The following is a 56,089-nucleotide window of genomic DNA, read 5'->3' as shown; positions in this document are numbered from 1 at the left end:
CAAGCGCACCGGCGACTACGGCCGGTGGAGCCGAGTGACCGTCGAGACGTGGCCGGCGTTCCACTGGGGACTGGCGGGGCGGATTCCGCGGCACAAGTTCCGCCCGGTGCCGCGGGTGGACTCGGGCATCCTGCGGCTGGAGCGGCGCGCCGTGCCGCTGCTGCCACCGGAGCGGCTGCCGGCGTACCGGCGTTTGGTCGACGTGGGCTTCGGCGGCGCGGGCGGTTCGCTGCACGCGAGCCTGCGCCGGCACTACCCGGCGCGCCGGGTGGACGCCGCCTTCCGTGCCGCAAGGCTGGACGTGTCCACTGTGGTCGGCTATGTCTGGCCCGAGCAATGGCTGCTGTTGTTCCGCCTCCTCGCCGGGTGAGGGCGACAATGGTCCGGTGACTAGCGAAGATCCGTACGCCGTGGTTTGGGCGGAGCACACTGGGCATCTGGGCGCGGTCGCGGGCGAGGAGGCCGGGTGGTACGCCACCGTGGCGACCGAGCTGGTCCGGCCGGGAGACCGGCTGGCCGTCGACGTCGGCTGCGGCGGCGCCGGCATGACCGTGGCGCTCGCGGCGGCGCTCGGCCCGGACGGGCGGGCGGTCGGGGTCGACATGGAGCCGGCGATCCTGGCCGCGGCGAAGGAGCGGGCGCCGCGGCTCGACTTCCTCCAGGCGGACCTCGACGGCGACCTCGCCGACCTGCGGGCCGCCCTCGGCGCGCCGGCCGACGTGGTGTGGGCGTCCGCGTCCGTCCACCACGCCGGCGACCAGCAGGCCGCGGTCGCCACACTGGCCACCCTGCTCGCCCAGGGCGGGCGACTGGCGTTGGCCGAGGGCGGGCTGCCGCCCCGGCACCTGCCCTGGGACGTGGGTGTCGGCGAGCCCGGCCTGGAGATCCGCCTCGACGCCGCCCAGGACCGGTGGTTCGCGGGCATGCGCGCCGGGCTGCCCGGCTCGGTGCCGATGCCGTACGGCTGGACCGAGGCCCTGCGCCGTGCCGGCCTGAGTGCGGTCACTTCGCGTACGACGTTGATGGAGCGCCCGGTGCCGCTCTCGGAGGCGTCGCTGGCCCGGTTACTGGATCGTCTGGCGCACCGGGTGGACCGGCTCCGCCCGGCCGGTCTGCTGGCGGAGGCGGATCTGGCGGCCTGGGCCCGCCTCCTCGACCCCGACGACGAGGCGTGGCTCGGCCGCCGCGAAGACCTCTACTGGCTGGACGCCCGCACGGTGCACGTGGGCACCCGCGCGGAGTGAGCGACGGCGCTCCGCGCGGGGCCACTGTCCGAGCGGTCAGGGAACGGGCCGGCGCCGTGATCGTGGCGAATGGTTGCCCCTGGGCGGGCAATTGGTCGACACAGTCGCCGAGTCTCTGCGCGATGCCGACCGATACAGCGCCAAGACCCGTTCGCTCCTGCGTGAGCGTGAAGGATGTGGGTCGCTGGGGCGACTCGGATCCTTCACGTTGATGTCTGGCGAGGCGCGGGGAGGGGCTAGGGGCGGGCTAGGGCTACCCAGGTGCCGGGTGCGACCTCGGCGCCGGGCGGTATCAGGAGGCGGTCCAGGGTGCCGGGGGCGGTCGCCGTCAGGTCCCACAGGGCGCCGCTCGGGAGGCGTACCCGGGCCAGGGGCACGCCCGCCAGGTACGCCTGACCGGGTACGACCAGCCAGCGCAGGAGTCGCGCGCTGCCGCCCGGGATGGGAAACGCCAGCGGCAGCGTGGGCTCCGGTGACGTCTGCGCGGAGACCCGGCGTGGACCGCTGCTGGGCAGCCAGCGGGCCGCGCCGCGTACGGTGGCCAGCGCGGGGTCCTCGACCGTACGCAGGGGCAGCCGGAGCGCCCGTTGCAGGAGCTCGGTCACGGCCGGCATGCGGGCGCCCCCGCCGACCGCGAGCACGGCGGTGACCTCCGACGGCGGTACGCCCAGCCGGGTCACCAGGTCGGTGCAGCACGCCAGGGTCCGGCCGAGCAGCGGCGCGGCCAGCGTCCCCAGGTCGGTCCGGGACAGCCGGTACGGCGGCGCGTTGGGCAGGAAGAAGTCCTCGACGGCCGGGGCGTCGCTGAGCTGGTGCTTGAGCCGCTGGGCGAAGTCGGTCACCGCCATGCCGAGCCGCAGCGTGGCCGGCGCGGTGGGCGTGGCGGCGGCCGACGAGAGCAGGGGCGCGAGCCACTCCTGGCCGTCGATGTGGATCCGGCCGGCCAGCAGCGCGTCGATGTCCCGGCCACCGCAGTCGTCGAGCGCGGCGTGGCCGAGCACCTCGTGCCACCGTTCCCCGATCCGCACGAGCGCCGTGTCGAACGTGCCGCCGCCCAGGTCGTACACCAGCACGAGATCGCCGGGCTCGAAGGGCGCACCGACGATCGGCGCGAACGCGGCGGCGACCGGTTCGGGCAGCAGCTCGACGGTGTCGAAGCCGGCGGCCTCGGCCGCCGCGATCATGCGGGCCCGCCGCGGATCGTGCGAGCCGTAGCTGGCCGGCACGGTGACCACCGCGCGGGCGATGGGGCCGCCGTGCAGCCGCTCGCCTTCCACCCGCAGCGCGGCCAGCATGGCGACGACCTGCTCGATCGGCCGGAACCGCCGGTTGCCGAGCACGACCGATGCGTCCGCGGCCAGGCCGCGCTTGAACTCCGCGGCGAACGACTCCGGCTCGGACCGCTTGCGCCGCTCGGCCAGCGTGCCCACGAGCATCTGCTGGCCGTCCCAGAAGACCGCCGAGGGCCAGGTGGCCGCGCCGGTGACGGGCTCGGGCACGGTCCGGCCCTCGGCGGCCCCGACGACCACGGCGGCGGACGACGAGGTGGTGCCGAAGTCGACCACCAACACGGGCTCAGATGTGCCAGACATCCACCAGGCTCCGATCCTCGGACTCCCAGGTGGCCAGCAGGTGCCGGCCGTCGGCGCTGAAGCCGGCCAGGGCGCGCAGGTTGGGGCGTTCCCCGGCGCGGAAGACCTCCTGCTCGGTGGCGATGTCGTGCAGGAGCAGCACCGCCGACCCGTCGGACGACTCCAGCATCGCGGCGCGCAGCTGGCCGTCCGGGCTGGCGATCGTCGTGCCGAAGCCCTGCGCCTTGCTGCGCCCGGAGTAGTCGGGATGCCGCCGGGTCCACGCGTCGTCGCTGATCTTGTCGATGCGGCCGCCGGTGCGCAGGTCCCAGATCGTGATCGTCGATCGGCGGTAGCGGCCCACCGCCACCTTTCCCTCGGCCTCCGCGGCCAGCCGCCATTCGGCCTCGTTGATCCGCACCTTGCCTGGTCCGCTCGGGTCGCGGAACCGGGTCACCAGCTTGCCCGTCTCCACCTCCCATACCGAGAACCAGCCCTCGGCGTCCCACGCCACCAGGCAGAGCCGCCCCTCGGGGCCGACGAAGACCCGGCCGCCCAGCGGCGCCGCGGTGCTCTGCTCGGGGACGAACTCGGCGGTGAGCGCGCCGTCGGCGATGCCGCGGACCCGGACGTACCGCCCGGTGCCGTCGCACTCCACCAGCCGGAGCCGGTCGGGTGTGAGCAGCCAGGACCCGGCCACCTCCAACCGGTGCAGGTGCGGCGGCGGGTGCTCGGCGAGCGCCTTGGGGCTCTTGGCGGCCGCGGCCACGAGCACCGGCCCCACCGGCTGGCCGGCGGCGGCCCGGTGCGCGAGCAGCGTGCCGGCCTGCGGCGCGACCAGGTCGAAGACCCGCTCGTCCGGCGCCCGGACCCGGGCCACGACCGCGCCCGCCGGGTACGGCTGGCCCTCCGCGACCAGCCAGCGCACCAACTCGCCTCGGCCACCCGGGACGTCCCACGAGACCGGCTCGACGCGCCAGCTCGGCCGCTCGGCGGGGACCGCACGGCTGAGCGCCCCGACCGACCAGCGGGCGGCGCCCCGGGCGACGGCCAGCTCGGGGTCGGTGGCGCGGCGTACGTGGTGACCGAGCGCGCCGCGCAGCGCCGGCTCGATCATCGGGAGCCGGGCCGAGCCGCCGGTGAGCACCACGGTGGCCAGGTCGGCGAGCGTCGCACCGGCCTCGGCCACGACGGCGTGGCAGCTCGCCACCAGCCCGCGTACGGCCGGGTCGGCGAACGCGGTCAGCCACTCCCGGGTCAGCCGGTACGGCGGGGTGATCGGGGTGAGGTGGTCGGCCACCTCTTCCGCGTCGGTGAGCTGGTGCTTCAGCCGGCGTACGAAGTCGATCGCGTCGTAGTACGCCCGCAACCCGGCGTCGCCCGGCGCGGCGAGCAGCGGCTCCAGCCAGGCCCGGCCCTCGGCGCGCAGGTCGTTGATGAGCAGCGCGTCGAGGTCGCGGCCGGCCGTGGTGGTTTGCTGGACGAGCTGGGCGGTGTGGTTGCCGCGCACCTGCACCAGGGCCACGGTCCAGGTGGCGCCGAGGTCGCAGACCAGGACCAGGGCGCCGGCCGGCAGGCCACCGCCGGTCTCCGGGTCGAGCGCGGCCGCGACCGAGCTGGACAGCAGCTCCACGTCGGCGAAGCCGACCGCCTCGCCCGCCGCGACGAGGACGTCCCGGCGCGGGTCGCCGTTCAGGTAGTCCGCGGGTGTGGTGAGTGTCACCCGGTGGATTTCCGCGCCGTACTGCTGCCTCGCCTCCATGCAGACGGCCTGGAGATATGCGGCGAGCGCCTCGCCGCCGGTGATCTCCCGCCCCTCCAGCCACATGGACGCCTGCGCGTCGACCGCCCGCCGCGGACCGTCGATGTACCGGCGCGGGATGGCCCGCTTGCGCCGCTCGGCGGCGGTGCCGACGAGGTAGCCGGCGTCGTCTACACAGAGAGAGGAAGGCCAGATCAGGGCCCCGCTGCCGGGCTCGCGCAGGAGCCCGGACTGGTCGCCGACGACCAGCGCCACACGGGTGCCCGACGTGCCGACATCGACCACCAGGATCGGTTCGGCCATACGCGGTCCCTTGCTTCGGGCGACGGGGGGTTGAGGTGACGTACGCGGGGAGTTCCGGCATAGTCTCCGCGAGTCTCCCGGTCGCGTCCACCCTCCGGAGGGCCGGAAACGGGTCGGTAACAATCGATTGACCAATCCGGCCGAGTGGGGGCTCCGAAGTACCTATGTGCTTGAGAGGCTGGCATACATGACCGAGCACCTGTCGGCCGTACCCTCGCCGCCGCCGGACCCGTCGGCGGAGGCCGACGAGCTGCTGCGCGCGGTCGCGCGTGGCGACGAGGCCGCGTTCACCCGGCTCTACGACCTCGTCGCGCCCCGGGTGTTCGGGCTGGCCCGGCGCGTCCTGCGCGACCCGGCCCAGGCCGAGGAGGTGGCGCAGGAGGTCCTGGTCGAGGTGTGGCGGACGGCCGGCCGCTTCGACTCGGCTCGTGGGTCGGCGACGGCGTGGATCTTCACGATCGCGCACCGCCGGGCCGTCGACCGGGTGCGGTCCGAGCAGGCCGGCGCCGAGCGGGTACGCAAGCTCGCCGCGAGCTCGGGACAGACGCCGTACGACGAGGTGGACGAGGCGGCCACCGCCCACCTGGAGCAGCAGCAGGTGCGCCGCTGCATCCAGACCCTGACCGGGCTGCAGCGCGAGGCGATCACGCTGGCCTACTACGGGGGCTACACCTATCGGGAAGTGGCCGAGATGCTGGGCACCGCGCTGCCGACCATCAAGACCCGCATGCGGGACGGGCTCATCCGCCTCCGTGACTGTCTCGGCGTGGAGGTGCCGGCATGAGTGAATCAGGAGGCGCGGCATGACCGATGTGCACGCGCTGGCCGGGGCGTACGCGCTGCACGCCCTGACCGACATCGAGCGGGCGGCCTTCGCCCGCCACCTCGCCGAGTGCGAGTCCTGCGCGCAGGAGGTCGCCGAGCTGCAGGAGACCGCCGCCCGCCTCGCCGACGGCACCTGGTCGGTGCCGCCACCTCGGCTGCGCGAGAACGTGCTGGCGGAGATCCGTCGTACCCGGCAGGTGGGACCGGGCCGTCCGGACCGGGACGCGGCACCCACCCAGCGCATCTGGCGCCGCCGGACGGCGCTCGCGGTCGCCGCGGGCATCGTGGCCGCGGCGGCGGGCTCGGCCAGCTTCGTGGTTCAGGAGCAGCGGGTACGCGATGAGCGCGCGGTCGCGGACGCCGCGCGCGCCGAGCAGGCGCAGGTGGAGGCGGTGCTCGGCGCGTCCGACGCGCGCCTGCGCTCGGTGCCGGTGACCGGCGGCGGCCAGGTGACCCTGGTGCTCTCGGAGAGCCGCGACGAGGGCGTCGTGCTGCTGTCCGGGGCGCCGTCGCCGGGTTCGGACAAGCTGTACCAGTTGTGGGGAATCACCGGCACGACGCCGACGCCGAAGGGCGTCCTCGCGGCCGGCGCGACGGGCGGCACCAAACTCATCGACGGCGTACGGGGCATGCAGACCCTGGGCGTCACCGTCGAGCCCTCGCCCGCAGGATCCGACCTGCCGACCACCGACATGGTCGCCGCCGTCACGGTGACCTAACGGCTAGCGCTCCTCGCGGAACTCCACGTGCCGGCGGACCGCCGGGTCGTACTTGCGCACGACCAGCCGGTCCGGGTCGTTGCGCCGGTTCTTCCTGGTCACGTACGTGTAGCCGGTGCCGGCCGTGCTGCGCAGCTTGATCACTGGTCGTACGTCGTTGCGGCGTGCCATGCCCTCGACCTCCTCAGTCGGAGACGTTAGTCTACGATGACAATCGTTTTCAACAAGGAGGAGGGTCGGTTTATGTCCCAGCCCGCCGTCACCGTCCTGTCAGGGTTCTGGCCGGACATCACGTTCGCGGCGGCCCGCGCGCTGCTCGCCGCCGACCCGTCGCTGCTGCTCGTCCGGCACGACCTCGCCGGGGTACGCGACGGCGTGGTGCACCGGGTCGTCCGCACCGGCTCGGGCGTGCTGGAGGACGAGCGGGTCGACCTCGTCCACGGCTGCGTCTCGTGCACGCTCCGCGAGGACGTGCTGCCCACCCTGGTGCGACTCGCGCGGGCACACCCGGACCGGGACCTCCTCCTGGTCCTGCCCGAGGCCGTGGAGCCGCAGTCGCTGGCAGCGGCCTGCGCGTACTGCCTGGTCGACGGCGCGCCGGTGACCGCGGCGGTGCGCTTCGACTCGTACGTCACGGTGGTCGACGCGGCCCGCGTGCTGGACGGGCTCTCCTGCTCCGAGGAGCTGGCGCACCGGGGCCTGCACGCCGCCGACGACGACCGTCGCGCGGTGGCGGATGTCATCGCCCGGCAGATCGAGTACGCCGACACGGTCGTCCGCTGGGGACAGTCCACCGAGGACGACCAATGCCTCGCCGTCCTGCTGGACCGGATGGCGCCGTGGGCGGCCCACCTCGCGGTCGGCGGGTCCATCGTGGACGGCACCGACCTGGCCGAGCGGCTGCGGCACACCGGCCGGCACCGCCCGGACACGCCGGCCGTGCTGGCCCGCGGCATCGAGGGGTACGCCGTCGGCGTCCACGAGCCCGCCGCGGACTCCGGCGTGGTGTCGGCGGTCTTCCGGGCCCGCCGGCCGTTCCACGCCGTACGGCTGCACCGGGCGCTTGGCCGGATCACCGCCGGCGTGCTGCGCTCCCGCGGCCACCTCTGGCTCGCCACCGAACCCGAGACCGTGGTCGCGTGGGAGTCGTCCGGCGCCGGCCTGTCCGTCGGCACGCTCGGGCCGTGGCTGGCCGCCCTCCCGGACGCCCGCTGGGACGAGGCGAGCGACCTGCGCAAGCTGGCCGCCGCGATGGAGTGGGATCCGTACTACGGCGACCGGCACAGCCACCTGGTCTTCATCGGCCTCGACCTGGAAGCGGCGGAACTGCACCGGTTGCTGTCCGCCTGCCTGCTCACCGACGCCGAACTGTCCGCCGGCGAGGAGCACTGGCGGCAGTGGGCCAACCCGTTCGACGGAGTGGCCTTGGGTGCGTGACGTTCTTCCCTACCATGGTTACGTGGTACTCGGACCGGTGGCACAGATACACATCAGCGTCCGCGACATTGACCGCGCGGTGGCGTTCTATCGCGACGTGCTCGGCATCCCGCTGCTCTTCCAGGTGCAGGGCCAGCCGATGGCGTTTTTCGCCAGCGGCGACGTGCGGCTCTACCTCGGCGTGCCGGAGGGCGCGGAGTTCGCCAGCAAATGCGTGCTCTACTTCCGGGTCGACGACATCGAGGCCGAGCACGCCCGCCTGGTGGCGGCGGGGGTTCCGGCGCACGGTGAGCCGCATCTGGTGCACCGCGACGCGACGACGGAGCTGTGGATGAGCTCCTTCACCGACCCCGACGGGCACACCCTGGTCCTCATGCACGAGCGCGTCCCCGCAGCCGCCGACGCGGACTCGGGGACGCGCTGATCGCGGTGGTCTAGTTGGTCGGCTGAGCGCTGTAGATGCTCTCGGCGAACGCGTGCAGGCGGTGCTCGTCCAGGTGCACGGCCAGGTCCGCCTCGCTGATCATGCCGACGAGCCGGTGGCCGTCCATGACCGGGAGCCGACGGATCTTGTTCTCCGTCATCAGCCGCAGCACCTCGTCCTCGTCGGCCTTCACGTCGACCCAGATCGGCGTGCCCTGCGCCATCTCCCGGGCGGTCATCGAGCGGGGGTCGCCGCCCGCGGCGATGCACTTCACGACGATGTCGCGGTCCGTAATGATGCCGTGCAGGCGGTCGTCTTTACCGCAGATGGGCAGCGCTCCGACCTGCAGATCCCGCATCATGCGGGCGGCCTTGTCAAGCGTGTCGTTTTCGCCGATGCACTCGGCACCCTGGTGCATGATTTCACGAGCGGTGCTCATCGTGCCCTCCTTCCTCCAGCCGCGTCGTCGCGGCCGAACGGGACGTGGAGCGTCTCAAGGCTCACCGTATCCGCACCTATCGGACCATGCAGGGCAACGCGGAAACCCCACCTTCGTCAGGGGTAGTGCCTGCCGATCGTGCACTGCCCGCCGGCAGCTCGACGACCGCCATCCGGGTGCGTACGCCCTTCGCCGAGGCGCTCGCGGACCGGCTGGCGGCCGCGTCCATCGCCGCCCGGCGCACCGGCCCCGACGAGCTTGCCGTCACCGGCGCGACCATCGAGCGGATCGGCGACCTCGCGTACGAGGCCGGCGTACGCCTGCACGAGCTGAGCCGGCAGGACGCGTCGCTGGAGGAGGCGTACCTCGAACTGACCGCGGGCAGCGTCGAGTACGCCACCGGGACGGCCGACCGATGACGGCGCGCGCTGAGTGGATCAAGCTGTGGTCGGTGCGGTCGACGTGGTGGTGCCTGGCCAGCGGCCTCCTCCTGATGGGTGGCTGCGCGTTCCTGGTGGGCAACGACTTCGTCTGTCCGTGGTGATCAGCGGCCCGGTCGCGGACTACCTACCCGGCGTGGCGGGAAGCGAGTTCATGCGGGACGGCGGCGTGGCGGACGGCTTGGTGGTCGCGGGATTGGGCAGCCGCCGTCCTAGGAACCGGCTACGCGACCCTCCTCCGCCGCGACGCCTAGCGACGCTGCGCGCGCAATGGGCCGATCTTGAAGTTGTCATGCCCAGATGCCCGATATGGAACCTGACAACTTCAAGATCGACGGATCGGGATGACGTCCTTGGCCACCAGGCGGTCGCCGGCGAAGCAGAGGCGGTACGCGTCGGCGGCGCGCAGGATGTCGCCGTGTGACCGGTAGTAGTGGCAGTCAGATCCGGGCGGCTCGGCGCGGCTGGGCGGGTCGAGCATCTGGCGGCGGGGCAGGACCCGCTCGGCGGCGGCTCGGTCCGTTCCGACGCTCAGCGTGGCGTACTCGCGCGGGGTCAGCACCGATCCCGTGGTGGCGTAGACGTAGTAGCCGATGGCCGTCGCACCCAGCGCAGCCCCGAGCGCGGCCGGTACGGCGATGGCGGTGATCAGGCCGCGTCGGGCCTGGCGCTGCACGATGCGGCGGCGTTCGGTGGATGGGGAGTCGGGCGACGCGACCGGTCCGGCGGCGTACGGCAGGCGGGCCACCACCTCGAATCCGCCCTCGGGCAGCCGCGCCGCGCTGAGCGTCCCGCCCGCAAGGCGTACCCGCTCACGAAGCCCGACCAGGCCGCGCCGCCCCTGCGAGCGGGCCGGCAGCGGACCGGCGGGGGGTGGGGCGTTACGGACGGTGACCGTCGCCTCGGTGTCGCCGTGCCGGAGCCGGACGGCGACGGCGGCGCCGGGCGCGTGCTTGGTGGCGTTCGTGAGCGCCTCCTGGACCACCCGGTAGGCGGCCCGGTCCACCATCGGCGGCAGCGGTTTGAGGTCGCCCTCGGTGTCGAGGGCGACGGCCATGCCGGAGTCTTTGGCGCGGCGCACCAGTTCGGCGATGGTGTCGTCGACCGGTTGGGTGGGCGCGGGGTCGGTGCCGTCGCGGAGCACGCCGATGATCTCGCGGAGGCGGTCGGTGGCGGCGCCGGCGCTGGCGCGCAGCTCGGTGGCGGCTATGCGGTGGCGTTCGTCGAGGTCGGGGGCCAGTTCGAGGGCGCCGGCGCGGAGCGCGATGAGGCTCAGCTCGTGGCCGAGCGAGTCGTGCATGTCCTCGGCGATCCGGGTGCGCTCGCGCAGCCGGACCTGGTCGGCGAGCATGCGCTGCTCGCGTTCGAGCTGCTCGGCGTGCTCCCAGCCGGCCGCGACGAGGTCCTGCTGCTGCCGGCGGTAGCGGCCGACGAGCCACGGGAACAGGCCCGCGTAGAGCAGCACGCCGGCCATCGAGGCCCAGGTGATGAAGCCGGTGCGGAGCAGCACGAAGGGCGACCCCACGACGACGATCACGACGAACCCGATCGCCGCCGGGCGGACGCTGGCCATCCGCCGGCCGACCAGGTAGCTGACCACCGGCAGCGCGAACGAGTAGTTGCCGTCCGCCGCGGTGAGCGCCACCACGACGAAGAGGGACACCAGCGGATGGGCCCGGCTCAGCGCGATCGCCGCGCCGAGCGCGGCCAGGCTGGCCACCAGCAGAGCGAGGGGGTACGCGTTGTGCCCCGGCCAGGAGACCGCGACGGGTGCCCCGAGCACCACCCAGAGCGCGAAATCCGTCGCCAACCGCCGCACAGAAAAGACCGTAGCCTGCCGAAAGAGGGGTACGGCAGGTGACGATCGGCGGGGGTCGGGGCCCGGTGGGCGTACGTACCGTCGCCGCCATGCTGCGCGTGGAAGCGGGCCTGAGCGCCCCGGAGGTGGCCGAGCGGATCGCCGCCGGCAAGGTGAACGACGTACCGGCCCGGTCGAGCCGGAGCGTCGGGGAGATCATCCGGGCCAACCTCTTCACCCGGATCAACGCGATCATCGGCGTACTCCTGATCATGATCTTGTCGGTCGGGCCGGTCCAGGACGCGCTCTTCGGCGGCGTGATCATCGCAAACACCCTGATCGGCGTCGTCCAGGAGTTGCGCGCCAAGCGGACGCTGGACCGGCTCGCGATCGTCGGCGCCGCCCGCCCGGTGGTACGGCGGGACGGGCGGCCGGTGACCGTCGACGCGTCCGAGATCGTGCTCGACGACCTGATCGAGCTGGGCGCCGGCGACCAGATCGTGGTGGACGGCGTGGTCGCCGAGGCGGACCACCTGGAGGTCGACGAGTCCCTGCTCACCGGCGAGGCCGACCCGGTGGTCAAGGAGCCCGGCGACCAGGTCCTGTCCGGCAGCTTCGTGGTGGCGGGCGGCGGGGCGTTCACCGCGACCCGGGTCGGGCGGGAGGCGTACGCGGTCCGGCTCGCCGAGGAGGCCAGCCGCTTCACGCTGGTCGACTCGCGGCTGCGCGCCGGCATCGACACGATCCTGCGGGTCGTGACCTGGATGATCATCCCGACCGGGCTCGCGCTGGTCGCCAGCCAGCTCCTGGTCAACCGCGACGACCTGCCCGAGGCCGTGCGACGGATGGTCGGTGGCCTGGTCCCGATGGTGCCGGAGGGCCTGGTGCTGCTGACCTCGGTCGCGTTCGCGGTGGGCGTGATCCGGCTCGGCCGGCGCAACACGCTGGCGCGGGAGCTGCCGGCCATCGAGGGCCTGGCCCGGGTCGACGTGGTGTGCCTGGACAAGACCGGCACGCTGACCGACTCGCGGATGGAGGTTGTGCGCGTGGACCTTCTTCAGCAGAGCGCTCCGATCGAGGCCGTGCTGGGCGTGCTGGGCGCCATGGACGGCCGGCTCGACGCCATCGCGGCGGCGTACCCTCGACCACCACAGTGGACGGTGCGGGACCGGACGCCGTTCTCGTCGGCGCGCAAGTGGAGTGGGGCCACGCTCTGCGACCCATCCGGGGTGACGGCGACCTGGCGGCTGGGCGCCCCCGACGTGCTGCTGCCTCCCGGTCACCCCGTGCTGGCGCAGGTCGACGCGTACGGGGCGCAGGGCTTGCGCGTCCTACTACTGGCCAAAGAAGACAGTCCCGCCGCGCTGGTGGTGATGTCTCAGCGGCTGCGCGCCGACGCGGCCGACACGCTGCGGTACTTCGCCGCGCAGGGAGTCGCCGTCAAGGTGCTCTCCGGCGACAACGCGCTGTCCGTGGGGGCGGTGGCGCGCAAGCTCGGGCTGGAGGGGGCTTCTGTTGACGTCCGCACGGATCCGATTGATCTGGACGCCTCCATCTTTGGCCGGGTCGGGCCGCGGGAGAAGCGCGACATCGTGGCGGCGCTCCAGGCGCGCGGTCACACCGTGGCGATGACCGGCGACGGCGTCAACGACGTACTCGCGCTCAAGGACGCCGACATCGGCGTGGCGATGGGCTCCGGCAGCCCGGCCACCCGCGCGGTGGCGCAGATCGTGTTGCTGGACAACACGTTCGCCGCGCTGCCGGCCGTGGTGGCCGAGGGGCGCCGGGTCATCGGCAACATCGAGCGGGTCGCCAACCTCTTCCTCACCAAGACGGTGTACTCCGTGCTGCTGGCCGTCGTCGTGGTGCTGAGCCGGGTGCCGTACCCGTTCCTGCCCCGGCACCTGACGCTCGTCGGGTCGCTGACCATCGGCATCCCCGCGTTCTTCCTGGCCCTCGCGCCCAACGCCGAGCGGGCGCGGGAGGGCTTCGTGGGGCGGGTGCTGCGGTTCGCCGTACCGGCGGGCGTGCTCGGCGCCGGCGCGACCATCACGTCGTACCTGCTGGCCCGGCGCGTCTACGACGGCAACCTGGCGGCCGAGACGTCGGCCGCGACGCTCACCCTCTTCCTCGTCGCGCTGTGGGCCCTGGCGATCATCGCGCGGCCGTACACGTGGTGGCGCCTTCTGCTCGTGCTCGCGATGGGTACGGCGTTCGCGGTCACCCTGGTCGTGCCGTTCCTGCAGGACTTCTTCCAGCTCGAACTGGTGGGCCTGCGCGCGCCCGGTCAGGCGGTGGCGCTCGCCGTGGCCGCCGGACTCCTGCTGGAGCTGGTCACACGAGCCCGGCCTCGTACGCGATGATGGCCGCCTGCACCCGGTTGCGCACGCCCAGCCGGGTCAGGATGGTGCTGACGTAGCTCTTCACCGTGCCCTCCACCAGGTGCAGGCGCTTGGCAATCTCCGCATTGGACAGTCCGGCGCCGACGAGCGCGAGCACGTCGCGCTCGCGTTCGGTGAGGGCCCCTGTCCGGGTACGCGCCGCGGCGCCCTTGGACATCCGCCCGCCGCGCAGTTCGGCGATGACCCGTTCGGCCACCCGCGGCGAGAGGAACGCCCCGCCGTCGGCGACCGCCCGTACGCCGGTGAGTAGCTCGCGGGGGTCGCCGGACTTGAGCAGGAAGCCGCTGGCGCCCTCGCCCAGCGCCTGCGCGATGTAGTCGTCCTCGCCGAACGTGGTGAGCATGATCACGGCGGTGTCCGGCACCGCGCGGCGGATCTCGGCGGCCGCGGCCAGCCCGTCCAGCCGCGGCATCCGGATGTCCAGCAGGGCCACGTCGGGGCGGTGGGCGCGGGCCAGCTCCACGGCTTCGCGGCCGTCGCCCGCCTCGGCCACCACCTCGATCCCGGCGTCGGAGGCCAGGATCGCCTTCACGCCGGCCCTGATCATGGCCTCGTCGTCGGCGAGAAGTACGCGAATCACCATCTGAAGCTACCTGAATGGGTCTTGCGTCCTGATGAGATCCTGAACCGGTGACCACTGCACACGGACCGCAGGGCGCCCCCGGCCCTGAGGAGCCGACCGGCCGGATCCCGATCCCGGCACAGGTCCACGGTGGAGTGTTGGGTCCCATGCAGCTTCCGCCGCCGGTGCCACCGCGCCCCCGCCGTACGGGGATCGTCGTCGGCGGGTTGGCGCTCCTGCTGGGCCTCGCGCTCGGTGCCGTCGCGGTGGTGCAGGCCATCCAGATCAGCGACCTGCGCGGCGACCTGCGCGATGCGCGCCGGGACGCCGGCCAGGTGCAGGCCAGTGAGGACCAGCGGCTGGACAGCCTGGAGACGGAGGTGAACCAGCTCGGCGAGCGGGCCGGCCAGGTCTTCGACCCGCAAGCGGTGGCCGCCGCGGTGCTGCCCAGCGTCTTCCGGGTCACCGCGGGGAGCCTGTCCGGTAGCGCCTTCGCGGTCGGCAGCCCGGACGCCGGCGGCAACACCCGGCTGCTCACGGCGTACCACGTGGTGGCGGAGATCTGGGGCCGCGGCGGCACCACCGTGACGCTGGAGCGCGACGGCGAGTCGTACCCGGCCACGGTCGCGGACGTCGACCAGGCCAACGACATCGCCCTGCTCACGGCGCCGTTCGAGCTCGCCGGGCTGGCCACCTCGACGACCGCGGTCCAGTCGGGCCAGCAGATCGTTGTGGTGGGCTCGCCCCTGGGCCTGACCGACAGCGTCACCGTCGGCGTGGTCAGTGCGCTGCGCAAGGGCGAGGGCGGTGCCGGCGAGCACATCCAGTTCGACGCGTCGATCAACCCCGGCAACTCCGGCGGGCCCGTGGTCAACACCTCGAAGCAGGTGGTGGGCATCGCGACCGCGAAGGCCAAGGACGCCGAGGGATCGGCCTGGCCACCCCCATCCAGACCGCGTGCACGAAGTTCCGGGTCTGTTAGATCTGCAAACACCCCCAGGAGGAAGAGCAATGGCCCACCCCGGGTACCAGCCGGAAGACCCGCAGCAGGTCCCGCCGCAGTCACCGGCCTACCCCGTCTATCCACCTCCGGTCGTGCCGAGCTGGCCGGCCAGCACGCCCCCGTACGCGGTGTCGGGCGCCCCGCCGGCCGCCGCCGGCCCGTACGGACCCGTGCCGGCCCAGCCCAACCGGGCGCCGATGCTCGTCCTGGTCGTGGTGGCGGTGGCCCTCTTCCTGCTCGCCGGCACGATGACCGGCCTGTACGTGGCCAAGAGCAGCCAGCTCGGTGACACCCGGGAGACGCTGGGCACCCAGGTCTCCGACCGGGACGACACGATCAAGGCCGACCAGGAAAAGATCACCAAGCTGGAGGCCGACGCCAAGGCGGCGAACGACGAGCTGACCAAGAACAAGGAGACGCTCACCGACGTCACGAAGGAGCGCGACGCCCTGCTCCCATGCATGCGCCGCTTCATCGAGGCGCTGGACGCGGCCGGCGCCGACAACGACGCCGCCCTCTCGACCGCGCTCCGCCAGGCCACCACGGCGTGCGAGAAAGCCCAGACCGCCGTAGACGAATCGTAAAGCTGGCGATCTTGGACTTATCAGGTCCAAATGTCGGATATGGCGCCTGACAAGTCCAAGATCGACGGCGGGGATCTATCGCGGTCCGGGCCGTCGCTCCCGCGGCCTCGCCCTGCGCGGTCCACAATCGGCCCCGGCGGGCGATGCCTGTGGGTTCGCGGCGGCGGTGGACGCCGGACCGTTTCCGATACGGAAGCAGAGCAAGCTTGATTGCCGGCCCAGCGGGCCCGGGTGGGTCGTGAGACGCGGAGGGTGAGGCCGCGGGAGCGACGGCTTGGACCGCGACGGACATCGCGGCAGCTCAACATCTTTTGAATTTCCTCACCCTCACCGCGAGACGTCTCTAGCCGGATACCTCGCTGCGGTTGCCGCCCCACAGCACGTGGTACGACCCGTCGCGGTCCACCCGGCGGTACGTGTGGGCGCCGAAGAAGTCGCGCTGGCCCTGGATCAGCGCGGCCGGCAGGCGCTCGGCCCGCAGCCCGTCGTAGTACGCCAGCGCCGCCGAGAACCCGGGCACCGGGATGCCCAACTGCGTCGCCGTGACCACCACCCGACGCCAGGCGTCCTGCGCCCCGCGTACGGCGTCCTGGAAGTAGTCGTCCACCAGCAGCGACGGCAGCCCAGGTGCGGCGTCGTACGCGGCCTTGATCCGGTCCAGGAACTTCGCCCGGATGATGCAACCGCCCCGCCAGATCGTGGCCATCGCGCCCGGGTCGATGTCCCAGCCGTACTCGGCGCTGCCGGCTTGGATCTGGTTGAAGCCCTGGGCGTACGCGACGATCTTCGAGGCGTACAGGGCCTCCTCGACGTCCTGCACGAGCAGGCCGGCGGCCCCGGACGGGACCGGGCCGGGCAGGTTGGCGGCGGCCTGGCGCAGCTCCCCGCTGCCGGACAGCGACCGGGCGAAGACCGCCTCGGCGATGCCGCTGACCGGTACGCCCAGGTCGAGCGCGATCTGCACGGTCCAGCGGCCGGTGCCCTTCTGCTCGGCCTGGTCCTGCACCACGTCCACGAACGGCTTGCCGCTGGTCGCGTCGACGTGGCCCAGCACCTCGGCCGTGATCTCGATCAGGTACGAGTCGAGCCGGCCCTCGTTCCAGCCCCTGAAGACCTCGGCGATCTCGGCCGGCTGCATGCCCGAGCCGCGCCGCAGCAGGTCGTACGCCTCGGCGATGAGCTGCATGTCCGCGTACTCGATGCCGTTGTGCACCATTTTCACGAAGTGGCCGGCGCCGTCCGGGCCGACGTGGACGCAGCACGGGGTGCCGTCGACCTTGGCCGAGATGTCCTCCAGCAGCGGGCCCAGCGCCTCGTACGACTCGGCGGAGCCGCCCGGCATGATGCTCGGTCCGTGCAGCGCGCCCTCCTCGCCACCGGAGATGCCGGCACCGACGAAGTGCAGGCCGCGCTCGCGCAGCGCCTGCTCGCGGCGGCGGGTGTCGGCGAAGTGCGCGTTGCCGCCGTCGACGATCATGTCGCCGGGCTCCAGCAGCGGCGCGAACTCGTCGATCACGGCGTCGGTCGGCCCGCCCGCCTTCACCATGATGACGAGGCGCCGGGGACGTTCCAGGCTCGCCACGAACTGCTCCGCCGTCTCGGCCGGAAGGAACGTGCCCTCGTGGCCGAACTCCTCGACCAGCTCCTTGGTCCGGCCGTACGACCGGTTGTGAACGGCCACCGGGTGCCCGTGCCGCGCCAGGTTGCGGGCCAGGTTGCGGCCCATGACCGCCAGCCCGGTGACCCCGATGCGCGCCAACTCCGTCATTGGTCTTCCTCCTTACGGCCGGGCGATCGCCACGGCGTTGTACTCGGTGTCCGGTGTCGCCTCGGTGCCGAACCGGGCGTTGGGCAGGTAGAGCAGGTCGTCAAAGGCGGCCACGGTGGTGGGCACGTCGAACCGCTCGTCGGTGAGCCGGTCGATCAGGTCCGCTTGGCTACCGGTGCGGTTGATCTGCAGCACCGCCAGCGTGTTGGCTCGATTCTGCACCACGACCAGAGTCTGCCCCAGAACGAGGAGGCCGTCTCCGTTTGGTAGCAGGCCGTCGCCTGCGAGGTCCACCACGCCGGTGCGCGCGGTCTGCCCGGTGGCCGGGTCGACGGTGAAGAGCAGGCCGGTGTTGGTCTGCACGATCAGCAGCGTCTGCCCGTCCGGCGCGAGCGCGATCCCGTTCGCGTTGATGCCCTCGCCGTACTCGATCTCGCCCACCAGCGGGATCCGGACCACGCCGTCCGGCGGCGGCAACGCGCCGTCCGCGCCGATCGGCAGGTGGTAGAGCACCGGGTTCGTCGAGTCGGTGAAGAACGCCCCGGCGGGCGTCAGGACCACGTCGTTCACGAAGCCTTCCGCCGCCAGCCGGTAGCTGGCGAGCACGTCGCCGGTGCGCGAGTCGACCACGCGGGCGTCGCCGGCGCGCCCGCCGGACACGAACAGGCGTCCCCGGTCGTCCAGCTTGAGCCCCACGGACGGGGTGCCGGGCGCCGCGCCGATCACCGCGCCCTGGCCGGTCGTCAGGTCGGCCCGGAATATCGCGCCGTCCGCGAGCGATCCGAAGAACGCGACCGGCTCGGCGCCGATCGCGACGCCTTCCGGCTGGAAGCCGTTCGGCAGTGCGATCTCGTCGACCAGCGCCGGCTCGTCGCCGGCCGTGGCCAGGCCGGTCGCCAGCGCCAGCGCCGCCGCCAAGGCGGCCCCCATCGCGGTCCAGATGATTGCGGTACGGGGTTTCGGTGCGACCTTCATACCCATATGTAGGGATACGGGCGGAGGGCTGCCGCAAGTTCAGCGGCGTTCCCGCATCGTTCGGGCGTTCCCGCCGCGCCACACGCCCGTGGCGCCGGTGCGTCCCACGGGTTGGGCGCGCAGCAGCTTGCGCCGGGCCCGCAGCAACAGCGTCAGGCCGAGGAAGACCATCATGCCACCGACCGCCAAGCCGACCGGGAGCAGCCCGGAGCCGCCGTTGGCCGAGGTGGGCTGGATCGGCTGCCCGACGCCGCCGCCCGCGACGGGGGCCTGCTCCTCGGCGGGCTCATCGCTCGCCTCCTCGCTCGGCTCCTCCGAGGGCTCCTCGGACGGTGTCGGGGCCGTCACGGCATCGCCCTCGACGTTGCGGGTCGCCGTGGCGCTCTCCAGGAAGTCATTGCGGGCGTCGCGGGCCTCGGCGCGGAGGGTGACCCGTCCGGCCGCCGCGTCCTCGGCGAAGGCAAGCACGTAACGCGCGGTCACCGTGCTGTCGCGGCACAGCGTGCCGGGGTCGAGTTGCTCGTCGGTGAGGCGGACCTCCGCGCCCGCCGTCTGGACGTCCACGGGGAAGGAGCCGTCCTCCTCGATCCGGTCGACGCGGAGCTGGTCCAGGCTCATGTCCTGCACCCGCAGCACGAGTGACCAGCGGACCTTGAGGCAGTCGCGCCCCTCCCGCTTGGTCGCGACCACGGTCATCTGGGCCGGCCGCGCCGCGCCGGCCTCGAAGCTGTCGGACAACTCCGTGATCTCCACGGTGACGCCTTGAGCGGCGACAGCTGGTGAAGCGGTCACCGCGGTGCCCACCACGAGACACCCGATCACCGCACCCATACGGGCTGCGTTACGCCACACGCTCCTCACCCCCGGGGCCTAGTGCGCCACACGCCACGCTAGGCGTGCACCGGGGGAGATCGAAAGGCGGCTAATTGGCGCCTTTCGCGGATGAAGGACACCAATAACACGAGGAGTGTTGAACCGGCTACGACGCGGCTCTCCCCAGCCGTTTCGCCAGCGTCTGGACGTGCTCGACCAGCTCAGGTGGATCCAGCACCTCGAAGTCGATGCCCTTGAGCGCGACGTAGAGGGCGAGTTCATCCAGTGAATTGGATCCGGTGTGCAGGATGCAGGATCGTTGATCGACCGCCTCCAGCCGCCCGGCGGTCGGTGACGCCTCCTCGGCCACCACCTCGACGGGCGCGTGCATGAGGATCCGGGCCTGATACCGGTACGGCGCCGACGCCACGCTCTGCGACACGTACGCGGCGGCGTCGGCCGGCAGCGGGCGCGGGGTGAACCGGGGCCCGGTGGGCGTACGGGGCGTGAGCCGGTCGACCCGGAACGTGCGCCAGTCCTGCCGGCCGGTGTCCCACGCGACCAGGTACCAGCGGCGACCCGTGTGCACCAGCCGGTACGGCTCGGCGTCGCGCACGCTCTCGGTGCCGTCCGGCTGGCGGTAGTCGAACCGGAGGCGGTGGTTGTCGCGGCAGGCCGCGGCGATCGCGGTGAGCGTCGCGGGGTCCACCGTGACGCCGCCGGGCATCAACGGCACCGTCACGCTCTGCAGCGCGTTGATCCGGTGCCGGAGCCGGGAGGGCAGCACCTGTTCCAGCTTGGCGAGCGCGCGTACCGAGGTCTCCTCGATCCCGGCGACCGAGCCGCCGGCCGCCGTGCGGAGCCCCACCGCCACGGCCACCGCCTCCTCGTCGTCCAGCAGCAGCGGCGGGAGCGCGGCGCCGGCGCCGAGCCGGTAGCCGGCCACGCCCGCGGCGGCGTGCACCGGGTAGCCGAGGCCGCGCAGGCGGTCAACGTCGCGGCGCACGGTGCGCGGCGTCACGCCGAGCCGCTCGGCCAGTTCCGCGCCGGACCAGTCGCGCCGGTTCTGCAGCAGCGACAGCAGCTTGAGCAGGCGAGCCGAGGTTTCCAGCATGCGTTCCAGATTGCCACACGGTTAGGACCAAAGCTGTCCTAGCTGGCTCCTACGGTCGTACCCATGGAGATTTTTCGCATCGACATCCCGCAGGCAGACCTCGACGACCTGCACCGCCGCCTCGACCAGACCCGCTGGCCGGACGAGCTGCCCGGCCTGGGCTGGGAGCGCGGCGTCCCGCTCGGCTACCTCAAGGAGCTGGCCGAGTACTGGCGTTCCGGGTACGACTGGCGGGCGCAGGAGGCGCGGCTGAACGAGCTGCCCCAGTTCGTCACCGATATCGACGGGGCGCGGATCCACTTCGCCCACGTACGCTCCGCCGCCGCGGACGCCACCCCGCTCATGCTGATCCACGGCTGGCCCGGCTCCATTGTGGAGTTTCTCGATGTGATCGGGCCGCTGTCCCAGGACTTCCACCTGGTGATCCCGTCGGTGCCCGGACACGGGTTCAGCGGACCGCTGCGCGAGGCCGGCTGGACCGACGGCCGGGTGGCGCGGGCGTTCACCGAGCTGATGGCGCGCCTCGGCTACGACCGGTACGGCGTGCAGGGCGGCGACATCGGCGCGTTCATCGCCCCGGAGATGGGCCGGATCGCGCCGGACAACGTCGTTGGCGTACACGTCAACGCGCTCGTCACGTTTCCCACCGACGACCCGGCCCCCTTCACGGAACGGGAGCAGGAACGCCTGGCGCTGTTCAAGCACTTCCAGGACGACCTGATGGGGTACATGCAGATCCAGGGCACCCGGCCGCAGACCCTCGCGTACGGGCTCACCGACTCGCCCATCGGGCAGCTCGCCTGGATCGTGGAGAAGTTCTACGAGTGGACCGACCCGGCCGCCAAGCTGCCCGAGGACGCGGTCGACCGGGACCGCCTGCTCACCAACGTGATGCTCTACTGGCTGACCAACACCGCTCGGTCGTCCGCGAACTCGTACTACGAGCGGTTCCACGACGCCAGCATGTGGGCGCCGAAGGCACCGTCCACCGTGCCCACCGGCGTCGCCGTCTTCACCACCGACGTGGCCATCCGCCGCTTCGCCGAGCAGACCAACACCATCACGCGCTGGACCGAGTACGAGCGCGGCGGCCACTTCGCCGCTCTCGAAGCGCCCGACACCTTCGCGGCGGACGTGCGCGCGTTCTTCGTCACAAGGGCTTTCGTCACAAGGGCTTGAGAAACTCCTCCAGCGCGGCGTTGAACTCCGCCGGCCGTTCCAGGTTGGGCATGTGGCCGGCGCCGTCGACGATGACGAGCTTCGCGCCGGGGATCCGGTCGCTCATCAGGCGAGCGTCGGACACCGGCGTGAACTCGTCGTCCGAGCCCACGACGACCAGCGCCGGCACGGCCACGGCCGGCAGCATGTCCACGTAGTCCGGGCGCTCGGCCCGACCGCTCAGCGCGGCGGCGGCACCCTCGGGGCTGGTGCTCCGCATCATCTCCAGCACGTGCTGGGCGACCTCGGGCCGCTCCCGGATGGTGGCGGGCGCGACCATTTTGGGCAGGACCTCGTCCGCGTACGGTCCCATGCCCTCGCGGAGCAGGCGCTTTGCGGTGGCCAGCCGCACCTGACGGCCCTCGTCGGTGTCCGCCTGGGCCGAAGTGTCGGCGAGGATCAGGCCGCGCAGGCGATGGGCGAAGAGCCGATGGCACTCCAGCACGATCTGGCCGCCCATGGACAGTCCACCGAGGACGAACCGCTCGACGCCCAGCCGGTCCAGGAGCGCGGCGATGTCCTTGGCGAAGACGTCCAATGTGGTCCTGCCGAGCCTGACCGGACTCTCGCCGTATCCGCGCAGGTCCGGGGCGATCACCCGCCAGCCCGACCGGCTGAGGCGCTCGACCTGGGGCCGCCACATCGAGCGGTTGAAGGGATGGCCGTGCACGAGCACGAGCGTTTCTCCGATGCCCTCATCGTCGTACATGCCCCGATGTTATGTGGTGCAATATTCGAGTGCAATGGCTATATTGCACTGATGGCAATGAAGGAGGACTACCGCCTGATCGCCGACGCCCTGGCGGATGACGTCACGGCTGGCCGGCTGCGCCCCGGCGACCGGCTGCCGCCGCAGCGCGAGTTCGCCCGCGCGCGCGGCATCGCCAGCTCCACCGCCGCCCGCGTCTACGGCGAGCTGGTGCGCCGCGGCCTGGCCGTCGGCGAGGTCGGGCGGGGCACGTTCGTCCGCGCGGCCGCGCCCCACCCGACCCGGCGCTCACCGAGCCGAGCGGTGCCGCCCGGGTCGACCTGGAGCTGAACTTCTCGGTGCTGCCCGAGCAGCCGGCCCTGCTCGCCCCGGCCCTGGAGGCGATCGTGCGGCCCGAGGCGCTCGGCGCCGCCCTGAGCCCGGTGGGCATCACCGGTCCGCCCGGTGCGCGCGAGGCGGCCTCCACGATATTGGCCCGAGGAGACTGGATACCGGATCCAAGACACATCCTCTTTGCTGGCAACGGCCGCCAAGCGGTCGCCGCCGCCATCGCCGCGCTCGTGCCGGTGGGCGAGCGGCTGGGCGTCGAGGCGCTGACCTACCCCGTGGTCAAAGGCATCGCGGCCCGGTTGGGCATCACGCTCGTACCGATCGCCATGGACGGGGCGGGCCTGATCCCCGACGCGCTGCGGGCCGCGCACCGCGCCACCCCGCTCCGCGCCGTCTACCTGCAGCCGACACTGCACAACCCGCTCGGCGTCACCATGCCGGCCCAGCGCCGCGAAGAGCTCGCCGACACCCTCCGCGCGCTCGACCTCTTCGCCGTCGAGGACGCCGTCTACGCGTTCCTCCGCGAGCTGCCGGCACCCCTCGCCGCGCTCGCCCCGGACCGCACCCTGGTCGCGGACAGCCTCTCCAAGCGCCTCTCGCCCGGCCTCACGCTCGGCTTCGTCGTACCACCCGCGGGCCCCGTCGCGGACCGGGTGGGGGCGGCGCTGCGGTCCGGCGGCTGGACCGCCCCGCGCTTCGCGCTCACCACGGCCACGCGCTGGATGTCGGACGGCACGACCGCGACCCTCGTCGAGGCCAAGCGCCGCGACGCGGCCGCGCGGCAGGAGTTGGCCCGAAAGGCCCTGCACGGGTACGCCGTACGCGCCGACCCGCACGCGTATCACTGCTGGTGGGAGCTGCCGGAGCCGTGGCGGGCGGAGACATTCGTCGCGGCCGCGGCCCGTCACGGCATCGCGGTCACTCCGGCGGCGGCGTTCACCGTGGGCCCGGGACACGCGCCGAACGCGGTGCGCCTGGCCCTCGCCGCCCCGCCCGTCGACACCCTGGCCGCGGCGCTGACGGTGCTGGCCACGCTAGCCCGAGACGAGTACACCGGCGTCGAATAGCCGCCGCACTCGCCACCCCCCGCTCCCCGATCTCCCCGATCTCCCCGTCGATCAAGGGCAAACGGTCGTTGTTTGATCTCTCTTCCACGACCGTTTGCCCTTGATCGACGCGAAAGTCCTTGATCGGCATGTCCCGCGCAACGGGGTTGGTTCGCCCGCTCGTGGTGATCATGGAGTTATCGGCGGGAGGAAGCGCTCTCCGTGCAGCTAACTTCATGATCACCAGGCGGGCTGGGTCGGCGATCCCTCAGCCTGCGGTGATCATGGAGCGGGCTTCCTAACTACGCGCTCCGACGGGCGGGTCGAGCCGAATAGCCGATCGCTACTTGGCGCCGTCTGCGAGGTCGACCAGCGCCTTGGCGGTGCGGAAGTACTTGCTGCGACCGAGGTCGCCGATGGTGTCGATGTTGAACGCCTCCTTGAGGAGCTTGGCGTCGCCCTCGCTGACGCCGGACAGCGCGGCCACCGGAGCGTCGATGAGCTCCGCGACGGACTTGTCCTCGTACGCCTTGTCGAGCAGCTTGGCCAGGTCGGCTGATACCGCCACGGTTCCTCCACATAGTTCGGTACCCGGCCGGGCGGCCGGGAGCTGATCTCACCCTACTGACGATGTCGAAAACCGGAGGTTGGATCCGCGCCCCCCGGGGCACCCGCCTCGCCGATCAAGGGCTTTGCCGTCGATCAAGGGCAAACGGCCGTGGATTGGAGATCGAAGCACGACCGTTTGCCCTTGATCGACGCCGAGAGCCCCAGGCGCGGAGCCCCAGGCGCCGAGCCCCAGGCGCGGAGAGAACCAGGCGCGGTGGGTGGGCTAGGGGCGGGTGTTGAGCCAGGTGGCGAATTGGTCGGGGTGCGGACGCCGGCGTCGAGTACGGCGGTGTAGATGTCCAGGCCGCCGACCTCGTCCGGGTAGGTCGGCAGCCGGTGCCATACGTCCTTGATCGCCAGTACGGCGTCGGTCTCCTCGTCGGTGATGCGGTCGCGGAGCGCCTCGTGCCATTCGGTGACGTTGGTGTGCGGGTCGTTGAGCCACAGCGTCAGGTCGAGCCGCCACGTCTCGCCGGCGTGGTCGACCGAGATGACCAGGTGGTAGCGCTCGTCCCGGGCCGTGCCGGTGGGCGACCGGGTCCCGCGCTCGTCGCGGTAGTCGAACCCGACGACGCCCGGGTGGTCGACGAAGCGCCGGAGCAGGCCCAGCGCGTCGCCCGGGGTGAAGCCGGGGCCGACGAGCAGCATGACGTCGAGGTCGCGCCAGCACATCAGGCCGGACACGTAGCTGCCCGTCAGCAGTGGCGCGCCGATGTCCGCGACCAGCGTGGTGAGGTCCAGGCCGGCGAGCAGCTCGTCCGCCTCGGTCTGGAGGGCCGCCTGCCGGTGCCGTAACGGATTCACACCGGGCAGGTTACCCGCCGTGGTGATGCGGTTGGATGCCCTCGTAGCGCAGGTGCAGTGCCATCCCCAGGTCGGCGTGGTTGAGGTTGTGGCAGTGGTTCATCCACTCGCCCGGGTTGGTGGCGCGGAAGGCGACCCGCCACACCTCGCCCGGCCGTACGTCGAAGGTGTCCAGCCACAGTGGACTGCCGGTCACCGGCTCACCGTCGCGGGACAGGACGAGCACCCGGTGCCCGTGCAGGTGCCACGGATGGGTGGCGAACGCGCGGTTGACCACTGTCATCTCGACGAGGTCGTTTTCGCGTACGACCTGGGTCGGCACCGAGGGGAAGGCGCGCCCGTTGACGGTGTGGGCGTACCGGGGCCGGCCGTCGACCATCGCGATGCCGCGGTCCAGTACGAGCGTGAACCGGCGGTCGAACCGGCTGTCCGGGCCGAACGGGGTCGGTGCCGGCGTGCCGTACCGGGTGATGTCGAGTTCGGGCCAGTCCGCGGTGTCCACAGTCGACACGCCACCGAGAAACAGTCCGTCGGCCCCGTCGACCCGCAGCGCCACCGGCGTCGACGGCATGGTGAACGACAGGTCGTACCGGCCACCCGCGGGTAGTCGTAGACCGACCGAGGTCAACTCGCCGGGGCCGTTGAGGTCGTTGCCGTCGATGGCCACCAGGCGGTACGGCGTGCCGGCGAGCGTGAACCGATGTGGCGTGCTGTCGGTGTTGACGAGGCGGAGGCGCACCGGCGTACCGGCGGGCACCGGGCGTGTCGGTGGCTGGTCGTCGGTGCCGATCACGGTGGTGCCGCCGAAAGTGTGCACCGGGAGGGTCACGTCAAAGTCGGCGGAGCCGCCAACGACCAGCATCCCGTACAGGCCCATCTTGACGCCCACGTCGGACGCCTGGTGGGTGTGGTACCAGTACGTGCCGACCGGGTCGGCGCGGAAGCGGTACACGAACGTCCCGCCGGGTGGCACCGCCTCCTGGGTGACGCCCGGCGCGCCGTCCTCGCCGTTCGGGACGTCGTATCCGTGCCAGTGGATGGTCACGCCGCGTTCGATGTCGGCGTTGTGCAGGGTCACCTCGATCAGATCGCCCTTCGCCGCCGTGATGGGCGGTCCGGGGACCTGGCCGTTGTATCCCCATGCTTCGACCGTCTTTCCGGACGCGAGCGTGATGGTGGTTTTCCGCGCGGTGAGCGTGAACCGCCGTACCTGCCCGCCGCGTGCGGGAGTATCCGGGCCGCGGGGCAGGGCGACGGCGTGCGTGGAGACCGTGCCGGCGTCGGGATCGGCCCCCGATACTATTCCGACCCCGACGCCGGCCAGTCCCATGGCGAGCACCGGTGCGAACGTCCACAACGGAGGCCCAGAACCGGCCACCCGCCACGTCACCAAGGCCGCCGCGCCCACCAGGGCCACGGTCACGAGGGCGTCGCTCCACGTCGCCGCGTACCCGATGAAGAGGGGGAAGAGCAGGCCGGCCGCGGCGGCGTACCCGGTGGTGAGCAGCGGGACCACGACGGCGGGCGATGCTTTTCCGCGCCGCAGACGGGGGCCGGCGATCGCGGCGGCGAGCAGCCCGGCGGCGGCCAGGAGCGGCACGGTCAGCACGAGCTTGTCCTGCGCGAACCACCATCCGCCGGTGGCGAGCGCGACGGCCGTGCCGATCCGCGCGAGAGTGACCACGACGGCGGCGGCCAGGAGGGCGAGGGCGAGCCGCGCGCGGCGAGCGGCCGCCGCCACGCCCGCGCCCAGCCACGCGGCCGCCGCGAGCAGGGTGACCAGCAGGTCGAGGGCGATGAGCTGGGCAGTGGTCATGACGGCCGGGGTGCGGCGAACGCCATGGCCCGGCGCAGCACGGTCGCCGCGGCGCCCATCACCAGAAGCGCGTTGACGGCGTGCAGGCCGAAGATGACGAGCGACGCCGCATTGGTGCTTTCCTCGGCGCCGCCGGTGAGCGCGTCCCCGACGACGACGATGATTATTTGGACGACGACGAGGCCGAGCGGGGCCAGGGTGAGGCCGATCAGCTTGCCCGGCGCGCGGGCGATCGCGGCGGCGATGGTCGCCAGCACGGACAGGACCGGAATGACGAGCGTGCCGGTGATGCTGTGGAGCGCGAACGAGTCGTCGTCCTGCGGCCGGTCGAACGCGCCAACGGCGGCGAAGTAGAACTGCGCCAGGATGGCGAGGAGCACGAGACCGGACAGGCCAACGTAGATCCTGCGCATGGAAACCCCTTCAAAGGATGGATCGATCCTTCGCTCCGGGGAGGGCCGAGTCGTCCGTTGAAAAGCGACAGGCGCGTACGCAGGCTGACGTACGCGCCTACGTCGCTGGACGGAGTCGGCGGCCCGGACCAGCGGATACGATCGCGCCATGGCCGCCCTTCCTTTCCGGCTGCGCCTGCCGGTGTGGGCGCAGGATCTGCTGATCGGTGTTTTCGTCGCGGCGATGCAGGTGCAGGGCACCCGGTCGATCACCACCGACGAGGACCTCGCCCAGCTGAGCCAGGTGGGCGTCTACACGCACGCCGTGCTGTTGGTTGTCGGCGGCCTGAGCCTCACGGTGCGGCGGCGCTGGCCGGTGCCGGTGTTCGCGCTGGAGGCGCTGGCCAGCATCGTGTACTACGGGTCCGGCTACCCGGACGGGCCGAACTGGATCGGCGTCTTCGTCGCCCTCTACACGGTCACCGCGTACGGCGACGGGCGCCGATCGTCGTACATCGCGCTGGGCGGGATCGGCGTGCTGATCGCCGGCTGGCTGGTCGCGGCCGGGATTCACCCGCCGAACGACGTGGGCTGGCTGGCGTTCCGGATCGGCACGGCCATCATGGCGGCGGTGCTGGGGGAGTCGGTGCGGATGCGCCGGGTGATCGCCGCGGAGGCCCTGGAGCGGGCCGAGCGCGCCGAGCGCACCAAGGACGAGGAGGCGCGCCGCCGGGTGGACGCGGAACGGCTGCACATCGCCCGTGAGGTGCACGACACGGTCGCGCACGCCATCTCGGTGATCAATGTCCAGGCCGGGGTCACCGCCCACGTCCTGGACCGGCGCCCGCAACAGGTGAAGGAGACGCTGCTCACGATCGAGCAGACCAGCGCGCGGGCGCTTCGCGAACTGCGCGCCACGCTGGGCGTACTCCGGGAATCCGACGACGGCCGCGCGCCGATCCCGGGCCTGGACCGGGTCGAGGAGCTGGCGAGCGTCGCGCGCGAGGCCGGCTTGGACGTCAAGGTCGACGTGCCGGCGCCGCCCCGGGAAGTGCCCGGCGCGGTCGACCGGGCGGCGTACCGGATCGTCCAGGAGTCGATCACGAACGTGATCCGGCACGCCGGGCCGGCGCGGGTCACCGTCGCGGTCGCCTACCAGCCGGATGACCTGCGGATCCGGGTCACCGACACCGGCCGCGGCGGCGACTGCGCGGGCGCCGCCGGCCGCGGCATCGCCGGCATGCGGGAGCGCTGCGCCCTCCTCGGCGGGGAGCTGGCGGCCGGTCCGCGGTCCGGTGGCGGCTTCGAGGTGTACGCGCGGCTGCCGCTCCCCGCCGCGGCGGGTGAGCCGTGAGCGGGATCAGGGTGCTGGTCGCCGACGACCAGGTGCTCGTGCGCAGCGGCTTCACGATGCTGCTCGACCTCGAAGACGACATCGAGGTCGTGGGGGAGGCGGCCAACGGCGCCGAGGCGGTGACGCTCGCCCGCGCCCACCGTCCCGACGTGGTGCTGATGGACATCCGCATGCCGGTGCTGGACGGCATCAAGGCCACCCGCGAGATCGCCCGCACGCCGGGGCTGGAGCGGGTCCGGGTGCTCATCCTGACCACTTACGACACCGACGAGTACGTCTTCGAGGCGCTCGATTCGGGGGCGAGCGGGTTCCTGCTCAAGGACAGCGGGCCGGCCGAGCTGCTGCACGCCGTGCGGGTGGTGGCGGCTGGGGAGGCACTGCTGGCGCCGCGGATCACCCGGCGGCTGATCGGGCAGTTCACCGCCGCGCGTACGGCCCAGCACGTGGCCGACGACCGGCTGGCCGTGCTCACCCAGCGTGAGCGCGAGGTGCTCGCCCTGGTCGGCCAGGGGCTGAGCAACGAGGAGATCGCCACGGAGCTGACGCTCAGCCCCGCCACGGCCCGCACCCACGTCAGCCGTGCCATGGTGAAGCTGGGGGCCCGGGACCGGGCCCAGCTGGTCGTCATCGCATTCCAGACGGGGTTGGTACGAGCGTGAACTTCGACGCCCTCATCCGCGAGCTGGCGCCGCAGGTGCTGGCGATCCTGGTCCGCCGCTACGGGCAGTTCGACGCGTGCGAGGACGCGGTGCAGGAGGCGCTGCTGGCCGCGGCGGTCCAGTGGCCGGCCGACGGCATGCCGGACAACCCGCGGGCCTGGCTGGTCACGGTCGCCGCGCGCCGGCTGACCGACCAGTTCCGCAGCGAACACGCGCGCCGCCGCCGCGAGGAGTCGGCCGCCACCATGGCGCCGGCGGACGAGCTGGTCGCGCCGGGCGCGGACGACGACCGTGACCCGGACCGCGACGACACGCTCACCCTGCTCTTCCTGTGCTGCCACCCGGCCCTGACCGGGCCCTCGCAGGTCGCGCTCACGCTCCGTGCGGTCGGCGGCCTCAGCACGGCCGAGATCGCCCGTGCCTTCCTGGTGCCTGAGGCCACCATGGCCCAGCGGGTCAGCCGGGCCAAGCAGCGGATCAAGGCCGCCGGCTCCGGCTTCCAGATGCCGCCGCCGGGGAACGCGAGGAGCGGCTGCGCGTGGTGCTGCACGTGCTCTATCTGATCTTCAACGAGGGCTACACCGCCACGTCCGGCGCCTCGCTGCACCGGGTCGAGCTGTCCAGCGAGGCGATCCGGCTGGCCCGCGCGGTCCACCGGCTGCTCCCCGAGGACGGCGAGGTCGCCGGCCTGCTCGCGCTGATGCTGCTCACCGACGCCCGCCGGCCCGCCCGTACCGGCCCGAGCGGCGAGCTGATCCCGCTCGAAGAGCAGGACCGCGGCCGCTGGACCGCCGAGTTCATCAAGGAGGGCGTCGCCCTGGTCACGCGTACGCTGGCCCGGTCGCCGCTCGGGCCGTACCAGCTGCAGGCCGCCATCGCCGCCGTGCACGACGAGGCGCCGAGCACCGAGGCCACCGACTGGCCGCAGATCCTCGCCCTGTACGACCTGCTCGAACGCGTCGCCGCCAACCCGGTGGTGACGCTGAACAAGGCGGTCGCGGTGGCGATGGTGCACGGCCCGCGCGCCGGCCTCGACGCGCTGGCGGTCCTCGACGCCGACGACCGGATGGCCGAGCACCACCGCCTGGACGCCGTCCGCGCCCACCTGCTGGAACTCGCCGGCGCCCGCGTGCAGGCCCGCGCCGCGTACGAGCTGGCCGCGCGCCGGACCACGAGCCTGCCGGAGCAGCGCTACCTGGAGTCCCGGGCTACGCGGCTCAACTAGGCCCACCTATACCGCAAGTACCGGCCCACCGCACCCGTCTCTGGAACTACCCAGCCGGAACATCGACCGGAAAGCATGATGGGATCCGTGGTCTTTGCTGCGATAATGCATCACGAAGCCTCGCATTCTAAATGCCCCCGGAATGCTCGGAGCGAAAAAGGTGATCAGCCGATATGGCCGATGATGAGTTGCGCGGACAGTCGACCGGCGACGCCCAGACATTGCAGACCCGAATACTGGGGGCGGTTAATCTGGAAAATGATGCCATCCATCAGCGGGTCGTGGCGCGGGCGCTGGGCAATGCTCTTGTCGTGGTGGTTCAGGAGTACTTGGAGGGCAATTCCAGCCCAGAGGATGTCGAGCTTTTTTTCGAGGTGCACGGCCACGAGCCGACTGACGTCGACGTCTGGCCGGCAGAGATTCTTGCCGATCTTGGCCGCCAGATCCCTGCCGACGCGCGGCGGGATATCCGCGACCGGGCGCTCGAAGCCGCTCTACAGTACGTCCGGTCCTCGTCACCGCTCGCATGGGGATGAGCGAGGAGCTGACCCGGGGTCGGCATCCGCGTGGGCGAGGTGCGTCTCGTCAGTAAGCTAGTTTCTCGTGACCGTCACATTTGCTGACCTGACCACGATGCGCGTGGGCGGACCGATCGGCCGGCTCATGGTCGCCGAGACGAGTGCGCAGGCGGTCGAGGCCGCGCGCGAGGCGGACGCCGCTGGTGATCCGCTGCTGGTCATGGGCGGCGGCTCCAACCTCGTCGTGGGCGACACCGGGTGGGAGGGCACGGTCATCAGGATGGCGTCGGGGGAGTTCGACGTCGCCGGGGATCGGGTCGTGGCCGCCGCTGGCGTCGACTGGGATCGGCTTGTCCGCGCCAGCATCGAGGCAGGGCTCGCTGGGCTGGAAGCCTTGTCCGGCATCCCTGGGTCGGTCGGCGGCACCCCCGTTCAGAACGTGGGTGCGTTCGGCACGCTCACCTCTGATCTGCTCGAGTCCATTTCCGTGTACGACCGGGAGACGCGCACCGTCGACCGCTGGACCCCGGACCGCTGCGGGTTCGGCAGCCACCGGCAGTCGGTCTTCAAGCACAGCGACCGGTGGCTGGTCCTGGAGGTGACGTTCCGCCTGCGGCGTGGCAGCCAGTCAAAACCCATCGAGTACGCGGAACTGGCGCACAAGCTCGGCATCGAAGTCGCCGGTACCGCTCCGGTCACGGACGTACGCGAGGCCGTCATGGCGCTTCGCCGAAACAAGCGCATGGTGCTTGATCCCGACGATCACGACACCTGGAGCGTGGGATCGTTCTTCATCAACCCGGTGCTTGCCGAGGTCCCGGTCCGGGCCAGCGAGTGCCCTCAGTACTTCGACATCAAGGGCACGAAGCTGTCGGCTGGGTGGCTCATCCACCGCGCGGGGTTCCCGCCCGGGTACGGCACACAGTGGGGCAACGGCGCGGTGGCGCTTTCCAGCCGCCACGCCCTCGCGGTGACCAACCGGGGCGGGGCGACGACGGCCGACATCATGAAGTTCGCCGCGCACATCCGGGAAGGCGTCGAGGCGTGCTTCGACATCCGGCTGGGGCCGGAGTGCGACCTGGTCAACTGCTCCTTCTAGGCGGTGGGGCCGTCACCAGGGGACCGTCGCGCGGATGCGCGTGCTGGGCGACACGATGTCGCTCAGCGAGATCCGGGCCGGCCTCCGCTTGCGGGGGTTGGCATAGTCGGCTAGCCATGCGCGGTAGCGGCCGTTGCTTTCCTCCTCGAGCCTCCGGCGGACCACATCGACCTGGATGACATCGAGTATCCCGGTGTCGTATCCGTTCTCGGTCAGAAAGCGGCCGCACGCGTCGAGATCAAGGGTGCCAGCGGGCCGCAGGTGCTCGGGGGTGGCCGGGTGGATCCCCTCGGCTCCCTTGGCCGGGTGGTCGAGGTCGTCCTGGAGAAACGCGTAGTGCAGGGCGATCCGGGTCAGGTCCGCGAAGTTCAGCGCGCTGAGGCGCCTGAGCGTCAACATCTCCCGGAACTGGGCCGGGACACTGGGTATCAGCGCCCGAACGTCTGCGGGCGAGGTGCTGCTGTCCGGGCAGGCCAGGTGCATCGTGGCCCACAGCAGGAGCGTACGCATGCCCATCGCCACGGTCTGCGCCTCTGACGTCGCCGGGAAGTTTATGTCTTTGTCCTTGATGAGCCCGGTGCGCTTCACGTCGCGGATGTCGTGCAGTCGGGCCACCGCGAGGTTGACGTACTCGTAGGACGTCGTGGCCAGACCACGTATGTATCCCGCGTGGCGTTCGCGCTCTGCCTTCGTGGCGTCGCCGAGCGGCATGATGAGCTCGGTCTCGGTGCTCCGGATGAAGACGCCACCGGCCTGGAGCAGCGAGAGCTGAAGTCCGGTCAGCGCCGCGACGACACGGCTGACGTCACCGACTCCGTCGTGCAGCGCGTTGTCGTACGCCTGGTTTCCATAGATCACCGCCTCATGTGCGGCGCGCTGGGCGACGGCGAAGTTCGCGTGCTTGCTGTCCGCGAGCGGTCGGGCCCGGAGGATGCGGCTGACCGCACCCGCCAAGGCCGCCGCCTGCTTGCTCGGCCCCACCCGCCGAAGTTCCTGCTGCACCGCCTCGTTCACGTCGCGGATGGCGTGCGGCTTCTGTTCATTCGCCACGACCCAGCCGAGCTCGGCGAACGAGCCCGCCACCGTCACGCTCGCGGCCGCCTCGGGACTTCTGGCCAGCGCCCGGCCGCTGGCGCGGAAGAGCTCCCACCGGGCGTCGGCCGGGGTCAGATCGGGGTCCTGCGCGCCGCCGTCACCTGTGGTCAGGGCGGTGACGGCGGCGGGTAGCTCGTCCGCGAGTTCGGTGAGGATCCGGTCCGCGCTGCGGTGGTCTCCACTGAGGTAGCTCTGGGCTTGGGCAACCAGCCGGCCGATGTCGTCCCAACTGGCTGCGGAGTCGGCCCGGCCCGAGGCGGGCGTGCCGATCCGATTGGCGGCCGCCAGCTTGGTCAGCACCTCGTGCAGGTAGGTGGCGGAGGTCCCCGGGTCTACCGCCCTTTTCGCTCGGGGTGGAAGGTCCTGTCGAAGCCGGCGCTGGAATTCCTGCATCCATCGACCGGCCGCGTGCCGTTCCATGGCTTGGGCGACCGTCCACACGATGTCGATGATCTTGTCAACGACGCGCACCGGTGGCTGTACATCGTCGCTGAGATCCGCGATCGCCAGTTCGAACAGGATCGAGAGGCGCCGGGCCGCCGGTCCGTCCCCATGCGAATCCGGCGGTGTGGCTGCCACGCCGAGGCGCAGGGCCCGCGCGTTCTCGACGAACACGCGAAACGCGGTCTGCAGGTCGGCGTGCTGGAGGTCTGGCTCCACTTGACCGTCCGCAGCCGGAGCGTGGTGCACGCCATGGTCGACGGACAGGCGCCGCAGCTCGTGCATTTCGGGTGGTTCCGACCACTGGCGGCAAACCACCGCTGCCAGGGCGCGCACGGACTCGTCGGCTTCGTCGACGGGGTCCAGGTGGAGGCCGACGTAGTGGCCAACCACGGCGCCGACCGCGAGCACGAAGGCCAGCCTGGTCACCTCGACGGTCGGCGTCGGCTCCGAACCGGTGGCGTGTCCGTCGAAGAGCTGGGCTTCCCGGGCGATGTCGGGGGTCAGCAACCGGCGCATGTCGTGCTCCAGGTGGCTGCGTTTGGGCTGACCCCAGGGGACACCCGCGTTGAGGAGCACGTCGACGCCCCGGTTGACAAGACCGCCTGCGGCCCCGTCCGGGCGTAGGTCGGCGGCCTCGAGGTATGCGTAGCTGACCGACGAGGGCGCCGCGGACCGGTCTGTGTGCCACCCCGTGGCGCCGGCCAGGTGTGGCCGCGGCTCGATACGCCGAGGCGAGCCCGCGGAACGCCAGCGTTCAACCGCCTCTGGATCGGTGGCCAGCCCCCAGGAAACGAGAAAGACTCTCAGGTCGGAATCCGCCGAGTAGGGCGTAGACCGTGGCCGCTCCCGGGGTCGCAGCCATTCGTTGATCCTTTCGCGCAGTTCGGGCGCCCGGCATAGGCGGGATTCGCCATCGAGCAGATATCCGCCAATCGCATTCATTGCGACGTCGTCGGCCCCGCGGCGGATCAGATTTCCCGTCCTGCCGTCGAGCACGGCCGCCCATAGCCGCAGCGCTCCGGAGAGTACGTCCACACGACGTGCCTCGGCGCCGCCTACCATGAGGGCCTCCTGCCCGCGCTGAAATAGACAGATCGCATACTTCCACGCCGTTCACTGCGCTCGTATCGTGCTTTTTGGTTGGCGGGCCATACGATCGCTTATCATCTGGAGCTTCCGGAGGACCGATTCCGCCTCGGCGTCCTTGCCCATCTCGCGCAGACGGCTCGCCTTGTTGGTCAATGACCGCGTCAGCTTGGCTCCGTACTCCTCCGGCTGGACGCCGGCGAGCTGTTCGTAGATCATGACCGCGCCCTCGATGTCGTACAGCGCCTCCTGCTGCCGGCCCAACTCGGTGTGGCATTCGGAGCGCGCCTCGTACGCCGCTGCCAGCTTGGGACGAAACGCCTCCCCCCGGGTGCGGGCCAGCCGGCCGTAAGCCAGGACCGACTCGTCGAGAACCACCGCGGCGTCTTCGTGTGCGCCGCCGCTGACCAGGAGCCTCACCATGACGTCCAGCGAGGCGGCGAGCCCGGGGAGGTGCGCGTCCGGATGCTCGGTGGCCAGGCGACGGTAGCGCTCGACCGCTTCGTGAATGGCGGTGAGCGCTTCGTCCTCCCGACCGACGTCGCGGAGGCTGTGCGCGAGGTTGTGCAATGAAAGGGCCAGGCCAGCCGGGTCGCCCAGTTGGCGCTGGATCGCGACGGATTGCTCGATGGCGGACAAGGCCCCTTGGGGATCGCCGGTCTTGGCCAGGCAGTCGGAGAGGTTGGCAAGGGACGCGGCGAGCTCGCGGTCGTAGGTGCCGTCCCGCGCCGCCAGGCCACGGTAGATATCCGTCGCGGCCCGGCTCTCGACGAGAGAGCGCTCGTGGTGTTCCAGCGCGCTCAGGCAGTTCGACAGCTCATTGTGGGTGGCGGCGAGATCGGGCCGGAATGCGTTGTCCAGGTCGGCGAGTCGCTGTCGGATCTTGGCCGCCTCTTCGATCGGGCCCAGTGCCTCCCGGGTGCGGTCGGCGCCGCGCAGCCGTATTCCGAGCCTCGTCAGCGCTTCGGCGTAGGCGTTGGCCGCCCGGCGCTGATCGCCGCTCGGCCGGAAGAGCCGCCGCGGCGCCGCCCGGCGCGCCTCCGCGACGAGTGTCTCGGCGAGCTCCACCGCCAGGCCCGCGTGCACCTGGGTCGCCTGCGGGATCTGATGGTGGATCCGGCGCACCGTCTCGACGTCAACCGATCGGTCCACCGCGACCCGGCTGAGCGCGTCCACCAGCGGTCGCGGCGCGGCGGTCTCCACGGCGACCCGTGCGGCGGCCGGAGCCAGCGTCGCCGGGTGCGTGGTGATGGCGCCGACGATCTGGTCGTGCAGCCGTCGATCGTGGACGGCGGCCGCGGCGAGCACGGTCAGGGCCCTCTTGGCCTGGTCTTCGTCGGCGCTTGCGAGTAGGGCCGGCAGCAGGCCGGGGTGGTCCAGCACGACCTTGGCCACCAGGTGTTCGGCGAGCAGGTCCGGCTGAAGGCTTCCCCACCACCACTCGCCGCCCGGGTACAGGTCCCGCAGCCAGGTCGCGACGGCTATCCGGCGATCGGGATCCAGACCGTCCAGTACCGGCACTCGGGCCAGGAGTGCGACCGCCGCGTGCAGGTCGGCGACCGGTACGAGGCAGGATGCCGCGACCGCGATCTGCAGGGTCTCCATGGCCAGCCGCAGACCGCGCTGGCTGGCGAGGCGGTCCCAGTACCGGGCCTCGTGTTGGTCGAGGAGGTCGGTCGCGGCCTTGGCGACAGACGGTTCCTCGCCGTCCGGGGCACCAGCGGGCGCCGGCTGGTCCGATAGCAGCGCGACCAGGGCCGCAAGTTGCAGGCCCAAGGCCGTCATCGGTTCCCGGTACCGCGGGGCGGCAACCGTGGTCGCGCGGCCGAGCCAATCGCCCGGAAAGCCGGACAGGTCGTCGAGGCGGCTCGCGAACGCCGCCACGGCCTCGTCGAACGCGCTCCGGCTCTCCGCTGGCGTGGCGTCGAGGGCCGGGAGCCTCTCGACCTTGGCGATCGCCAGGAAATCCCAGTACGGGGGAAGGCCCTTCAGCCACCCGCCCTCGGCGCCACGGGCCAGCAGGAGCACACGTAGCGGAAGCCTGGATTGCCTTTCTTGGAGCAACGGGGCGAGCTTCTCCAGGTGCTCCCGGCGTTCCGCGTAGTCGATCACCAGCAGGAGCGGGACGCTGACCGAGGAAAGCCATGCGGCTGCCGCACCGTGCACGGTGGACAGCAGGACCGTGGCCCACCCGCGCCGGCGCATCCGACCGGCGAGCTCCCTCGCGAGGCGGGTCTTGCCCTGCCCACCCGGCCCGGTGAGCAGCCAGGCCGACAACTCGTCCGGCTGCGCGCACCAGTGTTCGAGGCGTTCGATGATGTCGTCGCGGCCGTGGAAGGCGACCACCGCGGCGTCGGCGCGCAGGAGCGATGCCGGCGACGCCGGGGGCGCGGTGACGTGCTGGAGCCCGGCCAGTTCCGCCGGCTCGAGGCCGGGCGCCGCCTCCGCGCCGCCGGGCCAGACCAGTGCCTGGAATCCGGCGTCCTGGACAGCGTCCGACAGGTGCACCGCGCGTACGCGGCCGCTCTCGAAACGCTTGTCGTCACGCGCGATCAGGCCGACGAGCACGTCGTTGCAGAACAGGCCCGCGCCGGACATGCCGCCCCAGGGCGAGTCCGTTGAGGACGGACTCGGCCTTGGCGCGGACTCGACTGCGACGTCGAGCCAGCCCGACTTTCGCAGGCCCAGCGGTCGCACCGTGCCAGACAGATGCTCGGTGTCGCGGACGTCGCCGTCCGGGTCAACCCGGACGCGCGGAAACCCGACGGCGTCCACCGCCGCGCCGGGCCGGTCACACACCAGCCGGCCCCACCGGAGTGGGCGCAGCTGCGGTGGGGCCTCGAAGTCGGCCTCCGTCACGCGGAGGAGGGCAGCGTCGACCGCGTGGTCATGGGACGGCCAGGCGATCTCCGCGTGCCACCAGCGCTTGTGTGAGTGCGCGAATCGCACGCGGATCGTGGCATCGGCGCCTCTCACCACATGCGCGGCGGTCAGGACCAACCCGTCGGACATCAGCGTGCCGGATCCGCAGCGCCACTCGGTCTCGCCCGGCGCCAGGGCGTAGACCTCACACGCGCGCTGCGGATCCGCCACGGTCGATCACCGGTCGGGCAGGGCCGGCACGCGGTCGTTGATCTCTGGTGCGACACCCGTCACGCGGTCCTTCGGGGTCAAGGTCACCTTCAAGCGGTGGGTCTCGTCCCGCCCGAGGCCGGCTTCGCCGCCGACCGTCACCACGCCGAACGTCACCCCCAGGCGACCCTTTCCGCCCTTCTTCGCGACGACCGTGAACTCCACCTCGACCGGGCCGACCTCGAAGACGTAGTCGTTGTCGTCGTTGTCCTCACCCGCCTGCCGAGCGATCGTCAACTCCTCACGAAGCGCCTGTACGGCGTCCGCCAAGCCCAACCACTCCACAAGATCACCTCATAGCGTCGGTAACGACACGTAGCGTACGTGGTAGACGCGACCTAAGTGTCCGGTTACGCTCGGGCGGAGCGCGTTGGGGATCGCGCCGCGTCCCGCCGAAAGGCTTGAAGCCACCCCGATTCTTCGTCCGATCGAAGAGCGAGGTGCAGTGCTGTGAAGACGCTTCCCGACAACCCCAACCTCGACCACCTGAAGCAGCAGGCCAAGGAGCACTTGGCCGGCCTGCGCGACCAGAGTCCCGGATGCTCCCTGGCCCACGCGCAGGCATCGCTGGCCGGGCAGTACGGCTTCCGTGGTTGGGCGGAGCTCAAGGCCGAGGTCGACCGCCGGCGGGGACTGGCCGACGTCGCCGACCCGGCGCTCGCGCGTGCGGTCGCCGACGCGTACGGCCTGGGCGAGGTGACCGGCGAGATGCGGTCGCTGGCCCGCCCGGACGAGTCGGGCCGGCACTGGTCGCTGGAGACCGACCGCGGCCGCTGGGCAGTGTGCACAATGGACACCTGGTGGCCCATCGTCGACGTCGAGACCGAGGTCGCCTTGCAGCGGGCCGCCGCCGCTGCCGGCGTACTGCTCCCGGCTCCGGTGCGCAGCCGGGCGGGCGCCATCACGGCGTCGGTCGGCGGGCACACCTGGCGGGCGTACGAGTGGCTGCACTCCGGGCCGCCGATGACCGCACCGGCGAGCGCGTCCGTCACCCGCGCGGTCGGCGGGATCCTCGCCACGCTCCACGGGCTGGCGCTGCCGGTGGACCGCATCAGCCCGTGGCATCAGTTGCGGCTGTCGGGCGCGAGCTGGCCGGAGCTGGCGGCGCGGGCCGACGGCGCGGACTGGGCGCCCGTACTGGCCGAGGTGGTGCCCACGCTGATGGAGTTGGACACCGTGGGAGAGGGCGCCACGCCTGCCGCGCCGGTGCTGTCGCACAACACGCTGGGCCCTGGCCGGGTACGCCGCGGGCCGAACGGCCGCCTCGTCGTCTTCGGATGGGAGCACGCCGGGGGCCAGCCGCCGCAGTGGGAACTGGGCGACGCGCTCATGCACTGGACCGTCGACCCGAGCGGTGGGGTGAACGCCGTGGGCGCCCGCGCGCTGGTCGAGGGGTACCGCGAGACGGCGGGTGCGGTCCCGGCGCTGGACCTGGGGATGTTCCGGGGCGCGGTGACGTCGCTGGCGAACTACGTGTCCGGGCAGGTCAACCACGCCCTGGACGCGAAGGAGGACGAGGACCGGCGGTACGCCGCGCGCAGCGTGCGCCACCTGCTGACGCACCTGCCGACGAGGTCCACACTGGAGCGCCTCCTCGACGCCGTCGCCATTGATCGTGATAGGTAAGCTTCCTCCGACAGGGAGGGACAATGAGAAAACTTTCTTCACTAATGCTGCCCGTCGTCATCGTCGCGGGAGCTCTTGTCGTGGCGCCCGAAACGGCCTCCGCGACGGTGGTGAAGCGCAGCGCGGCGCTCGCGGTGAACAACCTCACCGAGGCGGCCGGCTGGTCCACAGTGGATTCCGGAGCCGTACACGCGGCCGTCTGGCGGCGCGGCGGCGTCAGCGACCTCGGCACGCTGGGCGGGGCGGAGAGCAAGGCGACCGCCATCAACGACCGCGGCGAGGTCGTCGGGTCCAGCCAGACCGCCACCGGCGTGTGGCGGGCCTTCCGCTGGACCGAGGCGGCCGGCATGACCGAGCTCGACGTGCTGTCCGGCGCCAACAACTGCTACGCCAACGACGTCAACATCCTGGGCCAGGTTGTGGGGTACTGCATCGTCGGCAGCTCGGCGCGGCCGGTGCTGTGGTCGGGCGGATCGGTGACCGATGTGGATCCGTCGACGATCGGCAACGCCGACATGGAGGGTGCCGCCTACAGCATCAACGACCGCGGCGAGATCTTCGGCCGGCAGTCCATCTACCTGTTCGTCTACGCCGGTGGCGTAAGGAGCCAGATCGGTGGCACGAACATCTACGCCACGGACCGGTTCGGCGCCATCAACGTCCGGGCCGAGATCGTCGCCAACGCCATGGCATCCGGCTTCGACACCCGAGCGCGGCTCTGGAAGGGCTACTACCCGGGTGATCCCACGGGCTACTACGAGCGGTTCGACCTCGCCCTGCTGCCCGGTGGCACCGACAGCCGGGTCTACGACATCAACGCGAGCGGCGAGTCGGCCGGCTGGAGCTACAGCAGCGTGGGCTCCCGGGCCGTGCTGTGGAACTCCGACGGCGCCGCGCAGGACCTCGGCCACCTGGGCGGCGCGTACAGCGAGGGGTACGGGACCAACGACCGTTCCGAGGTCGTCGGGACCTCCTCCATCGCGTCCGGCGAGGACCACGCGTTCCTCTGGTCCGGCGGCACGATGACGGACCTCGGCACCCTTTAGCCGGCGGTCTCCGGTGTCACCAACTCCACCTCGTTGTCCCGCAGGGCCTCCAGGAGGTCGGCCGGCGGGGTGGAGTCGGTGACGAGGTAGTCGGCGCCGCCCAGCTCGCACACCTGGGCGAAGAGCCGGCGGCCGAACTTGGACGAGTCGGCCAGGATCGCCACGCGCGCCGCCCGAGAGATCATCTCCCGCATCATCGCCGCCTCGGCGAGGTTGCTCGTCGTGTACCCGGCGGCCGCGGAAACGGCGCCGACCCCGATCAACGCCAGGTCGCAGCTGATGTCCAGTTCGCTCCCGCTGGCCGCCCGGAAGCTGACGGGGCCCGCGGTGGCTAGCGTGAGGGTGCGGACCGCGCCGCCGAAGACGTACACGTCGCGGACGGCCGAGGGGGACAGCGCCCCGGGGACGAGCAGGCTGTTCGTCGCCACGGTGAGGTCGCGATGGCCGCGCAGGCTCTTGGCGACGGCGAGGGTGGTCGTCCCGCCATTGATCATGATGACCGAGCCGTTCTCCACCAATGACGCGGCGAGTGTCGCGATCTTCTCCTTCTCCCGCTTCTCCATGTTGAGCCGCACGTCCACGGTGCGGTCCACCCGGGAGAAGGTCGATTGGCTGACCGCCCCGCCGTAGGTGCGGACCAGGACGCCGTCGGCGCTGAGCTGGTCCAGATCCCGCCGGATGGTGTCGATGGAGACTCCGAAGCGCTCGGCGAGCGCGCTGACCGTGACCTCTCCGGTCTCCGCGACGTATGTCGCCAACTGGGCTTTGCGTCCCGCGGGTAGGCGACGCTGCCGGTCTTCTTTGTCCAGAGCCACCGATCTTCCTATCTCTGCGGTAGTAGGGCCCACGATCATGCGCGGCGAGGGCTTGGAGAAAGCTTAGAACGGCAGGCTACAGCATCGTACGGCCTGTTTCGTGCGGCATCGGGCGCCAAATGGGCGCCTAGATGGGCTCCGACTGCCGCATTCGACCTTAGTTTCCGGTTTGTTCTGCCGAACTATGCAGTCCCTAGCCAGATTTTGCGGTACTGGGTCTTGTGGGCGCTGTAACGTGCTGTTAACGTGGCGCAAACCTGCAAAGAGCGGTAACACCTTTACATTGAAGGAGTTCGCAATGATCGGAGGCGGCACCGGGGTGCGCGGCCGACTGCGGCAGCTACTCGGGGTTGTGGCGGTGGCGGCGATGGTCGGTACCACCGCGGTGGGGTGTGGTGGTTCCGACGAGGAATCAAGCGGGGATGGGACCGTCACGCTGGAGTTTGCGCAGTGGTGGGCGCCGGAGCTCCCGGCGGGATCTTTTGACAAGCTCATGACGGAGTTCACGGCACAGAACCCGAATATCAAGGTCAAGTTGTTGAGTGGGCCGTACGCGTCCACCAAGCAGCAGTTGGTGTCCGGAGCGGCGTCGAAGACGCTGCCCGACGTCGTGGGCCTCGACGGCGCATGGGTGAGCGACTTCGCCAAGCAGGGGGCGATCGCTGACCTGACCGCGCTCATGGCGGACGCGAAGTACGACTCGAGCCAGCTCGCGAGCCAGATTCAGATCCAGGGGAAGACCTACATGATCCCCGTGGTGAACTTTGTGTACCCGCTGTTCGTGAACAACGACCTGCTCGCCAAGGCCGGGATCACGACACCGCCGAGCACCCGTACGGAGTTCCTGGACGCGGCCAAGAAGGTCAGCGCGCTCGGGGGCAACGTCAAGGGCTGGGCCCTTCCGCTCGACACCGCCGTGCCCAACGGCGTCCAGAACGACGTGATGTCGTGGGTGTGGGCGTCGGGGGCAGCATGCTGACCAAGGACGGGAAGCCCGATCTGACCGGCCAGTCGGTCAAGAGCGCCACCGAGTACGTCAAGAGCCTGAACGACGCCGGCGTCATCGCGCCCGGCGCGCTCACCATGAAGGAACAGGACAAGGTCGAGAAGTTCACCACCGGCCAGGTGGGCATGGTGATCGACTCCTTGGCGCACATCACGCTGATCAAGAAGAACAACCCGGACCTGAAGTTCACGGTGACGCCGATCCCGGCAGAGGACGGCTACACCGGCAAGCGTGGCATCCCGTACGCCTCATGGGGCATCGGCGTCGCCGACTCCTCCAAGCACAAGGCCGAGGCGTTCAAGCTGGTCGAGTTCCTGATGAGCAAGGAGAAGAACGCGGAGCTGAGCACGCTGGCGAACGGCTTCCCGGGCAACAAGACCGCCGAGCCGGACTTCAGCAAGAGCGACCCGCTGTTCAAGACGGCCTTCGACATCTACCAGGCAGGGTATCCGGCCAACGAGTTCGTGGGTCTGCCGAAGTCCGAGGACCTCATGCGCAGCTTCGATGAGCAGCTCCAGCTGACGCTCACCGGCAAGCAGAGCGTCGACGAGACGCTCACCAAGTCGCAAGAGTCCTGGGCATCGGTGCTCTGACCTTCCACACATCGGGGCCGCGCCGGCGCTGCGGCGCGGCCCCGAAACAAGGAGACGTCGATGGAACCAGCGAAACTGGATCACGCGGCCCTTCCGCGAGTCGCGGCGGTGGCATCGGAAGCCCGCGCCACCCTGTGGGGTAGGGCGCGGCGTTTCTTGGCGAAGAGCGCCGCCCCGTTCGGCTATATCTCGCCGACGCTGATATTGGTCTCCGTGCTGATGCTCATACCCATCGCGATGGTGGTGAGCTATTCGTTCAAAGACAACGTCATCGTGCAGCAGAACCCAGTCTCCGTGGGTCTCGCCAACTACACGAAGGTGCTCACCGATCCGGACTTTCTCGCGGCGCTGAAGAACACGTTCGTCTTCATCACCGCGAGCACCGTCGCTCACCTCGTCCTCGGGCTGGGCTTCGCGATGATGCTCAACACCTCGTTGCTGAGCGGCGTGACGAAGACCATCTTCCGCATCATCTACATCCTGCCGTGGCTCTTCACGGTCGCGGTGATCGCGGTCATCTGGCGACTCATGCTGGACCCGGCCGGGGTGGTCAACTACCTCCTGACCACGGCCGGCGGGATGCAAGAGGGAGTGAACTGGCTCTCCGACCCGGGAACGGCGCTCTGGGCGTTGACATTCATCAACATATGGGCCGGATTCCCCTTCTTCATGATCAGTATCCTCGCCGGATTGCAGGGGATCTCGGGCGATCTGTACGAGGCGGCCTCCGTGGACGGTGCCAGCCCGTTCCGGCAGTTCTGGAATGTGACGTTGCCGCAATTGCGGCCGGTGCTGATCAGCATGGCCGTGCTCGACCTCATCTGGACCTCGCAGCAGTTCGCCCTCATCTGGATGACGACGGGTGGCGGTCCGCTGAACGTCACGGAGATGCTCAGCACGTACACCTACAAGCAAGCCTTCAGCAGTTACGAGTTCGCCACCGCGTCCGCGAGTGCCGTCATAGTTTTGCTCCTCACGATGATCCTGGCCTTCTTCTACGTACGCCTGCAAAGGGAGAGGTGATCGCGCGTGCTCACCCGCAAGAGACGGCGCCTCGGCGCGAAGATCGCCGTGTTCACCGGCCTGTGCCTCGGCGCGGCCTTCGCCGGCCTGCCGGTCGTGTGGATGCTGTCGACGTCGTTCAAGACCAACGGAGAGGTCTTCGCGGTACCGCCGAAGCTGTTCACCAAGAACTTCTCGTTCGACGCGTACACCGCCATCCTCAGCGATGGTGCCCAGCTCAGGTTCTTCCTCAACAGCTACATCGTCGCGCTCTCGGTCACGGCGCTGACGCTGTTCGTGGCGATCCTCGCGGCCTACGGATTCAGTCGCTACGAGTTTCCGCTGAAGAAGTCCATCAACGCCGTGATCGTCAGCGTCCAAGCGGTGCCGCCGATCACGCTCGTCATTCCCTATTTCGGCCTTGTCGTGGCGCTCGGTCTGTACAACACCTATCCCGGGCTGATCCTCACGCACATGGTGTTCACCTTGCCGTACGCGATCATCATGATGACCGCGTACTTCAACACGCTGCCCAAGGAACTGGACGAATCCGTCAAGGTGGACGGGGCCTCTAGTTGGACGGCGCTCTGGCGGGTCCTGGTGCCCATCTCGGTTCCGGGGATGGTCGCTGTCGGCGTCTACACGTTCATGATCTCGTGGAACGAATACCTGTTCGCGCTGACGCTCACCCGTACCGACGACATGCGAACCGTGCCCATCGGTATCCAGCTCCTGATGGGTCAGCACTCCTACGAGTGGAACCAGATGATGGCCATGAGCATCCTGGGATCGATCCCGGTGCTCGTATTGTTCCTCCTCTTCCAGCGGCGATTCATTGGCGGCCTCACTTCCGGCGCCGTCAAGGCATGAGCGGTAACCTACCTAGAAGGAGAAAGCAGCAATGCTGACGACCGGCAAGGCGATCCTGGACGTAGCGAATGAGAAAAACTTCGCCGTGCCCGCCTTCAACATTAGCGACTACGCCATGTTCAACGGCATCGTGGACATCAGCGAGGAGAAGAACGCGCCGCTGTTCATCGGTATCCATCCCGACGAGGTAAAGCACATCGGGCACGACGTGATCGCCGCGATGACGCTGCGGGCCCACCGCTCGTCCGTGCCGATCGCGATCCACTGGGACCACGGCGCGACGTACGAGGAGATGCTGACCGCGATCAAGATCGGCTTTACCTCGGTGATGATCGACGCGTCGTTGCAGTCCTTCGCGGACAACGTCGCGATCTCCCGGAAGGTCACCGAGACCGCGCACGCGGTCGGCCTGTCGGTCGAGGCGGAGTTGGGGACGATCGGCAAGGCCGACAGCGAGGGCGAGGCCGGCGCCGACGCCATCATCTACACCGACCCGGTGGACGCCGTGACCTTCATCAAGGAGACGGGCGTGGACAGCCTCGCCGTGGCCATCGGCACCTACCACGGCCTGTACCCGAAGACCCTGAAGCCCGAGCTCAAGCTCGACCTGCTCAAGGAGATCAAGGACCGGGTCCAGATCCCCCTCGTGCTGCACGGCGGCTCGGGCAACCCGGACGACGAGATCGCGCAGGCGGTCCGGCTCGGCATCAACAAGATCAACATCTCGAGCGACATCAAGGTCGCCTACCACCTGAAGATGCGCGAAGTCCTGGCCGACACCGGCCTGCGTGAACCGCTCAACATCCAGCCGCCGTGCATCGACGCCATGAAGGTGGTGGCCGCGCATAAGATCGACCTCTTCGAGGCGACCGGAAAGGCCGATCTGTACTGACATGACCAGCCACGTCGTCCTGGGCCTCGGGGAGGCGTCGACTATGAGCTCAAGCTGTCTGCGCCGATCATGGAGCAACTCGTCGGCGAGTACCAGATCCGCGACGCCGAGCTGACGTCATCGACCACGGTCACCAAAGAGCGCGAGTTGGTCATCTCGATCCTCGCGTACCTCAAGAAGGGCGGAGGTGGCGAGCACTTCGTCGCCTCCTCCGCCTGCCTGGGCGCGTTCGCTTCGCGCTTTTCCACGCGTACCACCCTGGGGGCACCTCCGTGCGGGCGGCGAAGGAGATGAGCCGGCTCGGCGTACCGTCCACTCTGCACCTGGTGAGCATCAACGACGTCGTCCGCCGGCTGCTGCCGGCGGACTGCGACTACATCTGCAGCGACGACCAGGACACGCTCTACCCGCACCTGATCGTCCAGTACGACCAGGACCTGCGCATCCGGGCCGGCGACATCGACATCCGTGCGCCGTTTCCCAACCGGCTCATCTACGTGAACGACCCGGCGAACGGGTCCATGCTGCTGAGTCCCTCTCTTGGCGGGTTGCTGCGTACCGCGCGGGTCTTCCTGATCTCCGGATTCAACGCGATCCGGGATCGCCAGCTACTTGACCAGCGTCTGTCCACATTGAGAAGCCACATGCGACAACTGCCGGCTGATGCGGTCGTGTACTACGAGGACGCCGGCTTCCACGAGCCGGGACTCAGTCGACGTGTCCGCGACGCACTCCTTGAGACCATCACCGTCTACGGGCTCAACGAAGACGAGATGCAGTCGTACCTGGGCTACGCCGTCGACCTGCTCTCCGTGGCGGAGGTGGCGCAGGCGCTGGAGTCGTTGCGGGCCCTCATTCCCGTACCGGCGCTGGTGGTGCACACCAAGTACTGGGCGGCAGCGGTCGGGGAAGGGGCCGGCGCGTACCAGGGGCCGCTGGACGGGGGGATCGTGGTCGCTAGCACCCGGTACGTGCACGGCGACGCGTACACCGATGAGGATTACGAGGGCATGCGGATGCGGCCGCGGCGTACGGAGGCGGTGGAGTTCGCGGCCGCCTTGGAGGGCCGGATAGGCGGGGTGGTTCGGTGCGTGCCGGGGTTCCGCCTCGACGTCGCCGACCCGACGACCATCGGGCTCGGCGACGCGTTCGTCGGTGGGTTTCTCGCGGCTGTTTCCTTGGTGGATTGATCTCGCATACATTGCCGGTGGGCTTGCTTTCTATGCTTGTGCGCAGGCCAAGATCCGACAGACGATGCCGTCCGTTGCGGCTTAGCATGACTCCGTGGGCGCCTGCCATCGCTGGGGAGCCATGGGTTCTCTCTTCGCGACGTTGCTGCTCGCGGCCTGCGGTCTGCCGGACGCGGACCGCCCGAATCCTCCTCTAGCTGATCTTGCTGACTACCAACGTCGGTGTGAAAGGCTGGACAGCACACTCCAGCGCGCTCGGGTGGTCTATGAGGCACAAGCGAGCATGAAACGCGGCGACCCGGCTGTTGTTGCCGCGGCCGTCACGCTTGACGAGGCCACACCACCTGAGCAGGTTCTGCGTCGTGCGGGCGCTACTGCGGAGCCAGGGTTTCTCGTGTCATGCCATGTCGAGGCGCGGCTCAGGGTCTCGCCATACGAGTTCGAGGTCGACCAGGCCGACTGGGTGGATCGGTCACTGCTCACCATGGACACCGCCCGCTGGTCATGGCAGCTCACACCGAAGATGGGCGGTACCCAAACGATCGTGCTTCAGGTACGGCCGGTGGTGAAGATCAGAGACGATCTCACCGGGACCGTCAGCAGGGCGGATCCAGCCGAGGCGAGCATTGCGGAGTTCGAGACCAAGGTCGACGTGGCTGTGCCCTGGACGGAACGGCCGCAGGAAACGCTGTCGCGGCTCGCCGCTATGTTTCAAGTCGCAGAAGGCGCCGTCGTAGCCGCGACCGGTCTGGTGATCGCAGTCGGAGGCTTGTTGAGCGCACTCGGCGTGAGGATGCGGCGTCGCAAGCGCAAGGACGGCGAACCGTCCACCGATGAGCCTGCACCGTGAGCGTCCGTTCTCAGTCCGCGGGTGCCGGTTCGGCGGGCCGGGCCGTGAAGAAGCGGACGATGTCTTCCGCCGCGGTTGGGGACAGCATCATCGCCTGGACTCGTTCGGACATTTCGGCGATCAGGTGAGCCCTGGTGAACATCGCCCCCTCGTACGTCCGGATTGCCGAGTCCGGGTCGGCGGGGTTGGCGGCGAGTTGGCTGGCGAGTTCGGCGGCGTCGAGCATGGCCTGGTTGGCGCCCTCGCCGACCGGCGGCATGAGGTGCGCGGCGTCGCCGATGAGGGTGATGCCCGGCCGGCTGGCCCAGCGCGTACCGGTGGGCATCGCCTCGATCAGGCGTGGTGCCGGCGCGCCGTCGCCGGCCTCGATGAGTGCGGTGAGGCGTGGGTCCCAGCCACCGAACATGTCCAGCAGAGCGCGCTTACTGCGGTATGTGTCGATGGGGCGGTCGTCTGCGCGCAGCGAGATCCCGACACGTAGGCGGCCGTCGCCGAGGCGTTGCGCTGCCAGGATCTGGTTCACGCCGACGCACCACAGGTTTCCGGGGCCGACCAGGTCGGCGAGATCGGGATGGCGCCGGTCGACGTCGCTGATGTTCAGCTCCACAAGGGTGGCCACATAGGACAGTTGGACGTCGGTCAACAGCGACCGGACGGCCGAGCGCGCGCCGTCCGCGCCGATGAGGATGTCGCAGCCGGTGCGGTGGCCGCCGTCGAACGTCAGTTCCCAGCCCTCGTCGGGTCGCGGGGTCGCCGCGACGAGCCGGTGCCGCCAGACAACCGTGTCGCCGGGGAGGGAATCGAGCAGAAGATCACGCAGTGCGGTCCGGTCTATTTCGGGACGTCCGGAGAATGAGCCGGGTTGCGGCACATGGTGTACCAGGGTCCGTCCGGCCGGGTCGAGGATGCGATGTTCCTCGCCCTCGGGCCGCGCCTGCGACCGGAACTGGCCGGCGAGACCCGCTTCGGCCAGGGCCTGCTGGCCGGACTCCGGGTGCAGGTCGAGCATGCCGCCCTGCGGCCGCGCGGATCGGCTTTCCTCGCGCTCGTACACCACCGCATCGATGCCGTGCCGGTGCAGGATCCGTGCCAGCGTCAGCCCGCCAAGACCGCCACCAGCGATCGCGATTCGCATTCTCACCTCGTTACCGTACACTGTACTTGTGGATACACCGTACGGTAGTGCGGCATTGCCCGTTTGGGAACGGCCCGAACCTCAGCCGCGGGCGGCGCCGGTGCCGTTGAGCCGCGCGAAGATCGCCGCCACGGCGATCCGGCTCGCCGACGCGCACGGCCTCGACAGCCTGTCGGTCCGCAAGATCGCCAAAGAGCTCGGCGTCGGTCCGATGCGGCTCTACGACTACGTGATCAACAGATCCGAACTGCTCGATCTGATGGTCGACGTCGTCTATGCCCGGATCGCCGAGGTCGGCCAGCACACCGCGTGGCGCGCCACGGTACTGGCCATCGCCCACGCGACCCGCGACGCCGCCCTTGAGCATGAGTGGTTCTCCGACCTGCTCGGCGGAAGGCCACACTTGGGACCGCACGCGCTCGCCGTGGGCGAAGCGACCGCGGCGGCGTTGAGCCAGGCCCCTGCCGTGCGCGGCATCGACGATCTCCAGCGGGCCTTGGGCGCCCTCAACGCCTTCATCATCGGAGCGATCCGCAGAGAGGTCACCGAGCGACGCACCGCCCGTTCCACCGGCACCGATGAGGCCGCCTGGCAGGCAAGCCTCGGCCCCTACCTCACACGAATGTTGAAAACCGGCAGGTACCCCACCGTCGCCCGGCTCGTCATCGACGGCGCCCACCTCAACGCCGAGGAGACCTTCAACCACAACCTGACCACCGTCTTGGACGGCATCACCAGCCGACCCCGCACGTGACCGACTGCTCTGCGGCCAGCGGCCGATACAGAAAAGCGAAACGGTCGCCTCGATCACCAACTGGCGTGGTGATTCAGACGACCGTGCCCTTGTTCGGTGTGCCCCCGGCAGGATTCGAACCTGCGCCCCCGCCTCCGGAGGGCGGTGCTCTATCCCCTGAGCTACGGGGGCTCAGCGACCAACGAAGAGTAGCAGGAACCCCCGCCCAGGGCCGAACCGACACCGTCCCCCACTCACCGTCCCCGCTCACAGCTTGGCAGCGGGTGCAGCACCACCCCGTCCGGTACGCGCCGCGGCCAGTCGACGGTGGCCCAGGAGGCGTCCACCACGACGTGCACTGTCCGGCCGGACGGGGGCACCAGCCGGGTGAGGAACTCCGGCGGCAAGCCTGCCTCGGTGGTGAGCATGAAGCGGACCCAGCCGCGCGTCGAGACCGCCGAGACCACGTCGGTGGCGGGCGTGACGCCGTGCAGGCGGGTGCGGCCGGCCCAGTAGGGCTCGGACTGCGCGGTCCGGGCGATCGAGGGGTACACCGTTGCTTGCCAGCGGACGACGGCTTCGGCGCAGAGGGCGCAGGCTCGGTCGATGGGTTCGCGGGGGTGATGCCCCAGGCGCGTAGGTAGCGGGTGGCGGCCGCGGCGCTCAGCGGGATGCCGTACGAGCGCTCGACCAATGCGGCCACGGTGCGGCGGCTCCACAGGCGGTCGTCCAGGTCGAGGTCGTCGGGGAAGCGGTCGCGCAGCGTCTCGACCAGTCGCAGTGCCCCGTGTGGCCGGCGGGGGACGACCGCGCCGTCGCCGCCGATTGAATAGCGCCGGCACCAGTTGGCGGTCTGCCGGCGTACGTCAAGAACAGCCCCCATGACCGGACAACGATCGTCGATCCGGACAGGTAGCGCTATGTGAGCAGAAAACTACTGTAAGCGATCGAGTGCGGCTCGCATGTTGCCGACCTCGCTCTGCTGGAGGTTCTTCATGCGCTGGGCGGCCTCGGTGACGTCCGAGTTGTCGGACAGCTTGAGGATCGCGTCGACCATGTGGATGCCGCCGAGGTGGTGCTTGATCATCAGGGTGAGGAAGAGGATGTCGGCGGCGCGGCCGGTCGAAGCCTCCAGCTGCCGCAGCTCGGCGGTGGTGGCCATGCCCGGCATGAGCCCGTCCTTCACCGACTCCGCACCGTCGGGCATCCAGGCCATCACCGGTTCGGAGCCGGTCGGGTCGAGGCCCCAATTCTTGAGCCAGGTCTGCATGACGCCGATCTCGCCCTGCTGTCCGGTGGCGATGTCGGCGGCGATCTGGGTGGCTTCGCGGTCGCTGCCCAGGCGCCATTCGAGCATGGCCATCTGTACGGCCTGCGCGTGGTGGGTCGTCATGTCGCGGGCGAAGCCGGCCTCGGGCGAGGAGTCACCGGGGCGCGTGAGGGTGGGCGTGAGCCAGCCGGCGGCGTACCCGAGGAGGAGGCCGACCGCGATGGCGAGGGCTAGGGCGACGGTGCCGAAACGCCGCCCGACGGCCCGGGTCGGGCCGTCGGGGGAGGCGGTTGCCTCCGGCGGCGTCTCGGTCGTGACCATGCTCAGGAGCCCTGCTGGGTGAGGTTGCGCGGCTCGGTGCCGGTGGCGGTGATGCCCTGGGCGCACGAGATGGTCGGGCCCTCGACCGAGGCGTTGACGCGCAGCGCCTTGATGAACTCGTCGATCCGGCCGTCGTTGGCGTTGTCGACCTTGAGCTGGTAGCCCCACGCCTGCAACGAGATCGGCTTGTCCAGCCCCTCGTACGGGCTCATGAGCATCTTCTCCTGGCCGCGCACCTTGGCGGCGAGCTCCTCCACCTGGGCCGCGGGCAGGTTCGGCTGGTACGTGATCCACACCGCACCGTGCTCCAGGCTGTGCACCGCGTGCTCGTTGGCGATCTGGGCGTCGTAGACGTCGCCCATGCAGTTTTGCCAGTCCTGGTTGTGCGGGCCGGCGACCGGCGGGCTGACCGTGTACTGGATCTTGCCCTGCTGGTGCTGCGCGGGCTCGGTGAGCTTCGGGTCCTTCTCGCGGTAGTTCACGATGCCACTGATGCTGTTCGCCCGGTCCTCCCAGGAGCGGGAGCCCTGGAACGCGGCATACGCGCCGTACCCGATGATGCTGGCGGCGAGGACGCCCACCGCGACCATCAGGGCGATCGGGCCCCAGCTGCGGCCCTGGCTGACCTTGATCGGCGCGATTGGCTTGCGCGGGCCCTTGCCACCCGACGAGGCGCCGGCCTTCTTCGGACCGGTGCCGGACGGCTTCTTCGCCGGCGACGAAGTCGCCTTCTTCGCGGCGGGGGCAGCCTTCTTACCAGTGCTGACCACGGACGGACGGCGCTGGTCGCCGGCTGGGGTACTGACGCTCATGGCCGTCCTCGCTTCGCTGCGGGCGGCCATGAGGCTCCAGGTGCGCTGTGCCTAATTATTCGCTCGCTTCGCTCGCTCATGGTGCCTCGTCTGGTCGGTCGGTCACGGGGGTGGCGGATCGACCGTGGGCACAGTCGATCGAGCAGGGTCGCCGCCGAGTCCACCACTCTACCCCCGGTAACATGACTCGGTGACTCCCGCCAAGCTTGCCGAGGCCGTACTCGCCGCCGCCCACGCGCTCTTTGCGCAGCGTGGACTCGATCCTGCCGTGCTGCCAGCATCGACGACGGTGGAGCGACCGCGCAACCCCGAGCATGGCGACTACGCATCGACGATCGCGCTTCAGCTGGCCAAGAAGGTGGGCGTCCAGCCGCGTGACCTGGCCTCCGGCCTGGCCGAGGAGCTGAGCCGGACGCCGGGCGTCAAATCGGTGGAGATCGCCGGGCCCGGATTCCTCAACATCCGCCTCGACGCGGCCGCCGCCGGACAGCTGGCGCGCGTCGTGGTGCAGTCCGGTCGGGAGTACGGCCACAGCGACCGGCTCGCCGGCCAGAAGATCAATCTGGAGTTCGTGTCGGCCAACCCGACCGGCCCGGTGCACATCGGCGGCGTGCGGTGGGCCGCGGTGGGCGACGCGCTGAGCCGGCTGCTGCGCGTGTCCGGCGCCGAGGTCGGCACGGAGTACTACTTCAACGACGCCGGCTCGCAGATCGACCGGTTCGCGCGGTCGCTGCTGGCCGCCGCGCGGGGCGAGCCGGTGCCCGAGGACGGGTACGGCGGCGCGTACATCCACGAGATCGCCGAGGCGATCAAGAAGAAGCAGCCCGACGCGGACGACGAGGAGACGTTCCGGGTCGAGGGCGTCGAGCTGATGTTCGCCGAGATCAAGGCGTCGCTGGTGGCGTTCGGGGTGCACTTCGACCTGTACTTCAACGAGAAGGACCTGCACGACCGCGGCGAGCTCGACCTCGCCCTCACCCGGCTGCGTGAGCAGGGCCACGTCTTCGAGGCGGACGGGGCCACCTGGCTGCGTACGACCGACTTCGGCGACGACAAGGACCGCGTGATCAAGAAGTCGGACGGCGAGTGGACCTACTTCGCCGCCGACTGCGCGTACTACCTGGACAAGCGCGAGCGGGGCTTCGACCGGGTAGTGATCATGTTGGGCGCCGACCACCACGGCTACATCGGGCGGATGCGGGCGATGGTGGCCTGCTTCGGCGACGACCCCAACAGCCACCTGGAGATCCTGATCGGGCAGTTCGTGAGCCTGCTGCGGGATGGTGAGCCGCTGCGGATGAGCAAGCGGGCCGGCACGGTGGTGACCCTCGAAGACCTGGTCGACGCGATCGGCGTGGACGCCGCCCGGTACGCGCTGGCCCGCTACTCCAGCGACTCGCCGATCGACATCGACGTGGAGCTGTGGACCCGGACCACGCGCGACAACCCGGTCTACTACGTCCAGTACGTCGCCGCGCGTACCGCCAGCGTCGCCCGGAACGCGGCCGACGTGGGGCTGACCCGGGGCGACGCCGAGGCGTTCCGGCCCGAGCTGCTGAGCTACGAGAAGGAAAACGACCTGCTCAAGGCGCTCGGCGAGTTCCCGGCCGTGGTGAGCGCGGCGGCCGAGCTGCGGGAGCCGCACCGGGTGGCCCGCTACCTGGAGGAGCTGGCCGGCTCGTACCACCGCTTCTATGACAACTGCCGGATCCTGCCGATGGGGGACGAGCCGGTCGGCGATCTGCACCGGGCCCGGCTGTGGCTGAACGACGCCACCCGTACCGTGATCGCTAACGGGTTGGATCTGCTGGGCGTCTCGGCGCCGGAGAGGATGTAGGCGTGCGTGCTCATGAAGCGGGCGCGCTGCACGGCGAACTGGGTAGCCGGGGGCCGGGCTGGCTGCGTACCCCCGAAGACGTCAACGCGCTCGTGCCGCACCTGTGGCCGGAGGGCGTCGCGCGAGCCGCCGACGGCGCGCTCGCCGTCGGCGACCTCAGCGTCACCGCCGTGGCGGCAGAGTTTGGTACGCCGGCGTACGTGCTCGACGAGGGCGACATGCGCGCCCGGTGCCGCGACTTCCTGTCCGCCTTCGCCGGATGCGACGTGTACTACGCGGGCAAGGCGTTCCTGTCCAAGGCGGTCGTGCGGATCATCGCCGAGGAGGGGCTGCACCTCGATGTGTGCTCCGGCGGCGAGCTGCGGGTGGCGCTGTCGGCGGGGATGCCGGCGGAGCGGATCGGCTTCCACGGCAACAACAAGTCCGTCGACGAGCTGACCCGGGCGGTCGAGGCCGGGGTGGGGCGGATCATCGTCGACTCGTTCCAGGAGATCGACCGGCTGTCCGCGATCGTGCGCTCCCTGGGGGTTTCTCAAAAAGTCCTCATAAGGGTGACGGTCGGCGTCGAGGCGCACACCCACGAGTTCATCGCGACCGCGCACGAGGACCAGAAGTTCGGGTTCTCGCTGGCGGGCGGGGCGGCCCTGGACGCCGCCCTGAAGATCATCGACGAGGACGTGCTGGATCTGCGCGGGCTGCACTCGCACATCGGTTCGCAGATCTTCGACACGAGCGGCTTCGAGGTGTCGGCGCGGCGCGTACTGGGGCTCCAGGCGCAGATCCGCGACGCGCGCGGGGTCGAGCTGCCCGAGCTGGACCTCGGCGGCGGCTTCGGCATCGCGTACACGACGCAGGACGACCCGTCGGCGCCGTCCGACCTGGCCAAGCGGATCGACAAGATCGTTTCTGACGAGTGCGAGACGCAGCGGCTGGAGGTGCCCCGGCTGTCCATCGAGCCGGGCCGGGCGATCGTCGGGCCGGCCGTCTTCACCCTGTACGAGGTGGGCACGGTCAAGGACGTCGACGGCATCCGGACGTACGTGAGCGTCGACGGCGGCATGAGCGACAACATCCGGACCGCGCTCTACGACGCGTCGTACTCCGCCACGGTGGCCTCCCGCGCCTCGTCCGCGCCACCGATTCTCGCCCGGGTGGTGGGAAAACATTGCGAGTCTGGGGACGTGGTCGTGAAGGATGAATTCCTGCCCGCCGACGTGCAGCCCGGAGATCTTCTTGCCGTGCCCGGCACGGGCGCGTACTGCCGGAGCATGGCGAGCAACTACAACCACGTGCCTCGACCACCGGTGGTCGCGGTCCGTGACGGACGGGCGCGGGTGATCGTCCGGCGGGAAACCGAGGACGACCTCTTGGCATTGGATGTGGGATGAAGTCTCTTCGCCTGGCGCTGCTCGGCTGCGGCACAGTGGGCTCCGAGGTAGTGCGCCTGCTGCACGAGCAGGCCAGCGACCTCACCGCCCGGATCGGCGCACCGGTGGAGTTGGCCGGCATCGCCGTACGGCGGTCCGGGCGCGACCGCGGCGACCTGCCCGTCGACCCCGCGCTCTTCACGACCGACGCGCTCGGCCTGGTCAAGCGCGACGACGTCGACGTGGTGGTCGAGGTGGTCGGCGGCATCGAGCCGGCGCGTACGTGGCTGGTCGAGGCGCTCAAGCGCGGCAAGAGCGTGGTGACCGCCAACAAGGCGCTGCTCGCCGAGGACGGCGGCACGCTGCACGACGCGGCCACCGAGGGCGGCGCCGACCTCTACTACGAGGCGTCGGTCGCCGGCGCGATCCCGCTGCTGCGCCCGCTGCGCGAGTCGCTGCACGGAGACCGGATCACACGGGTCACGGGCATCGTCAACGGCACCACCAACTTCATCCTGTCGGCCATGGACGCGACCGGCGCCGGGTTCACCGAGGCGCTGGAGGAGGCCACCGCGCTCGGGTACGCCGAGGCCGACCCCACCGCCGACGTCGAGGGCTTCGACGCGGCGGCCAAGGCGGCGATCCTCGCGTCGCTGGCGTTCCACAGCCGGGTGAGCGCCGCCGACGTCTACCGCGAGGGCATCACCGAGGTCACCGCCGCCGACGTGGCGAGCGCCAAGGAGATGGGCTGCACGATCAAGCTGCTGTGCATCGCCTCCCAGATCGCCGGCTCGGTGAGCGTGCGGGTGCACCCGGCCATGATCCCGCGGTCGCACCCGCTGGCCAGCGTGGGCGACGCGTTCAACGCGGTCTTCGTCGAGGCCGAGGCCGCGGGGCAGCTCATGTTCTACGGCCGGGGCGCGGGCGGCGCACCCACCGCCAGCGCCGTCCTCGGCGACATCGTCGCCGTCGGGCGCAACCGCCTAGCCGGGGTACGCGCCGCGA

55 protein-coding genes, 1 tRNA gene and 2 pseudogenes (2 of these 58 cut by a window edge) are annotated in these 56,089 nt (G+C 70.6%); 33 read left to right on the top strand and 25 right to left on the bottom strand.

What is annotated here, in order from left to right:
• Together erm and Prum_RS53805 are read left to right on the top strand one after the other, a co-directional pair.
• Positions 1–370, top strand: the end of a protein-coding gene (gene erm / locus Prum_RS14465; RefSeq protein ID WP_173077060.1) for an ErmE/ErmH/ErmO/ErmR family 23S rRNA (adenine(2058)-N(6))-methyltransferase. The gene continues 401 nt to the left of window position 1, outside the view; the window shows 370 of its 771 coding nt (coding positions 402–771); its start codon lies beyond the left edge, outside the window; its stop codon occupies positions 368–370.
• A 16-nt stretch (positions 371–386) separates the two neighbouring features.
• The gene (locus Prum_RS53805) at positions 387–1,244 is read left to right on the top strand and encodes a class I SAM-dependent methyltransferase (RefSeq protein WP_281368910.1); all 858 of its coding nucleotides are present in this window, start codon (positions 387–389) and stop codon (positions 1,242–1,244) included.
• Between the two features lie 236 nt (positions 1,245–1,480).
• On the opposite strand, the gene Prum_RS14455 is transcribed toward Prum_RS53805, so the two are convergent.
• A complete protein-coding gene (locus tag Prum_RS14455) occupies positions 1,481–2,836 on the bottom strand; it encodes an Hsp70 family protein (protein WP_173077058.1) in 1,356 nt (451 codons plus the stop codon).
• A complete protein-coding gene (locus tag Prum_RS14450; RefSeq protein ID WP_173077057.1) occupies positions 2,820–4,880 on the bottom strand; it encodes an Hsp70 family protein in 2,061 nt (686 codons plus the stop codon). Before Prum_RS14450 ends, Prum_RS14455 begins: the two co-directional genes overlap by 17 nt.
• Positions 4,881–5,067: 187 nt before the next feature.
• Between Prum_RS14450 and Prum_RS14445 the strand changes: the two genes are divergently transcribed.
• Together Prum_RS14445 and Prum_RS14440 are read left to right on the top strand one after the other, a co-directional pair.
• Entirely contained in the window at positions 5,068–5,664 is a 597-nt protein-coding gene (locus Prum_RS14445; RefSeq protein ID WP_173077056.1) for a sigma-70 family RNA polymerase sigma factor, read from the top strand.
• Between the two features lie 19 nt (positions 5,665–5,683).
• Entirely contained in the window at positions 5,684–6,424 is a 741-nt protein-coding gene (locus Prum_RS14440) for an anti-sigma factor (protein ID WP_173077055.1), read from the top strand.
• Between the two features lie 3 nt (positions 6,425–6,427).
• Here Prum_RS14440 and rpmG read toward each other — a convergent pair whose 3' ends face one another.
• Positions 6,428–6,595, bottom strand: coding sequence for a 50S ribosomal protein L33 (gene rpmG, locus Prum_RS14435; RefSeq protein WP_173077054.1), 168 nt, complete (start codon positions 6,593–6,595; stop codon positions 6,428–6,430).
• Between the two features lie 72 nt (positions 6,596–6,667).
• Here rpmG and Prum_RS14430 point away from each other — a divergent pair, with 72 nt between their 5' ends.
• Together Prum_RS14430 and Prum_RS14425 are read left to right on the top strand one after the other, a co-directional pair.
• Positions 6,668–7,861, top strand: a complete 1,194-nt coding sequence (locus Prum_RS14430) for a CobW family GTP-binding protein (RefSeq protein ID WP_246277891.1) — start codon at positions 6,668–6,670, stop codon at positions 7,859–7,861.
• Between the two features lie 22 nt (positions 7,862–7,883).
• Positions 7,884–8,285 carry a VOC family protein gene (locus tag Prum_RS14425; RefSeq protein ID WP_173077052.1) on the top strand — a complete coding sequence of 134 codons (402 nt, stop codon included), beginning with the start codon at positions 7,884–7,886 and terminating at the stop codon, positions 8,283–8,285.
• 10 nt (positions 8,286–8,295) lie between these two features.
• Here the strand turns inward: Prum_RS14425 and Prum_RS14420 are convergent, their stop codons facing one another.
• Entirely contained in the window at positions 8,296–8,724 is a 429-nt protein-coding gene (locus Prum_RS14420; RefSeq protein ID WP_173077051.1) for a CBS domain-containing protein, read from the bottom strand.
• Between the two features lie 125 nt (positions 8,725–8,849).
• Here Prum_RS14420 and Prum_RS48825 point away from each other — a divergent pair, with 125 nt between their 5' ends.
• Together Prum_RS48825 and Prum_RS53800 are read left to right on the top strand one after the other, a co-directional pair.
• On the top strand, positions 8,850–9,143 hold the full coding sequence (locus tag Prum_RS48825; RefSeq protein ID WP_178132650.1) for a DUF8746 domain-containing protein: 294 nt from the start codon (positions 8,850–8,852) through the stop codon (positions 9,141–9,143).
• Positions 9,140–9,268 carry a hypothetical protein gene (locus tag Prum_RS53800; RefSeq protein ID WP_281368907.1) on the top strand — a complete coding sequence of 43 codons (129 nt, stop codon included), beginning with the start codon at positions 9,140–9,142 and terminating at the stop codon, positions 9,266–9,268. The genes Prum_RS48825 and Prum_RS53800 overlap by 4 nt, the downstream gene beginning before the upstream one ends.
• A gap of 221 nt (positions 9,269–9,489) precedes the next feature.
• Here Prum_RS53800 and Prum_RS14405 read toward each other — a convergent pair whose 3' ends face one another.
• On the bottom strand, positions 9,490–10,983 hold the full coding sequence (locus tag Prum_RS14405) for a sensor histidine kinase (protein ID WP_173077050.1): 1,494 nt from the start codon (positions 10,981–10,983) through the stop codon (positions 9,490–9,492).
• Positions 10,984–11,072: 89 nt separating this feature from the next.
• Between Prum_RS14405 and Prum_RS14400 the strand changes: the two genes are divergently transcribed.
• Complete coding sequence (locus Prum_RS14400) at positions 11,073–13,325, top strand: HAD-IC family P-type ATPase (RefSeq protein WP_173077049.1); 2,253 nt, start codon at positions 11,073–11,075, stop codon at positions 13,323–13,325.
• On the opposite strand, the gene Prum_RS14395 is transcribed toward Prum_RS14400, so the two are convergent.
• Entirely contained in the window at positions 13,297–13,947 is a 651-nt protein-coding gene (locus Prum_RS14395) for a response regulator (protein WP_281368906.1), read from the bottom strand. The two genes, Prum_RS14400 and Prum_RS14395, sit on opposite strands and share 29 nt — an antisense overlap.
• A 47-nt stretch (positions 13,948–13,994) precedes the next feature.
• On the opposite strand from Prum_RS14395, the gene Prum_RS51485 reads away from it, so the two are divergent.
• Together Prum_RS51485 and Prum_RS14385 are read left to right on the top strand one after the other, a co-directional pair.
• Positions 13,995–15,218, top strand: a complete 1,224-nt coding sequence (locus Prum_RS51485; protein ID WP_246277890.1) for a S1C family serine protease — start codon at positions 13,995–13,997, stop codon at positions 15,216–15,218.
• Positions 15,127–15,513, top strand: a complete 387-nt coding sequence (locus Prum_RS14385) for a hypothetical protein (protein ID WP_246277889.1) — start codon at positions 15,127–15,129, stop codon at positions 15,511–15,513. The genes Prum_RS51485 and Prum_RS14385 overlap by 92 nt, the downstream gene beginning before the upstream one ends.
• A 343-nt stretch (positions 15,514–15,856) precedes the next feature.
• Here Prum_RS14385 and gnd read toward each other — a convergent pair whose 3' ends face one another.
• From gnd to Prum_RS14365, 4 genes are all read right to left on the bottom strand, one after another.
• Entirely contained in the window at positions 15,857–17,281 is a 1,425-nt protein-coding gene (gene gnd, locus Prum_RS14380) for an NADP-dependent phosphogluconate dehydrogenase (protein WP_173077046.1), read from the bottom strand.
• A gap of 12 nt (positions 17,282–17,293) precedes the next feature.
• Positions 17,294–18,256 carry an SMP-30/gluconolactonase/LRE family protein gene (locus Prum_RS14375; RefSeq protein ID WP_173077045.1) on the bottom strand — a complete coding sequence of 321 codons (963 nt, stop codon included), beginning with the start codon at positions 18,254–18,256 and terminating at the stop codon, positions 17,294–17,296.
• A 39-nt stretch (positions 18,257–18,295) separates the two neighbouring features.
• On the bottom strand, positions 18,296–19,108 hold the full coding sequence (locus tag Prum_RS14370; protein ID WP_173077044.1) for a hypothetical protein: 813 nt from the start codon (positions 19,106–19,108) through the stop codon (positions 18,296–18,298).
• A gap of 127 nt (positions 19,109–19,235) precedes the next feature.
• Positions 19,236–20,183 (bottom strand): helix-turn-helix transcriptional regulator, encoded by a 948-nt coding sequence (locus Prum_RS14365; protein WP_173077043.1) that lies wholly within the window; start codon positions 20,181–20,183, stop codon positions 19,236–19,238.
• A gap of 63 nt (positions 20,184–20,246) precedes the next feature.
• On the opposite strand from Prum_RS14365, the gene Prum_RS14360 reads away from it, so the two are divergent.
• Positions 20,247–21,362 (top strand): epoxide hydrolase family protein, encoded by a 1,116-nt coding sequence (locus tag Prum_RS14360; RefSeq protein WP_173077042.1) that lies wholly within the window; start codon positions 20,247–20,249, stop codon positions 21,360–21,362.
• Here Prum_RS14360 and Prum_RS14355 read toward each other — a convergent pair.
• Positions 21,349–22,110, bottom strand: coding sequence for an alpha/beta fold hydrolase (locus tag Prum_RS14355; protein ID WP_173077041.1), 762 nt, complete (start codon positions 22,108–22,110; stop codon positions 21,349–21,351). The genes Prum_RS14360 and Prum_RS14355 overlap by 14 nt on opposite strands.
• A 51-nt stretch (positions 22,111–22,161) precedes the next feature.
• Here Prum_RS14355 and Prum_RS49525 point away from each other — a divergent pair, with 51 nt between their 5' ends.
• Both Prum_RS49525 and Prum_RS14350 read left to right on the top strand, forming a co-directional pair.
• Complete coding sequence (locus tag Prum_RS49525; protein ID WP_218577245.1) at positions 22,162–22,440, top strand: GntR family transcriptional regulator; 279 nt, start codon at positions 22,162–22,164, stop codon at positions 22,438–22,440.
• Between the two features lie 8 nt (positions 22,441–22,448).
• The gene (locus Prum_RS14350; RefSeq protein ID WP_218577244.1) at positions 22,449–23,507 is read left to right on the top strand and encodes an aminotransferase-like domain-containing protein; all 1,059 of its coding nucleotides are present in this window, start codon (positions 22,449–22,451) and stop codon (positions 23,505–23,507) included.
• A gap of 322 nt (positions 23,508–23,829) precedes the next feature.
• On the opposite strand, the gene Prum_RS14345 is transcribed toward Prum_RS14350, so the two are convergent.
• The 4 genes from Prum_RS14345 to Prum_RS14330 form a co-directional block, all read right to left on the bottom strand.
• Positions 23,830–24,054, bottom strand: a complete 225-nt coding sequence (locus tag Prum_RS14345) for a hypothetical protein (protein WP_173077040.1) — start codon at positions 24,052–24,054, stop codon at positions 23,830–23,832.
• A 134-nt stretch (positions 24,055–24,188) separates the two neighbouring features.
• Positions 24,189–24,899 carry a hypothetical protein gene (locus Prum_RS14340; RefSeq protein ID WP_173077039.1) on the bottom strand — a complete coding sequence of 237 codons (711 nt, stop codon included), beginning with the start codon at positions 24,897–24,899 and terminating at the stop codon, positions 24,189–24,191.
• A gap of 10 nt (positions 24,900–24,909) precedes the next feature.
• Positions 24,910–26,715 carry a multicopper oxidase family protein gene (locus tag Prum_RS14335; RefSeq protein ID WP_173077038.1) on the bottom strand — a complete coding sequence of 602 codons (1,806 nt, stop codon included), beginning with the start codon at positions 26,713–26,715 and terminating at the stop codon, positions 24,910–24,912.
• Positions 26,712–27,128, bottom strand: coding sequence for a DUF6220 domain-containing protein (locus Prum_RS14330; protein ID WP_173077037.1), 417 nt, complete (start codon positions 27,126–27,128; stop codon positions 26,712–26,714). Before Prum_RS14330 ends, Prum_RS14335 begins: the two co-directional genes overlap by 4 nt.
• 148 nt (positions 27,129–27,276) lie before the next feature.
• Here Prum_RS14330 and Prum_RS14325 point away from each other — a divergent pair, with 148 nt between their 5' ends.
• From Prum_RS14325 to Prum_RS14305, 5 genes and pseudogenes are all read left to right on the top strand, one after another.
• On the top strand, positions 27,277–28,461 hold the full coding sequence (locus Prum_RS14325) for a sensor histidine kinase (protein WP_173077036.1): 1,185 nt from the start codon (positions 27,277–27,279) through the stop codon (positions 28,459–28,461).
• Positions 28,458–29,120 (top strand): response regulator transcription factor, encoded by a 663-nt coding sequence (locus Prum_RS14320; protein ID WP_173077035.1) that lies wholly within the window; start codon positions 28,458–28,460, stop codon positions 29,118–29,120. The genes Prum_RS14325 and Prum_RS14320 overlap by 4 nt, the downstream gene beginning before the upstream one ends.
• Positions 29,117–30,345 (top strand): annotated as a pseudogene (locus Prum_RS14315) (RNA polymerase sigma factor). Before Prum_RS14320 ends, Prum_RS14315 begins: the two are co-directional and overlap by 4 nt.
• A gap of 173 nt (positions 30,346–30,518) precedes the next feature.
• The gene (locus Prum_RS14310; RefSeq protein ID WP_173077034.1) at positions 30,519–30,881 is read left to right on the top strand and encodes a hypothetical protein; all 363 of its coding nucleotides are present in this window, start codon (positions 30,519–30,521) and stop codon (positions 30,879–30,881) included.
• Between the two features lie 67 nt (positions 30,882–30,948).
• Entirely contained in the window at positions 30,949–31,962 is a 1,014-nt protein-coding gene (locus tag Prum_RS14305) for a UDP-N-acetylmuramate dehydrogenase (protein WP_173077033.1), read from the top strand.
• A gap of 12 nt (positions 31,963–31,974) precedes the next feature.
• On the opposite strand, the gene Prum_RS14300 is transcribed toward Prum_RS14305, so the two are convergent.
• The 3 genes from Prum_RS14300 to Prum_RS14290 all read right to left on the bottom strand — a co-directional run bounded on the left by Prum_RS14300 (position 31,975) and on the right by Prum_RS14290 (position 38,004).
• Positions 31,975–34,077, bottom strand: coding sequence for a hypothetical protein (locus Prum_RS14300; RefSeq protein WP_173077032.1), 2,103 nt, complete (start codon positions 34,075–34,077; stop codon positions 31,975–31,977).
• 537 nt (positions 34,078–34,614) lie between these two features.
• Positions 34,615–37,680, bottom strand: a complete 3,066-nt coding sequence (locus Prum_RS14295; RefSeq protein ID WP_173077031.1) for a tetratricopeptide repeat protein — start codon at positions 37,678–37,680, stop codon at positions 34,615–34,617.
• A gap of 6 nt (positions 37,681–37,686) precedes the next feature.
• Positions 37,687–38,004, bottom strand: coding sequence for a trypco2 family protein (locus Prum_RS14290; RefSeq protein ID WP_173077030.1), 318 nt, complete (start codon positions 38,002–38,004; stop codon positions 37,687–37,689).
• A gap of 165 nt (positions 38,005–38,169) precedes the next feature.
• Here Prum_RS14290 and Prum_RS14285 point away from each other — a divergent pair, with 165 nt between their 5' ends.
• Together Prum_RS14285 and Prum_RS14280 are read left to right on the top strand one after the other, a co-directional pair.
• Complete coding sequence (locus Prum_RS14285) at positions 38,170–39,345, top strand: phosphotransferase (RefSeq protein WP_173077029.1); 1,176 nt, start codon at positions 38,170–38,172, stop codon at positions 39,343–39,345.
• A 23-nt stretch (positions 39,346–39,368) separates the two neighbouring features.
• Positions 39,369–40,391: a hypothetical protein gene (locus Prum_RS14280; RefSeq protein WP_173077028.1), complete on the top strand. Its 1,023-nt coding sequence runs from the start codon at positions 39,369–39,371 to the stop codon at positions 40,389–40,391.
• Here Prum_RS14280 and Prum_RS14275 read toward each other — a convergent pair.
• On the bottom strand, positions 40,388–41,206 hold the full coding sequence (locus Prum_RS14275; RefSeq protein WP_246277888.1) for a DeoR/GlpR family DNA-binding transcription regulator: 819 nt from the start codon (positions 41,204–41,206) through the stop codon (positions 40,388–40,390). The two genes, Prum_RS14280 and Prum_RS14275, sit on opposite strands and share 4 nt — an antisense overlap.
• A gap of 298 nt (positions 41,207–41,504) precedes the next feature.
• Here Prum_RS14275 and Prum_RS53795 point away from each other — a divergent pair, with 298 nt between their 5' ends.
• The 8 genes from Prum_RS53795 to Prum_RS14240 all read left to right on the top strand — a co-directional run bounded on the left by Prum_RS53795 (position 41,505) and on the right by Prum_RS14240 (position 47,609).
• Positions 41,505–42,185: an ABC transporter substrate-binding protein gene (locus tag Prum_RS53795; protein ID WP_218577243.1), complete on the top strand. Its 681-nt coding sequence runs from the start codon at positions 41,505–41,507 to the stop codon at positions 42,183–42,185.
• On the top strand, positions 42,155–42,805 hold the full coding sequence (locus tag Prum_RS53790) for an extracellular solute-binding protein (protein WP_218577242.1): 651 nt from the start codon (positions 42,155–42,157) through the stop codon (positions 42,803–42,805). The genes Prum_RS53795 and Prum_RS53790 overlap by 31 nt, the downstream gene beginning before the upstream one ends.
• Positions 42,806–42,865: 60 nt before the next feature.
• A complete protein-coding gene (locus tag Prum_RS14265) occupies positions 42,866–43,828 on the top strand; it encodes a carbohydrate ABC transporter permease (protein ID WP_173077026.1) in 963 nt (320 codons plus the stop codon).
• 6 nt (positions 43,829–43,834) lie between these two features.
• A complete protein-coding gene (locus tag Prum_RS14260) occupies positions 43,835–44,677 on the top strand; it encodes a carbohydrate ABC transporter permease (protein WP_173077025.1) in 843 nt (280 codons plus the stop codon).
• A 31-nt stretch (positions 44,678–44,708) separates the two neighbouring features.
• Positions 44,709–45,569 carry a ketose-bisphosphate aldolase gene (locus tag Prum_RS14255; RefSeq protein WP_173077024.1) on the top strand — a complete coding sequence of 287 codons (861 nt, stop codon included), beginning with the start codon at positions 44,709–44,711 and terminating at the stop codon, positions 45,567–45,569.
• A 69-nt stretch (positions 45,570–45,638) separates the two neighbouring features.
• Positions 45,639–45,863: a hypothetical protein gene (locus Prum_RS14250; protein WP_173077023.1), complete on the top strand. Its 225-nt coding sequence runs from the start codon at positions 45,639–45,641 to the stop codon at positions 45,861–45,863.
• A complete protein-coding gene (locus Prum_RS14245; RefSeq protein ID WP_173077022.1) occupies positions 45,860–46,759 on the top strand; it encodes an ADP-dependent glucokinase/phosphofructokinase in 900 nt (299 codons plus the stop codon). The genes Prum_RS14250 and Prum_RS14245 overlap by 4 nt, the downstream gene beginning before the upstream one ends.
• 94 nt (positions 46,760–46,853) lie before the next feature.
• Positions 46,854–47,609, top strand: a complete 756-nt coding sequence (locus tag Prum_RS14240; protein ID WP_173077021.1) for a hypothetical protein — start codon at positions 46,854–46,856, stop codon at positions 47,607–47,609.
• A gap of 10 nt (positions 47,610–47,619) precedes the next feature.
• On the opposite strand, the gene Prum_RS14235 is transcribed toward Prum_RS14240, so the two are convergent.
• Positions 47,620–48,744, bottom strand: a complete 1,125-nt coding sequence (locus Prum_RS14235) for an FAD-dependent oxidoreductase (protein WP_173077020.1) — start codon at positions 48,742–48,744, stop codon at positions 47,620–47,622.
• A gap of 28 nt (positions 48,745–48,772) precedes the next feature.
• Here Prum_RS14235 and Prum_RS14230 point away from each other — a divergent pair, with 28 nt between their 5' ends.
• A complete protein-coding gene (locus Prum_RS14230; RefSeq protein ID WP_246277887.1) occupies positions 48,773–49,498 on the top strand; it encodes a TetR/AcrR family transcriptional regulator in 726 nt (241 codons plus the stop codon).
• Between the two features lie 99 nt (positions 49,499–49,597).
• On the opposite strand, the gene Prum_RS14225 is transcribed toward Prum_RS14230, so the two are convergent.
• The 5 genes and pseudogenes from Prum_RS14225 to Prum_RS14210 form a co-directional block, all read right to left on the bottom strand.
• Positions 49,598–49,669 (bottom strand) — tRNA-Arg (locus Prum_RS14225).
• Between the two features lie 62 nt (positions 49,670–49,731).
• Positions 49,732–50,031 (bottom strand): hypothetical protein, encoded by a 300-nt coding sequence (locus tag Prum_RS51475; protein WP_246277886.1) that lies wholly within the window; start codon positions 50,029–50,031, stop codon positions 49,732–49,734.
• A 101-nt stretch (positions 50,032–50,132) separates the two neighbouring features.
• Positions 50,133–50,360: pseudogene (locus tag Prum_RS51470) on the bottom strand (winged helix-turn-helix domain-containing protein); the annotation flags it as partial.
• 51 nt (positions 50,361–50,411) lie between these two features.
• Complete coding sequence (locus tag Prum_RS14215) at positions 50,412–51,068, bottom strand: DUF305 domain-containing protein (protein ID WP_173077018.1); 657 nt, start codon at positions 51,066–51,068, stop codon at positions 50,412–50,414.
• Between the two features lie 2 nt (positions 51,069–51,070).
• The gene (locus Prum_RS14210; protein WP_173077017.1) at positions 51,071–51,880 is read right to left on the bottom strand and encodes a thioredoxin-like domain-containing protein; all 810 of its coding nucleotides are present in this window, start codon (positions 51,878–51,880) and stop codon (positions 51,071–51,073) included.
• A gap of 190 nt (positions 51,881–52,070) precedes the next feature.
• Here Prum_RS14210 and argS point away from each other — a divergent pair, with 190 nt between their 5' ends.
• The 3 genes in view from argS to Prum_RS14195 are tightly spaced (at most 2 nt apart) and all read left to right on the top strand, a layout consistent with a single transcriptional unit that may run on beyond the window.
• Complete coding sequence (gene argS / locus Prum_RS14205; RefSeq protein ID WP_173077016.1) at positions 52,071–53,717, top strand: arginine--tRNA ligase; 1,647 nt, start codon at positions 52,071–52,073, stop codon at positions 53,715–53,717.
• A gap of 2 nt (positions 53,718–53,719) precedes the next feature.
• Complete coding sequence (lysA, locus tag Prum_RS14200) at positions 53,720–55,105, top strand: diaminopimelate decarboxylase (RefSeq protein WP_173077015.1); 1,386 nt, start codon at positions 53,720–53,722, stop codon at positions 55,103–55,105.
• Positions 55,102–56,089, top strand: partial view of a homoserine dehydrogenase gene (locus Prum_RS14195; protein WP_173077014.1) — the 5' portion only. 299 nt of this gene lie beyond the right edge of the window; 988 of the gene's 1,287 nt are visible here — the first part of the coding sequence; it begins with the start codon at positions 55,102–55,104; its stop codon lies off the right edge, out of view. The genes lysA and Prum_RS14195 overlap by 4 nt, the downstream gene beginning before the upstream one ends.

Origin of the sequence: Phytohabitans rumicis, from assembly GCF_011764445.1 — a bacterium.
GTDB classification, from domain to species: domain Bacteria; phylum Actinomycetota; class Actinomycetes; order Mycobacteriales; family Micromonosporaceae; genus Phytohabitans; species Phytohabitans rumicis.
Note: the sequence above shows the minus strand (reverse complement) of the source record. Positions and strands in the feature narration are given on the sequence as shown.

Excerpts from the sequence above, each read along its gene's own strand:
- Prum_RS14455 (WP_173077058.1), bottom strand. The coding sequence starts at position 2,836 with ATGTCTGGCACATCTGAGCCCGTGTTGGTGGTCGACTTCGGCACCACC.
- Prum_RS14450 (WP_173077057.1), bottom strand. The coding sequence starts at position 4,880 with ATGGCCGAACCGATCCTGGTGGTCGATGTCGGCACGTCGGGCACCCGT.
- Prum_RS14445 (WP_173077056.1), top strand. The coding sequence starts at position 5,068 with ATGACCGAGCACCTGTCGGCCGTACCCTCGCCGCCGCCGGACCCGTCG.
- Prum_RS14440 (WP_173077055.1), top strand. The coding sequence starts at position 5,684 with ATGACCGATGTGCACGCGCTGGCCGGGGCGTACGCGCTGCACGCCCTG.
- rpmG (WP_173077054.1), bottom strand. The coding sequence starts at position 6,595 with ATGGCACGCCGCAACGACGTACGACCAGTGATCAAGCTGCGCAGCACG.
- Prum_RS14430 (WP_246277891.1), top strand. The coding sequence starts at position 6,668 with ATGTCCCAGCCCGCCGTCACCGTCCTGTCAGGGTTCTGGCCGGACATC.
- Prum_RS14420 (WP_173077051.1), bottom strand. The coding sequence starts at position 8,724 with ATGAGCACCGCTCGTGAAATCATGCACCAGGGTGCCGAGTGCATCGGC.
- Prum_RS53800 (WP_281368907.1), top strand. The coding sequence starts at position 9,140 with ATGACGGCGCGCGCTGAGTGGATCAAGCTGTGGTCGGTGCGGTCGACG.
- Prum_RS14400 (WP_173077049.1), top strand. The coding sequence starts at position 11,073 with ATGCTGCGCGTGGAAGCGGGCCTGAGCGCCCCGGAGGTGGCCGAGCGG.
- Prum_RS14395 (WP_281368906.1), bottom strand. The coding sequence starts at position 13,947 with ATGGTGATTCGCGTACTTCTCGCCGACGACGAGGCCATGATCAGGGCC.
- Prum_RS14385 (WP_246277889.1), top strand. The coding sequence starts at position 15,127 with ATGCTCGTCCTGGTCGTGGTGGCGGTGGCCCTCTTCCTGCTCGCCGGC.
- gnd (WP_173077046.1), bottom strand. The coding sequence starts at position 17,281 with ATGACGGAGTTGGCGCGCATCGGGGTCACCGGGCTGGCGGTCATGGGC.
- Prum_RS14375 (WP_173077045.1), bottom strand. The coding sequence starts at position 18,256 with ATGAAGGTCGCACCGAAACCCCGTACCGCAATCATCTGGACCGCGATG.
- Prum_RS14365 (WP_173077043.1), bottom strand. The coding sequence starts at position 20,183 with ATGCTGGAAACCTCGGCTCGCCTGCTCAAGCTGCTGTCGCTGCTGCAG.
- Prum_RS14360 (WP_173077042.1), top strand. The coding sequence starts at position 20,247 with ATGGAGATTTTTCGCATCGACATCCCGCAGGCAGACCTCGACGACCTG.
- Prum_RS14355 (WP_173077041.1), bottom strand. The coding sequence starts at position 22,110 with ATGTACGACGATGAGGGCATCGGAGAAACGCTCGTGCTCGTGCACGGC.
- Prum_RS49525 (WP_218577245.1), top strand. The coding sequence starts at position 22,162 with ATGGCAATGAAGGAGGACTACCGCCTGATCGCCGACGCCCTGGCGGAT.
- Prum_RS14335 (WP_173077038.1), bottom strand. The coding sequence starts at position 26,715 with ATGACCACTGCCCAGCTCATCGCCCTCGACCTGCTGGTCACCCTGCTC.
- Prum_RS14330 (WP_173077037.1), bottom strand. The coding sequence starts at position 27,128 with ATGCGCAGGATCTACGTTGGCCTGTCCGGTCTCGTGCTCCTCGCCATC.
- Prum_RS14325 (WP_173077036.1), top strand. The coding sequence starts at position 27,277 with ATGGCCGCCCTTCCTTTCCGGCTGCGCCTGCCGGTGTGGGCGCAGGAT.
- Prum_RS14310 (WP_173077034.1), top strand. The coding sequence starts at position 30,519 with ATGGCCGATGATGAGTTGCGCGGACAGTCGACCGGCGACGCCCAGACA.
- Prum_RS14280 (WP_173077028.1), top strand. The coding sequence starts at position 39,369 with ATGAGAAAACTTTCTTCACTAATGCTGCCCGTCGTCATCGTCGCGGGA.
- Prum_RS53795 (WP_218577243.1), top strand. The coding sequence starts at position 41,505 with ATGATCGGAGGCGGCACCGGGGTGCGCGGCCGACTGCGGCAGCTACTC.
- Prum_RS14265 (WP_173077026.1), top strand. The coding sequence starts at position 42,866 with ATGGAACCAGCGAAACTGGATCACGCGGCCCTTCCGCGAGTCGCGGCG.
- Prum_RS14255 (WP_173077024.1), top strand. The coding sequence starts at position 44,709 with ATGCTGACGACCGGCAAGGCGATCCTGGACGTAGCGAATGAGAAAAAC.
- Prum_RS14250 (WP_173077023.1), top strand. The coding sequence starts at position 45,639 with ATGGAGCAACTCGTCGGCGAGTACCAGATCCGCGACGCCGAGCTGACG.
- Prum_RS14245 (WP_173077022.1), top strand. The coding sequence starts at position 45,860 with ATGAGCCGGCTCGGCGTACCGTCCACTCTGCACCTGGTGAGCATCAAC.
- Prum_RS14235 (WP_173077020.1), bottom strand. The coding sequence starts at position 48,744 with ATGCGAATCGCGATCGCTGGTGGCGGTCTTGGCGGGCTGACGCTGGCA.
- Prum_RS14215 (WP_173077018.1), bottom strand. The coding sequence starts at position 51,068 with ATGGTCACGACCGAGACGCCGCCGGAGGCAACCGCCTCCCCCGACGGC.
- Prum_RS14210 (WP_173077017.1), bottom strand. The coding sequence starts at position 51,880 with ATGAGCGTCAGTACCCCAGCCGGCGACCAGCGCCGTCCGTCCGTGGTC.